This window comes from Nocardia niwae NBRC 108934 = DSM 45340 (genome assembly GCF_001613465.1).
GTDB classification, from domain to species: Bacteria; Actinomycetota; Actinomycetes; order Mycobacteriales; family Mycobacteriaceae; genus Nocardia; species Nocardia niwae.
In genome coordinates, this window is sequence record NZ_BDCK01000015.1 from 344,174 (window position 1) to 399,238 (window position 55,065).

The 55,065-nt window shown below is 69.1% G+C and carries 61 protein-coding genes (2 of these 61 only partly in view); 38 read left to right on the forward strand and 23 right to left on the reverse strand.

What is annotated here, in order from left to right:
* Window positions 1–815: the 3' portion of a YeiH family protein gene (locus NNI01S_RS05400; protein WP_084488506.1), read on the forward strand. It extends 379 nt beyond the left edge of the window; the window shows 815 of its 1,194 coding nt (coding positions 380–1,194); the start codon falls outside the window, past its left edge; the stop codon is at window positions 813–815.
* Window positions 816–933: 118 nt separating this feature from the next.
* On the forward strand, window positions 934–1,161 hold the full coding sequence (locus NNI01S_RS05405; RefSeq protein WP_063018051.1) for a hypothetical protein: 228 nt from the start codon (window positions 934–936) through the stop codon (window positions 1,159–1,161).
* 4 nt (window positions 1,162–1,165) lie between these two features.
* On the opposite strand, the gene NNI01S_RS05410 is transcribed toward NNI01S_RS05405, so the two are convergent.
* Window positions 1,166–2,077 (reverse strand): RecB family exonuclease, encoded by a 912-nt coding sequence (locus NNI01S_RS05410; RefSeq protein ID WP_063018053.1) that lies wholly within the window; start codon window positions 2,075–2,077, stop codon window positions 1,166–1,168.
* Window positions 2,078–2,152: 75 nt separating this feature from the next.
* Here NNI01S_RS05410 and NNI01S_RS05415 point away from each other — a divergent pair, with 75 nt between their 5' ends.
* Complete coding sequence (locus NNI01S_RS05415) at window positions 2,153–2,986, forward strand: tRNA (adenine-N1)-methyltransferase (RefSeq protein ID WP_040867339.1); 834 nt, start codon at window positions 2,153–2,155, stop codon at window positions 2,984–2,986.
* A gap of 33 nt (window positions 2,987–3,019) precedes the next feature.
* On the opposite strand, the gene NNI01S_RS05420 is transcribed toward NNI01S_RS05415, so the two are convergent.
* Window positions 3,020–3,541, reverse strand: a complete 522-nt coding sequence (locus tag NNI01S_RS05420) for a WKL family lipoprotein (protein WP_063018055.1) — start codon at window positions 3,539–3,541, stop codon at window positions 3,020–3,022.
* A gap of 179 nt (window positions 3,542–3,720) precedes the next feature.
* Between NNI01S_RS05420 and arc the strand changes: the two genes are divergently transcribed.
* Window positions 3,721–5,481 carry a proteasome ATPase gene (gene arc, locus NNI01S_RS05425; RefSeq protein WP_063018057.1) on the forward strand — a complete coding sequence of 587 codons (1,761 nt, stop codon included), beginning with the start codon at window positions 3,721–3,723 and terminating at the stop codon, window positions 5,479–5,481.
* Between the two features lie 82 nt (window positions 5,482–5,563).
* Here the strand turns inward: arc and NNI01S_RS05430 are convergent, their stop codons facing one another.
* Window positions 5,564–6,574, reverse strand: a complete 1,011-nt coding sequence (locus NNI01S_RS05430) for an RNA polymerase subunit sigma-70 (RefSeq protein ID WP_063018059.1) — start codon at window positions 6,572–6,574, stop codon at window positions 5,564–5,566.
* A gap of 104 nt (window positions 6,575–6,678) precedes the next feature.
* Between NNI01S_RS05430 and NNI01S_RS05435 the strand changes: the two genes are divergently transcribed.
* The 3 genes from NNI01S_RS05435 to NNI01S_RS05445 are packed head-to-tail and all read left to right on the forward strand — an operon-like array spanning window position 6,679 to window position 9,231.
* Window positions 6,679–7,056 (forward strand): nuclear transport factor 2 family protein, encoded by a 378-nt coding sequence (locus NNI01S_RS05435; RefSeq protein WP_063018061.1) that lies wholly within the window; start codon window positions 6,679–6,681, stop codon window positions 7,054–7,056.
* Between the two features lie 23 nt (window positions 7,057–7,079).
* Window positions 7,080–7,715 (forward strand): TetR/AcrR family transcriptional regulator, encoded by a 636-nt coding sequence (locus tag NNI01S_RS05440; RefSeq protein WP_063018063.1) that lies wholly within the window; start codon window positions 7,080–7,082, stop codon window positions 7,713–7,715.
* Entirely contained in the window at window positions 7,708–9,231 is a 1,524-nt protein-coding gene (locus tag NNI01S_RS05445; protein WP_063018065.1) for a glycosyltransferase family 39 protein, read from the forward strand. Before NNI01S_RS05440 ends, NNI01S_RS05445 begins: the two co-directional genes overlap by 8 nt.
* Window positions 9,232–9,241: 10 nt before the next feature.
* On the opposite strand, the gene NNI01S_RS05450 is transcribed toward NNI01S_RS05445, so the two are convergent.
* A complete protein-coding gene (locus tag NNI01S_RS05450) occupies window positions 9,242–11,329 on the reverse strand; it encodes an acyltransferase family protein (RefSeq protein WP_063018067.1) in 2,088 nt (695 codons plus the stop codon).
* Window positions 11,330–11,554: 225 nt separating this feature from the next.
* On the opposite strand from NNI01S_RS05450, the gene NNI01S_RS05455 reads away from it, so the two are divergent.
* Both NNI01S_RS05455 and NNI01S_RS05460 read left to right on the forward strand, forming a co-directional pair.
* A complete protein-coding gene (locus tag NNI01S_RS05455; protein ID WP_063018069.1) occupies window positions 11,555–12,037 on the forward strand; it encodes a cation:proton antiporter regulatory subunit in 483 nt (160 codons plus the stop codon).
* Window positions 12,038–12,042: 5 nt separating this feature from the next.
* Window positions 12,043–13,224: a cation:proton antiporter gene (locus NNI01S_RS05460; protein WP_063018071.1), complete on the forward strand. Its 1,182-nt coding sequence runs from the start codon at window positions 12,043–12,045 to the stop codon at window positions 13,222–13,224.
* A gap of 41 nt (window positions 13,225–13,265) precedes the next feature.
* Here the strand turns inward: NNI01S_RS05460 and NNI01S_RS05465 are convergent, their stop codons facing one another.
* A complete protein-coding gene (locus NNI01S_RS05465) occupies window positions 13,266–13,979 on the reverse strand; it encodes a peptidylprolyl isomerase (protein ID WP_245675981.1) in 714 nt (237 codons plus the stop codon).
* Window positions 13,980–14,071: 92 nt separating this feature from the next.
* Between NNI01S_RS05465 and NNI01S_RS05470 the strand changes: the two genes are divergently transcribed.
* The 4 genes from NNI01S_RS05470 to NNI01S_RS05485 all read left to right on the forward strand — a co-directional run bounded on the left by NNI01S_RS05470 (window position 14,072) and on the right by NNI01S_RS05485 (window position 17,717).
* Window positions 14,072–14,275 (forward strand): hypothetical protein, encoded by a 204-nt coding sequence (locus NNI01S_RS05470; RefSeq protein ID WP_063018073.1) that lies wholly within the window; start codon window positions 14,072–14,074, stop codon window positions 14,273–14,275.
* A 111-nt stretch (window positions 14,276–14,386) separates the two neighbouring features.
* A complete protein-coding gene (locus NNI01S_RS05475) occupies window positions 14,387–15,223 on the forward strand; it encodes a nitrilase-related carbon-nitrogen hydrolase (protein WP_174554367.1) in 837 nt (278 codons plus the stop codon).
* 17 nt (window positions 15,224–15,240) lie between these two features.
* Window positions 15,241–16,662 (forward strand): dihydropyrimidinase, encoded by a 1,422-nt coding sequence (hydA, locus tag NNI01S_RS05480; RefSeq protein WP_063018075.1) that lies wholly within the window; start codon window positions 15,241–15,243, stop codon window positions 16,660–16,662.
* A gap of 35 nt (window positions 16,663–16,697) precedes the next feature.
* Window positions 16,698–17,717, forward strand: a complete 1,020-nt coding sequence (locus tag NNI01S_RS05485) for a TIGR03842 family LLM class F420-dependent oxidoreductase (protein ID WP_063018078.1) — start codon at window positions 16,698–16,700, stop codon at window positions 17,715–17,717.
* Window positions 17,718–17,785: 68 nt separating this feature from the next.
* Here the strand turns inward: NNI01S_RS05485 and NNI01S_RS05490 are convergent, their stop codons facing one another.
* Genes NNI01S_RS05490 through NNI01S_RS05505 form a run of 4 tightly spaced genes read right to left on the reverse strand, consistent with a single transcriptional unit; the run spans window position 17,786 to window position 21,214 of the window.
* Window positions 17,786–18,181 carry a hypothetical protein gene (locus tag NNI01S_RS05490; RefSeq protein WP_063018080.1) on the reverse strand — a complete coding sequence of 132 codons (396 nt, stop codon included), beginning with the start codon at window positions 18,179–18,181 and terminating at the stop codon, window positions 17,786–17,788.
* Window positions 18,162–19,298 (reverse strand): 2Fe-2S iron-sulfur cluster-binding protein, encoded by a 1,137-nt coding sequence (locus tag NNI01S_RS05495; protein WP_218019160.1) that lies wholly within the window; start codon window positions 19,296–19,298, stop codon window positions 18,162–18,164. The genes NNI01S_RS05490 and NNI01S_RS05495 overlap by 20 nt, the downstream gene beginning before the upstream one ends.
* 15 nt (window positions 19,299–19,313) lie before the next feature.
* Window positions 19,314–20,801 (reverse strand): phytoene desaturase family protein, encoded by a 1,488-nt coding sequence (locus NNI01S_RS05500; RefSeq protein ID WP_063018082.1) that lies wholly within the window; start codon window positions 20,799–20,801, stop codon window positions 19,314–19,316.
* Entirely contained in the window at window positions 20,798–21,214 is a 417-nt protein-coding gene (locus tag NNI01S_RS05505) for a nuclear transport factor 2 family protein (RefSeq protein ID WP_063018084.1), read from the reverse strand. Before NNI01S_RS05505 ends, NNI01S_RS05500 begins: the two co-directional genes overlap by 4 nt.
* Before the next feature lie 119 nt (window positions 21,215–21,333).
* Between NNI01S_RS05505 and NNI01S_RS05510 the strand changes: the two genes are divergently transcribed.
* Window positions 21,334–21,897: a PadR family transcriptional regulator gene (locus NNI01S_RS05510; protein ID WP_063018086.1), complete on the forward strand. Its 564-nt coding sequence runs from the start codon at window positions 21,334–21,336 to the stop codon at window positions 21,895–21,897.
* Between the two features lie 242 nt (window positions 21,898–22,139).
* Here NNI01S_RS05510 and NNI01S_RS05515 read toward each other — a convergent pair whose 3' ends face one another.
* Window positions 22,140–22,502, reverse strand: coding sequence for a MerR family transcriptional regulator (locus NNI01S_RS05515; protein WP_063018088.1), 363 nt, complete (start codon window positions 22,500–22,502; stop codon window positions 22,140–22,142).
* A 498-nt stretch (window positions 22,503–23,000) separates the two neighbouring features.
* On the opposite strand from NNI01S_RS05515, the gene NNI01S_RS36470 reads away from it, so the two are divergent.
* From NNI01S_RS36470 to NNI01S_RS05530, 3 genes are all read left to right on the forward strand, one after another.
* Window positions 23,001–23,288, forward strand: coding sequence for a hypothetical protein (locus NNI01S_RS36470; protein ID WP_063018090.1), 288 nt, complete (start codon window positions 23,001–23,003; stop codon window positions 23,286–23,288).
* Complete coding sequence (locus NNI01S_RS05525; RefSeq protein ID WP_157114599.1) at window positions 23,236–23,820, forward strand: hypothetical protein; 585 nt, start codon at window positions 23,236–23,238, stop codon at window positions 23,818–23,820. The genes NNI01S_RS36470 and NNI01S_RS05525 overlap by 53 nt, the downstream gene beginning before the upstream one ends.
* 376 nt (window positions 23,821–24,196) lie before the next feature.
* Complete coding sequence (locus NNI01S_RS05530; RefSeq protein WP_063018094.1) at window positions 24,197–25,516, forward strand: aspartate aminotransferase family protein; 1,320 nt, start codon at window positions 24,197–24,199, stop codon at window positions 25,514–25,516.
* Between the two features lie 6 nt (window positions 25,517–25,522).
* Here NNI01S_RS05530 and NNI01S_RS05535 read toward each other — a convergent pair whose 3' ends face one another.
* The gene (locus tag NNI01S_RS05535; protein ID WP_063018096.1) at window positions 25,523–26,026 is read right to left on the reverse strand and encodes a nitroreductase/quinone reductase family protein; all 504 of its coding nucleotides are present in this window, start codon (window positions 26,024–26,026) and stop codon (window positions 25,523–25,525) included.
* Between the two features lie 103 nt (window positions 26,027–26,129).
* Here NNI01S_RS05535 and NNI01S_RS05540 point away from each other — a divergent pair, with 103 nt between their 5' ends.
* Together NNI01S_RS05540 and NNI01S_RS05545 are read left to right on the forward strand one after the other, a co-directional pair.
* Window positions 26,130–26,498, forward strand: coding sequence for an arsenate reductase family protein (locus NNI01S_RS05540; RefSeq protein WP_063018097.1), 369 nt, complete (start codon window positions 26,130–26,132; stop codon window positions 26,496–26,498).
* A 55-nt stretch (window positions 26,499–26,553) separates the two neighbouring features.
* Window positions 26,554–27,234 (forward strand): TIGR00266 family protein, encoded by a 681-nt coding sequence (locus NNI01S_RS05545; protein WP_063018099.1) that lies wholly within the window; start codon window positions 26,554–26,556, stop codon window positions 27,232–27,234.
* On the opposite strand, the gene NNI01S_RS05550 is transcribed toward NNI01S_RS05545, so the two are convergent.
* Window positions 27,235–27,828, reverse strand: a complete 594-nt coding sequence (locus NNI01S_RS05550; protein ID WP_063018101.1) for an NUDIX hydrolase — start codon at window positions 27,826–27,828, stop codon at window positions 27,235–27,237.
* A 54-nt stretch (window positions 27,829–27,882) separates the two neighbouring features.
* On the opposite strand from NNI01S_RS05550, the gene NNI01S_RS05555 reads away from it, so the two are divergent.
* Window positions 27,883–28,263, forward strand: a complete 381-nt coding sequence (locus tag NNI01S_RS05555; RefSeq protein ID WP_063018108.1) for a nitroreductase family deazaflavin-dependent oxidoreductase — start codon at window positions 27,883–27,885, stop codon at window positions 28,261–28,263.
* A gap of 17 nt (window positions 28,264–28,280) precedes the next feature.
* On the opposite strand, the gene NNI01S_RS05560 is transcribed toward NNI01S_RS05555, so the two are convergent.
* The 4 genes from NNI01S_RS05560 to NNI01S_RS05575 form a co-directional block, all read right to left on the reverse strand.
* Window positions 28,281–29,069, reverse strand: coding sequence for an AraC family transcriptional regulator (locus NNI01S_RS05560; protein ID WP_357801482.1), 789 nt, complete (start codon window positions 29,067–29,069; stop codon window positions 28,281–28,283).
* A gap of 220 nt (window positions 29,070–29,289) precedes the next feature.
* Window positions 29,290–29,577, reverse strand: coding sequence for a DUF427 domain-containing protein (locus tag NNI01S_RS05565; protein WP_063018110.1), 288 nt, complete (start codon window positions 29,575–29,577; stop codon window positions 29,290–29,292).
* Window positions 29,578–29,641: 64 nt separating this feature from the next.
* Complete coding sequence (locus tag NNI01S_RS05570) at window positions 29,642–30,193, reverse strand: NUDIX hydrolase (RefSeq protein WP_063018747.1); 552 nt, start codon at window positions 30,191–30,193, stop codon at window positions 29,642–29,644.
* A gap of 152 nt (window positions 30,194–30,345) precedes the next feature.
* Window positions 30,346–31,557, reverse strand: coding sequence for a DUF418 domain-containing protein (locus NNI01S_RS05575; RefSeq protein ID WP_084488508.1), 1,212 nt, complete (start codon window positions 31,555–31,557; stop codon window positions 30,346–30,348).
* Between the two features lie 121 nt (window positions 31,558–31,678).
* Here NNI01S_RS05575 and dop point away from each other — a divergent pair, with 121 nt between their 5' ends.
* The 13 genes from dop to NNI01S_RS05640 all read left to right on the forward strand — a co-directional run bounded on the left by dop (window position 31,679) and on the right by NNI01S_RS05640 (window position 45,204).
* Window positions 31,679–33,178 carry a depupylase/deamidase Dop gene (gene dop, locus NNI01S_RS05580; RefSeq protein WP_063018112.1) on the forward strand — a complete coding sequence of 500 codons (1,500 nt, stop codon included), beginning with the start codon at window positions 31,679–31,681 and terminating at the stop codon, window positions 33,176–33,178.
* Between the two features lie 198 nt (window positions 33,179–33,376).
* On the forward strand, window positions 33,377–33,571 hold the full coding sequence (locus tag NNI01S_RS05585) for a ubiquitin-like protein Pup (protein ID WP_014986166.1): 195 nt from the start codon (window positions 33,377–33,379) through the stop codon (window positions 33,569–33,571).
* On the forward strand, window positions 33,568–34,422 hold the full coding sequence (gene prcB, locus NNI01S_RS05590) for a proteasome subunit beta (protein WP_063018114.1): 855 nt from the start codon (window positions 33,568–33,570) through the stop codon (window positions 34,420–34,422). Before NNI01S_RS05585 ends, prcB begins: the two co-directional genes overlap by 4 nt.
* 2 nt (window positions 34,423–34,424) lie before the next feature.
* Entirely contained in the window at window positions 34,425–35,225 is an 801-nt protein-coding gene (prcA, locus tag NNI01S_RS05595) for a proteasome subunit alpha (RefSeq protein WP_063018116.1), read from the forward strand.
* Window positions 35,226–35,443: 218 nt separating this feature from the next.
* A complete protein-coding gene (gene pafA, locus NNI01S_RS05600; RefSeq protein ID WP_174186519.1) occupies window positions 35,444–36,802 on the forward strand; it encodes a Pup--protein ligase in 1,359 nt (452 codons plus the stop codon).
* Between the two features lie 22 nt (window positions 36,803–36,824).
* Window positions 36,825–37,121 carry a thiamine-binding protein gene (locus NNI01S_RS05605; RefSeq protein WP_063018118.1) on the forward strand — a complete coding sequence of 99 codons (297 nt, stop codon included), beginning with the start codon at window positions 36,825–36,827 and terminating at the stop codon, window positions 37,119–37,121.
* 90 nt (window positions 37,122–37,211) lie between these two features.
* Window positions 37,212–38,207, forward strand: coding sequence for a helix-turn-helix transcriptional regulator (locus NNI01S_RS05610; RefSeq protein ID WP_157114602.1), 996 nt, complete (start codon window positions 37,212–37,214; stop codon window positions 38,205–38,207).
* Window positions 38,204–39,181 carry a helix-turn-helix transcriptional regulator gene (locus tag NNI01S_RS05615; protein ID WP_063018120.1) on the forward strand — a complete coding sequence of 326 codons (978 nt, stop codon included), beginning with the start codon at window positions 38,204–38,206 and terminating at the stop codon, window positions 39,179–39,181. Before NNI01S_RS05610 ends, NNI01S_RS05615 begins: the two co-directional genes overlap by 4 nt.
* A gap of 22 nt (window positions 39,182–39,203) precedes the next feature.
* Entirely contained in the window at window positions 39,204–40,253 is a 1,050-nt protein-coding gene (locus NNI01S_RS05620; protein WP_063018122.1) for a 2-dehydropantoate 2-reductase, read from the forward strand.
* A 64-nt stretch (window positions 40,254–40,317) separates the two neighbouring features.
* Window positions 40,318–40,581, forward strand: a complete 264-nt coding sequence (gene tatA / locus NNI01S_RS05625) for a Sec-independent protein translocase subunit TatA (protein WP_063018124.1) — start codon at window positions 40,318–40,320, stop codon at window positions 40,579–40,581.
* Between the two features lie 98 nt (window positions 40,582–40,679).
* A complete protein-coding gene (tatC, locus tag NNI01S_RS05630; protein WP_063018126.1) occupies window positions 40,680–41,633 on the forward strand; it encodes a twin-arginine translocase subunit TatC in 954 nt (317 codons plus the stop codon).
* 3 nt (window positions 41,634–41,636) lie between these two features.
* Window positions 41,637–44,339: a DEAD/DEAH box helicase gene (locus tag NNI01S_RS05635; RefSeq protein ID WP_063018128.1), complete on the forward strand. Its 2,703-nt coding sequence runs from the start codon at window positions 41,637–41,639 to the stop codon at window positions 44,337–44,339.
* A gap of 163 nt (window positions 44,340–44,502) precedes the next feature.
* The gene (locus tag NNI01S_RS05640; RefSeq protein ID WP_063018130.1) at window positions 44,503–45,204 is read left to right on the forward strand and encodes a DUF4333 domain-containing protein; all 702 of its coding nucleotides are present in this window, start codon (window positions 44,503–44,505) and stop codon (window positions 45,202–45,204) included.
* A gap of 80 nt (window positions 45,205–45,284) precedes the next feature.
* Here NNI01S_RS05640 and NNI01S_RS05645 read toward each other — a convergent pair whose 3' ends face one another.
* On the reverse strand, window positions 45,285–46,250 hold the full coding sequence (locus NNI01S_RS05645; protein ID WP_063018132.1) for a 5'-3' exonuclease: 966 nt from the start codon (window positions 46,248–46,250) through the stop codon (window positions 45,285–45,287).
* Between the two features lie 84 nt (window positions 46,251–46,334).
* Here NNI01S_RS05645 and NNI01S_RS05650 point away from each other — a divergent pair, with 84 nt between their 5' ends.
* Entirely contained in the window at window positions 46,335–47,462 is a 1,128-nt protein-coding gene (locus tag NNI01S_RS05650) for a M24 family metallopeptidase (protein ID WP_063018134.1), read from the forward strand.
* A 27-nt stretch (window positions 47,463–47,489) separates the two neighbouring features.
* Here NNI01S_RS05650 and NNI01S_RS05655 read toward each other — a convergent pair whose 3' ends face one another.
* Entirely contained in the window at window positions 47,490–47,921 is a 432-nt protein-coding gene (locus NNI01S_RS05655) for a PPOX class F420-dependent oxidoreductase (protein ID WP_063018136.1), read from the reverse strand.
* A 114-nt stretch (window positions 47,922–48,035) separates the two neighbouring features.
* Between NNI01S_RS05655 and dprE2 the strand changes: the two genes are divergently transcribed.
* The 4 genes from dprE2 (at window position 48,036) to NNI01S_RS05675 (ending at window position 51,489) form a co-directional block, all read left to right on the forward strand.
* The gene (gene dprE2 / locus NNI01S_RS05660; RefSeq protein ID WP_063018138.1) at window positions 48,036–48,791 is read left to right on the forward strand and encodes a decaprenylphospho-beta-D-erythro-pentofuranosid-2-ulose 2-reductase; all 756 of its coding nucleotides are present in this window, start codon (window positions 48,036–48,038) and stop codon (window positions 48,789–48,791) included.
* Window positions 48,770–50,047 carry a bifunctional cobalt-precorrin-7 (C(5))-methyltransferase/cobalt-precorrin-6B (C(15))-methyltransferase gene (locus NNI01S_RS05665; RefSeq protein ID WP_063018140.1) on the forward strand — a complete coding sequence of 426 codons (1,278 nt, stop codon included), beginning with the start codon at window positions 48,770–48,772 and terminating at the stop codon, window positions 50,045–50,047. Before dprE2 ends, NNI01S_RS05665 begins: the two co-directional genes overlap by 22 nt.
* Window positions 50,048–50,125: 78 nt before the next feature.
* A complete protein-coding gene (locus tag NNI01S_RS05670) occupies window positions 50,126–50,743 on the forward strand; it encodes a DUF8020 domain-containing protein (protein WP_063018141.1) in 618 nt (205 codons plus the stop codon).
* The gene (locus NNI01S_RS05675) at window positions 50,740–51,489 is read left to right on the forward strand and encodes a cobalt-precorrin-6A reductase (RefSeq protein ID WP_063018753.1); all 750 of its coding nucleotides are present in this window, start codon (window positions 50,740–50,742) and stop codon (window positions 51,487–51,489) included. The genes NNI01S_RS05670 and NNI01S_RS05675 overlap by 4 nt, the downstream gene beginning before the upstream one ends.
* A gap of 12 nt (window positions 51,490–51,501) precedes the next feature.
* Here the strand turns inward: NNI01S_RS05675 and NNI01S_RS05680 are convergent, their stop codons facing one another.
* The 5 genes from NNI01S_RS05680 to NNI01S_RS05700 form a co-directional block, all read right to left on the reverse strand.
* Window positions 51,502–52,032 (reverse strand): PadR family transcriptional regulator, encoded by a 531-nt coding sequence (locus NNI01S_RS05680; protein WP_063018143.1) that lies wholly within the window; start codon window positions 52,030–52,032, stop codon window positions 51,502–51,504.
* A 58-nt stretch (window positions 52,033–52,090) separates the two neighbouring features.
* Window positions 52,091–52,486: a hypothetical protein gene (locus tag NNI01S_RS05685; protein ID WP_063018145.1), complete on the reverse strand. Its 396-nt coding sequence runs from the start codon at window positions 52,484–52,486 to the stop codon at window positions 52,091–52,093.
* A gap of 32 nt (window positions 52,487–52,518) precedes the next feature.
* Window positions 52,519–54,081 carry a precorrin-3B C(17)-methyltransferase gene (gene cobJ / locus NNI01S_RS05690; protein ID WP_063018147.1) on the reverse strand — a complete coding sequence of 521 codons (1,563 nt, stop codon included), beginning with the start codon at window positions 54,079–54,081 and terminating at the stop codon, window positions 52,519–52,521.
* Complete coding sequence (locus NNI01S_RS05695) at window positions 54,078–54,713, reverse strand: precorrin-8X methylmutase (protein ID WP_063018149.1); 636 nt, start codon at window positions 54,711–54,713, stop codon at window positions 54,078–54,080. The genes cobJ and NNI01S_RS05695 overlap by 4 nt, the downstream gene beginning before the upstream one ends.
* Before the next feature lie 77 nt (window positions 54,714–54,790).
* Window positions 54,791–55,065, reverse strand: partial view of an Lrp/AsnC family transcriptional regulator gene (locus NNI01S_RS05700; protein WP_063018151.1) — the 3' portion only. The gene runs 163 nt beyond the window's last position; the window shows 275 of its 438 coding nt (coding positions 164–438); its start codon lies beyond the right edge, outside the window; it ends in the stop codon at window positions 54,791–54,793.

A 55,065-nucleotide genomic window follows, 5' to 3' on the forward strand; every position in this document is an offset into this window, starting at 1 on the left:
GCGCATCGATCAATCTGAAGATCCTGGTCACCGCGGCGGGCCCGTCGATCCTGCAAGCGCTGCTGCTGATCACGGCCGTGTTCGGCTTCACCTGGTGGCTGGGCGGACGCCTGGGGCTGGACGACAAACTGCGCGCGCTGCTGTCCTCGGCGGTGTCGATCTGCGGCGTCAGCGCGGCGATCGCCGCGGCGGGCGCGGTGCAGGCCCGACGTGAGCAGATCGCCTACGCGGCCTCGCTGGTGATCGTCTTCGCGCTGCCCTCGATCTTCCTGCTGCCCTGGCTGGCGGGAGTGCTCGGGTTGCCCGACGCGGTCGCGGGCGCCTGGATCGGCGGCAATATCGACACCACGGCGGCGGTCGCGGCCTCCGGCGCGATCGCGGGGGAGAAGGCCCTGCAGATCGCCACCATCGTCAAGACCACCCAGAACGCCCTGATCGGCGTTGTCGCGATCGCGCTGACCGCGTACTTCACGCTGCGCGTCGAGCGCGCACCGGGCGCGGCGCGGCCGTCGGCGCGCCAGTTCTGGGAGCGGTTCCCGAAGTTCGTGCTCGGCTTCCTCGCCGCCTCGATCATCGGCACGCTGTACCTGCGATCGGCGGACAAGAAGTCGGGCGCGGCGCACATCGCGATCGTCAACGATCTGCGCACCTGGTTCCTGATCTTCGCGTTCGTCTCCATCGGCTTGGAGTTCTCGCTGCGCGGCCTGCGGGAAGCGGGCTGGCGGCCGGTCGTGGTGTTCGCGTCGGCGGCGTTAGTGAATCTTGCTGTGGGCCTGGGGCTTTCGGTGCTGCTGTTCCATGACTTCACCGTCTGAGATTCGCCGTCCGCCGACGGGCGTGCGGCCGAAGAGCGGCATTCGGGCGAGAAGTTCTCGCGCCCGGACGTGCGGTTCGGCTCGAAGACTCCGAGGCCGGTCGGGAAGACTGTACGGCGTGCCGGAGAGCATCGACGACGAGAAGACCGAGACGAGACCGGGCAGCCCGGCGGCCGCCCCGGCGGCGCGCGGAGGCCCCGAGCGGGGCCCCACGTGGGCGCGATTGCGAAACCTGCTGATCGTCACCGGCGACGCGGTGCTGGTGGCGGTCCTGATCGGAGCGGTCGTCATGCTGGGCGAACGCGGCACGTCCTTGGACTTCCTGGTGGCCGCGCGAGGCCACTAACCGGTCACTCCGATACGGCTTCGGCCAGGGTCTCGTCCGGGGATTCGGCCGCGTCGCCGTTCGGCCAGCCGGGGTAGGGCGGCGGTGTGCCGCCGAACGCCGGGCACAAGGGCTTGTAGTCGCAGTAGGAGCACATCCGGCTGGTGTTCGGCGGGAAGTCTCCGGTGCGGCCCGCCTCGAGGATGGCAGCCCACAAAGCCGAGAGCGTGCGCTCGAACCGCAGCAATTCCTGCTCGTCGGGGGCGTAGGTGAGGATCTGCTCGTCGGCCAGGTAGATCAACCGCAGCTGGGCGGGCACCAAGCCGCGGGTGCGCAGGACCACCAGCGCGTAGAACTTCAGCTGGAACAGCGCTCTGGTCTCTTGCGTCGGGCCCGGCGTACGGCCGGTCTTGTAATCCACGACGCGCAGGGCGCCGCTCGGCGCGATGTCGATCCGATCGACGAACCCGCGCAGCAGCGCGCCGTCGTCCAGTTCGACCTCGACCCGCGCCTCACGCGATTCCGGGTCGAACCCCGTGGGATTCTCCAGCCGGTAGTAGCGGCGCACCAGCGCGCGCACCTCGCCGAGAAACGCGTCGAGCCGCTCACCGGCGATCAGCTCCGCGACCTCCGGCTGTTCGGCGCGCACCCGCGCCCATGCCGACGGCACCAGGGCGTCGGCGCGCTCCGGCACCCGTTCGGCGGCGGGCAGCCCGTAGAGGTCCTCCAGCACCGCGTGCACCACCGTGCCGCGCACCGCGTGCACGGACGGCTGCTCCGGTATCCGATCGATCGCACGGAATCGGTATTTCAGCGGACATTGCTTGAAATCCATTGCCCGGGAAGGCGACAGCGCGGGCCGGGCGCGGCTCGCCCTCGCAGCGGGCTCGGGGATCCCCGCGTCGTCGGCAGGGGGCGTGGACACGGGCGAGCACATACCTGGCAGGCTATCCCGCGGCACCGACACGCCGGTGCGCGACAGCACGGATTCCAACCAGCGGAACGGAGATTCATGACGGCCAGACGGACCGGGCCATTCACCATCGGTGACCGGGTGCAGCTGACCGATGCCAAAGGGCGCCTGTACACGGTGGTCTTGGAGCCGGGCAAGGAGTTCCACACCCACCGCGGCGGGATCAAGCACGACAGCCTGATCGGCGCCGACGAGGGCAGCGTGGTGCACTCCACCAACGGCACGCCGTACCTGGCGCTGCGTCCGCTCCTGATCGACTACGTGCTGTCCATGCCGCGCGGCGCCGCGGTGATCTACCCCAAGGACGCCGCGCAGATCGTGCACGAGGGTGACGTGTTCCCCGGCGCGCGCGTGCTCGAAGCCGGCGCGGGCTCCGGCGCGTTGACGTGCTCGCTGTTGCGGGCGGTCGGGCCGCAGGGCCAGGTGGTGTCCTACGAGATCCGCGCCGACCACGCCGAGCACGCGGTCCGCAATGTGGAGACGTTCTTCGGCGAGCGACCGGCGAATTGGTCGCTGACCGTCGGCGATGTGGCCGACTACACCGGGGAGCCGGTGGATCGCGCCGTGCTGGACATGCTCGCGCCGTGGGACGCGCTACCGGCCGTGTCCAAGGCGCTGGTGCCCGGCGGCGTGCTGATCGTCTACGTCGCCACCGTCACGCAGCTGTCGAAGGTGGTCGAAGCGCTGCGCGAGCAGGAGTGCTGGACCGAGCCGCGATCCTGGGAGTCGCTGGTGCGGCCCTGGCACGTCGTCGGCCTCGCGGTGCGGCCCGAACATCGCATGCAGGGCCACACCGCCTTCCTGGTCAGCGCCCGCAGGCTCGCCGAGGGCACCGTCACGCCCAAGCCGCAGCGCAGGCCGTCGAAGGGCTGAGCGCGCCGGGCGGGCGCCTGCGGCGTTCGGCGCTCAGGCCGGGACGCAGGGCGCCTGCGCGAAGCCGAGCAGCAGGCAGCCGCTGGCGTCCGACAGCTTCCAGGTGCCGTCGACGTTCTCCCAGGTCAGCGGCACGGCGGGGGCAGCGCCGTGCGGGGAGGTGATGGTCACCTGCGCGTTCGTGGTGTTGCCCTGGGTGGCGATGTCGGCGACGGTGAAGGTCAGTGTGTAGCCCTGCAGGCCCTTGTTCATCTGGTCGATGTTGGCGGTGCGCTGCTCACCGTTGACGATCAGCGCGGCCTTCTGCGCGGTGGGTACATTCGGATCGGCGAGCTTGCCCAGCATCGCCTGCAAGCTGTCGGCGGTCGGCGCGCCGGTCGCATGGTCGCCGTGCGCGTGGGTACCCGACGCTGCGGCGCTGGTGGTGGCCGAGGTCGCCGCGCTCGTGGTGGCGGAGTCGTCGTCGGAACCGCACGCCGCGAGTGCGCCGGTGATGGCCACCGCCGCCGCGGCGGTGGCCAGGGAAACACGCAGGGTTCTCGCGGGAAGGAGCATGGTCGGCAACCTTTCGGCTCAGGCGGCGAGCGGGCTCGCCAGGGTTGGGTTAGGGCAGGCTAACATGGTGGTCCGGCCGCCGATCGCGGCCCAGATGTGATCACCACGAAACCATGTCGGAAAGCGAGAACGGGTCGCGCCCGGTAGCGTTGATAGACCGGGACTGGGAGGAGCAGCACATGAGCCCCATCGAGAATTCGGATTCGGCGGCCTGGAGAGAGCTCGAGGCGGTACGCGCCGAGGCGGCTGCACTCCGAAGGCAACTCGCCGACTCGCCAGATCGCACACGGGAATTGGAAGCCCGCATCGATTCGCTGACCATTCGCAACACGAAGCTGATGGACACCCTCAAGGAAGCGCGCCAGCAGCTGGTCGCGTTGCGTGAGGAGGTCGATCGGCTGGGTCAGCCGCCGAGCGGATACGGCATCCTGATCGGTGTGTACGACGATCAGACGGTCGACGTGTTCACTTCGGGTCGCAAGATGCGGTTGACGTGTTCACCGAACATCGAGACCTCGACGCTCGAGTACGGCCAGACCGTCCGCCTCAACGAGGCGCTCACGGTCGTCGAGGCCGGGCACTACGACGCGGTCGGCGAGATCGGCACACTCCGGGAGATCCTCGACGACGGCCGTCGCGCCCTGGTCGTCGGCCATGCCGACGAGGAGCGCGTGGTGTGGCTGGCCGGCCCGCTGGCGAAGGTCGCCGAGATGGACGACCTGGACGATCCTGATTCCCCCATCCGCAAGCTGCGGCCGGGTGACTCTCTCCTGGTCGACTCGAAGGCCGGTTTCGCCTTCGAGCGCATCCCCAAGGCCGAGGTCGAGGACCTCGTCCTGGAAGAGGTGCCCGACGTCGACTACAGCGATATCGGCGGTCTCGGCAGGCAGATCGAGCAGATCCGCGACGCGGTGGAGCTGCCCTTCCTGCACAAGGACCTGTTCCGCGAGTACGCGCTGCGCCCGCCGAAGGGCGTGCTGCTCTACGGTCCGCCCGGCTGTGGCAAGACGCTCATCGCGAAGGCGGTGGCCAACTCGCTGGCCAAGAAGATCGCCGAGGCGCGTGGTGAGGATGCCAAGGAAGCCAAGTCGTTCTTCCTGAACATCAAGGGTCCCGAGCTGCTCAACAAGTTCGTGGGCGAGACCGAGCGCCATATCCGGATCATCTTCCAGCGGGCGCGTGAGAAGGCATCCGAGGGCACGCCGGTGATCGTGTTCTTCGACGAGATGGACTCCATCTTCCGCACCCGCGGCTCGGGCGTCTCCTCGGACGTGGAGACCACGGTGGTGCCCCAGCTGCTGTCGGAGATCGATGGCGTCGAGGGCTTGGAGAACGTCATCGTGATCGGCGCCTCCAACCGTGAGGACATGATCGATCCGGCGATCCTGCGGCCGGGCCGCTTGGACGTGAAGATCAAGATCGAGCGTCCCGACGCGGAGTCGGCGCAGGACATCTTCTCGAAGTACCTCACCGAGGACCTGCCGCTGCACGACGACGATCTGGCCGAATTCGGTGGCGACAAGGTGTTGTGCATCAACGCCATGATCGAACGCGTCGTCGACCGGATGTACGCCGAGAGCGAGGACAACCGCTTCCTGGAGGTCACCTATGCCAACGGTGACAAGGAGGTCCTGTACTTCAAGGACTTCAACTCCGGCGCCATGATCCAGAACATCGTGGACCGCTCCAAGAAGTACGCCATCAAGGCGGTGCTCGACACCGGCAACCCCGGTCTGCGCATCCAGCATCTCTACGATTCGATCGTGGACGAGTTCTCCGAGAACGAGGACCTGCCCAACACCACGAATCCGGATGACTGGGCACGCATCTCGGGCAAGAAGGGCGAGCGGATCGTGTACATCCGTACGCTGGTCACCGGCAAGAACGCCAGTGCCAGCCGCGCCATCGACACCGAGTCGAACACCGGTCAGTACCTGTAAGGGGTTGCGCCGGACCACGAAGGGCCGCGTCTCTCCGGAGGCGCGGCCCTTCGCTGTTCGTGCCAGAGCGCAGTCGTGCCGGTCACGTCGGCGGCGGTCCGGCCGGCAGGCGATCGGGCAGGCCGAACCGCGGATAGAGAGCGTCGAGGTGGAAGCGGGTGATCCGGCCGATGCGGTTGCCCGTGGGGGTGAGCACGATCAGGCCGGCCGGAGTCGCGACCGGTCGCGGTGCGTCGTCGAGGTATGCGCCGAACGCGGGCAGGCCGTTGGCACCCGTCGCCACCAGGTGCACACGGCGCTCGCCGCGGCAGGCGAACGAAGCGGACAGGAATTCCGCGATCGCGCCCGGCCCGTGATACTCGTGCGGCGCGGGTGGCATCGAAAGCCACGCGTCGTCGGTGAGCAGCGCGATCACGCCGTCGACGTCGCCGGAGAGGTATGCCGCGGCGAAGCGGCGTGCGAGATCGCGTTCGTCGGGGGCAGCCCGGCGCGGAATTGTTCGACCTCGATGCCGGTCGAGCGACGCCCGCGCGCGTTGCAGCTGTCCCTTGACCACGGTAGGCGTGACGTCGAGGAGGTCGGCCACCTCGGCGACGGGGAAACCGAGAACGTCGCGCAGCACCAAGATCGCGGCTTGGCGCGGCGACAGTCGCTGTAACCCCATGACGAAGGCCAGTTCGACCGCTTCGGTGGCCGTGTAGCGAGCCTCCGGACCGGGCGCGGGATCGGCGATGTCCAGCTTGCTGTCGGGGTATGGCTGCAACCAGCGCACCTCATCGCGGCGGGTGGGTTCGGGCGGCGAGAACGGTGGCACCGGCTCGGGCGGCATTCGGCGACGGGCGTCGCGCAGCGTGTTGAGGCACCGATTGGTGGCGATGCGGTACAGCCACGAGCGCAGCGATGACCGCTGCTGGAACCCCGGCAGGCCGCGCCAAGCCGCCAGCAAGGTCTCTTGCACCATGTCCTCGGCGTCGGTCATCGAGCCGAGCAGACGGTAGCAGTGCAGTTCGAGTTCGCGCCGGTACGGGTCGGTGAGGATCCGAAATGCCGACTCGTCGCCCGCGCGTGCCCGCTCCAGAGTCGTCTGCTGCACGTCGTCGATGGTGCCAGTTCCTCGTCGGACGTTCCATCGGGCCGGTATCCGGTGTCACTACCTACGGCACGGCGAAGCGCCGATGCGCACCGGAAGGAGACACAATGTCGGACCCCATCGCTCTGCGGACCTCGCTGGCGTTCTATCGCGCCTGGACCGAACACGATTTCGACAACGCCATGACCTACGTCGCCGACGACATCGTCTGCGACGCACCGGCCGGGCGGATCGCGGGAGCCGCGGCGTTCCGCGATTTCCTCGAACCGTTCAGCCGGATCCTCACCGACTCGACCTTGCTCGCGTCGTTCGGTGACGAGCACACCGCGTTGCTGATGTACGACACCGTGACCATTCCGGTCGCGAACGCGCCCGGCGCGGAGTGGCACACGGTGGTCGACGGACGGATCACCTACGTCCGGATCATCTTCGACCGGGCGCCGTTCGACGCGGTCCGGGCCGCTGCGCGCGAGGCGGACCAGTAGGCCGATCGTGCTAAAATTTGGCCATGCGGCCAGAAATTGGTACGAGCGGCCAACGCAAATCGTTCATCGAGGAGGTGCGGCGCAGGCAGATCATCGCCGCGGCGGTAGAGGTGATCTCCGACGTCGGGTACGCCAATGCCTCGCTGGCGCGGATCGCCGAGCATGCGGGCATCTCCAAGGGCGTCATCTCCTACCACTTCGCGGGCAAGGACGAGCTGATGACGCAGCTGGTGATCCAGCTGTACGTCTCGGCCGCGGAGTACATCGCGCCACGGGTGGGCGCGGCGGCAGGCGCGCGCGAGAGCCTGCTGGCCTATCTCACGGCGAATCTCGGCTTCATCGAAGCGAACACGACCTACGTGGCCGCGCTGGTAGAAGTGGTGACGAATTTGCGCGACGCGGAGGGCAGGCCGAAATTCGCTTCCGCCGACGGGGAGCGTGACATCATCGCGCCGCTGGTCGACATCATGACCGACGGGCAGCGCACCGGAGAGTTCGGCGAGTTCGATCCGCTGTTGATGGCCAAGTCGATCCGTGACGCCATCGACGGTGCGGCCGGACGCGCCGTACGCGAGCCGGATTTCGCGATGGACGCCTACTCGGCGCATCTGTGCAGGGTGTTCGACACGGCGACGCGGAAGGCGGGGGAGCATGACTGAAGTGCTGAATCTCCCACGGCGACAGGCGGATCCCGGTGAACCGCTGCCGCCGTTCGCCTTCGGCGGAGTCGGCGCTGTGGCGGCGCTCGGCACGCTGGCGCTGTTGGCTTCGGTCGGGCGGTATGGATTCTTCGGCGATGAGCTGTATTTCGTCGCCGCGGGCCGCAGGCTCGCGGTCAGCTATGCCGACCAGGGGCCCTTGCTGCCCGCGATCGCCCGGACGATGGATCTGCTCGCCCCGGATTCTCTTACGGCGCTGCGCCTTCCGGCCGTGTTCGCCACCGTGGCAGCGGTGGTGGTCACCGCCCAGATCGCCAGGGAGTTCGGGGGCGGCCGCGCGGCGCAGGTGCTGGCCGCGGCCGCCTACGCCACCTCGCCGTTCCTGCTGGTACAGGGCGATCAACTGGCCACCAACACGATCGACACGGCGCTGTGGGTGGTGGTGAGCTGGCTGGTGGTCCGTTGGGTCCGCACCCGCCACGACGGCCTACTGGTCGCCGCGGCATCGGTCACCGCGGTCGACCTGCAGGTCAAGTGGCTGATTCCATTCTTCTGGATCGCACTCGCGATCGGGGTGGCGCTCTACGGACCGCGTGAGCTGCTGCGCCGTCCCGCGCTGTGGTGTGGCGCCGTCGTCGTCGTGCTGACCACGGCGCCGAGCCTGATGTGGCAGGCGGCGCACGGGTGGCCGCAGCTGCGTCTGGGTGGGACGGTCGCCGCGGAGCAGGCCACGATCGGCGGTCGCTACGCCTGGCTGCCGCTGGCCCTCGCCGCCGCAGGTCTGATCGGCGGCCTACTGCTGGTCTACGGGATGTGGACGCTGCTGCGGGCGGAGTCCTGGCGGCCCTATCGTTTCCTCGGCCTGCTGCCCATAGTGCTGAGCGTGGTATTCATCGCGACGAACGGCCGTCCGTACTACGCGGCGGGCTGCTACGGAGTGCTGATCGCGGCGGGGGCGGTGCGGTGGATCGAGAACCGGCGCCGCGCGCGCACGATCGTCACCGTGCCGTTGCTCGCACTGTCCGTCGCCCTGGTGGTGTTCTCCCTTCCACTGCGAGCGGAGAGCGATGTCGAACCGGTCGACACGCAAGCCCAGGCGGGTCTGGAAATCGCGCTCTACGGACGATTCGGCTGGTCGGAACTCGCAGCCGGGACTGCGGCGGCCTACCGCGCGCTGCCCGAGCCGGAACGGTCGTCGGCCGTGGTGATCGCTGATTCGTATTGGCAGGCAAGCGCTTTGGACATCGATCGCGCTGCGTTCGGCTTGCCCGCCGTCTACAGCCCGAATCGGGGCTTCGGTTACTTCGGTACCCCGCCGGACACGGCCACGACGGTGCTGTGGGTGGGCGGCACCGAGGCCGACGTGCGCGCGCACTGTGCCGAGGTCACCGCTGCGGGGCAGGCCGACGCCCGGCTCGGGTATCCCGGTGTCACCAGGGACGTCACCATCTGGCGCTGTGCGCGACCGCGTGCGCCGTGGTCGCGCGCCTGGCCGGACATGTTGCGGCTGAACTGATCGCCGCGGTTCACCACCAGCCGAGGATCGGCGACAACTGCCTGCCGAGTTCCGGTGCGAGCGATCGCGAATAGCTGGCGGTGAGGTGGTGCTCGTCGTGGTAGATGAGGACGTTGCCCTCCACGGCCGCGCACACGTCGCGTTCGCACAGCGCATCCGACAGGTCCAGCGGGAACACATTGGGGAACCCGGCGGCGAACTCCAGCGCCGGGTTGACCTGGTTCAGCGCGTCCGCGCGCGGCATTCCGCAGCTGATCCGGTCGCCCTGCTGGGCAAGGCAATCGATGGCCCGGTACCGCACGCCGTCGCGGCGCAGCCATGGCGTGTCGCGGATGGCGAGCACGTTGAGGCCGCGGTCGGCCAGCCGGGTCCAGACGTCCAGATAGTCGGCCGGGGTCTCGTCACCCGCGCCGTCGCGCGGGCGGGTCGCGGTGGTGAAGACCCACTCGGGGCGTTCGACGCCTAGGCGGTCGATCACCTCCACGGACCAGTCGCGGCAATCCGGGTTGGCCTCGCCCTTGTAGATCGGTTCCGCCGCCACGGTCAGCGGGCAGCCCATCTTCAAATAGACCTCGACCCGGAAGGCGTGCTCGCGGGCGAGCAGATCGAGGGCGGGCACCCAGTGTTCGGCATGCGAACTGCCCACCACCGCGACAGTGCGGTCCGCTCCGGCGTCCCCGTAGGTGCAGGTGACGATGTCGCGGGTGTCCCAGTCCGCGATGCAGCCGTCGCGCGAGGGGTAGGCGGCGTCCGCGGGCGCTTCGTACACCGACGGGCGCATCGCGGCCTCGGGCGTGCCCACACCACTGACCAGCGCCTCAGCGCCCGGATAGCGCACCGAGTCCAGCGACGCCACCGCCCGGGGCGGATTCGCTCTGGTGACCACCTGCTCGCCCACCGACACCGCGAGCACCGCGACGCCGAGCACCGCGACCAGCCGGCCGGTGTAGAGGGCGCGGGCGGGTGCCTCCGGAGCCGGACGGCCGGATCGCATCCGCAGCGGATCCTCGATGAAACGGTTCGTCACATGGGCTAGCACCAGCGACGCCGCGATGACGCCCAGGCCGACGCCGAGCCCGGCGGTCGCGGCGCCGGTGCGCGCCAGCACGAAGATCAGGATCGGCCAATGCCACAGGTACAGCGCGTAGGACAGTTCACCGAGACGCACCGCGGCCGGTGCGCCGAGCAGCCGATTGGGCAGGGGTTGCCGGTCGGCGGGCAGGCCGGAGCCGGAGACGATCAGCGCCAGCGCGGCGCCGACCGGCACCAGCGCCGCCGGTCCGGGAAACCGGTCGGCGCCGTCGATCCACCACCCGCAGGTGAGCACCGCGACCGCGCCGAGGACGGCCGCCGCGACCCGCAGCGCGCGCGGCGGGGACAGCCAGGGCGCGGCGACCGCCAGCAGCGCTCCGGCCAGCAGCTCCCAGGCGCGGGCGAAACTGTCGTAGTAATTCCAGCCCTGGTGCACCGCGGCGCCGTGCGCGGCGTAGAGGAAAGAGGCCGTCACTCCCACGGCGAGCGCGATCGCCAAGACGGGACGCAGCGCCGCCGGGCGGGCGAAACGCCGGCACAGCGCCGCCGCCGCCGCCACGGCGAGCAACGCGAAGACGTAGAACTGGGTCTGCACCGCCATCGACCACAGGTGCTGGAGCGGGCTCACCGACGGATCGGCGGCCAGGTAGTCCGACCAGGACAGCGCCAGGTACCAATTCTGGTAGTACAGCAGCGAAGCCAGCGTCTGCGCCGCCATTTCGTCCCACTGGGTGAACGGGCGCAGCAGCACGGTGGCCGCTACCACGGCGGCCAGGAGCGTCACCAGAGCGGGGAGCAGTCTGCGCGCCAGCCTGCGCGCGGTGTGCGCGAGGCGGATCGCGCCGGTGGATTCCGCGCCGCGCAGCAGCGAGCCGGTGAAGAAGAAGCCGGACAGCACCAGGAACACGTCCACGCCGCCGGACACCCGGCCGAACCAGATGTGGAACGCCACGACCAGTGCTATCGCCACGCCACGCAGGCCGTCCAGGTCATGCCGATACGCTCCGGCCGCCCGCGGCGGGGCCGCCGCGGGCGCGACCGCACTCGGCGCGAGGAATCGATGCACCGCTCGGGCGACTGTCACCGGACGCGCAGGGCGCGGTCGCTGCGGCAACGGATGGCAACGGCTGGGCGGCAGGGCGATGTACGGGACACGTCATCTCTCTTACCACGCGCGGTGAATCCCGGTCCAACTCACAGAGCGGCGATGTAGTGCGGAAACGGCTGACTGATCCGGACAATTCGGTCACCTGCCCGCCGGGCGTCGTCCGTGGGTCGTTAGGGTGGAGTCGTGAACGTTGAGGTGACACCCCTGCCGGGTATCGGTGTGCGTAAGGACTTTCCGCTGACCAACAGCCGCCGCCGGATCGGCGTAATCGACCACCGCGACGGCACGATGGACCTCATCGTGAGCAAACCGGACAACCCCGACGAGACCGAACAGATACCGCTGACCGGCAAGGAGGCGGCCGTCCTGGCCAGCTTGCTCGGTGCGCCCCAACTGGTCGAACAACTCCGCGAGGAGCATCGGGCGTTCACCGGATTGACCACCCGGCAGCTGTCCATTCCGGACCGGTCCCGCTTCGACGGGCGCACGCTGGGCGAGACCCAGATGCGCACCAGGACGAAAGCGTCCATCGTCGCAGTGGTGCGCAGCGGACAGCCGATTCCCTCGCCGGGGCCGGACTTCACCTTCACCGCCGGTGACGTGCTCGTCATCGTCGGCACCGCGGAGGGCCTCGAGGCCGCCGCCAAGATCCTGTCAGACGGCTGAGCGGCATGGTGGCACACGAGACCGCGCTCGCGCTGATCCAGCTGGGCGCGGTATTTTTCGGCCTCGGCCTGCTCGGACGGATCGCCGCACGCATCGGCATGTCGCCCATCCCGCTGTACCTGATCGGCGGGCTGGTCTTCGGCACCGGCGGCCTGGTCGAGTTGCGGCAGGTGGACGATTTCATCCACCTCGCCAGCGAAATCGGCGTCGTCCTGCTGCTGTTGCTGCTCGGCCTGGAGTACAGCGCGCCGGAACTGGTCACGGGCATGCGCCGATCGTGGGCCGCGGGTGTGGTGGACCTCGTACTCAACGCGACGCCGGGCGTGCTCGTTGCGCTCGGGCTCGGCTGGGGTTTCACCGGCGCCATCGCCATGGCCGGGGTCACCTACATCTCGTCCTCGGGCATCGTCGCGAAGGTACTCAACGATCTGGGCAGGCTCGGCAACCGCGAAACGCCGGTGGTCCTGTCCATCCTGGTGTTCGAGGACCTGGTGATGGCCGGATATCTGCCGGTGCTCACCGCGGTGCTGGCCGGTGTCGGCTTCCTCGCCGGGTTGAAGACGCTGGCCATCGCTTTGGTCGCGGTCACCGTCGTGCTGATCGTCGCGCTGCGCTACGGCCGCTATGTCTCGGCGATCGTCGACAGCGCCGACCGCGAGATCTTCCTGTTGAAGCTGCTCGGCTCCGCCCTGCTGGTGGCGGGCGCGGCCTCCGCGGTACAAGTGTCAGCGGCGGTCGGCGCGTTCCTGCTCGGCATCGCGATCTCGGATTCGACCGCGCACAACGCGACCAAGCTCCTGGAGCCGCTGCGCGATCTGTTCGCGGCGCTGTTCTTCGTGCTCTTCGGATTGAGCACCGATCCGGCGAGCATCCCGCCGGTGCTGGGGTGGGCGTGCCTGCTGGCGCTCGTCACCACGGCCAGCAAGATCGCCACCGGATGGTGGGCGGCCAAGCGGGCCGGTGCGGGCCGCTTGGGCCGGGCGCGCGCGGGCACGGCCCTGGTCGCCCACGGCGAGTTCTCGATCGTCATCGCGGGACTCGCCGTCGCCGCGGGCGCGGTCCCCGCGGAATTCGCCGCGCTGGCCACCACCTACGTGCTGCTGATGGCGGTGCTCGGCCCGATCGCCAGCCGGTTCGTCGAACCGGTGATGACGCTGCTGCTGCGCCGCCGCGCCGGGGTGTCCTGAGTCCGCGGGGCGATGCGGCATCGCACCGCCCCCGCGACGATTCAGTTGCGGCCGGTCGAGACGGAATCGAGCACGACCTCGGCGGCAGGCTCGCCGTCGGACGAGCCGTCCTTGACGCCCGCGGCGGCAATCGACGTCAGCACGTCCATGCCCGCGGTGACCCGTCCGAACGGGGTGTAGCTCGGCGGCAGCGGCGCATCGCGGTAGACCACGAAGAACTGGCTGCCGTTGGTGCCGGGGCCTGCGTTCGCCATCGCGATCGTGCCCGCCGGGTAGGTCGCATCCGCCAGGTTCTCGTCGGGGAAGCGGTAGCCGGGCCCACCCATGCCGGTCGCGGTCGGGTCGCCGCACTGCAGCACGTAGATGCCCTCGGTGGTGATCCGGTGGCACTTGGTGTGGTCGAAGTACTGTTCCCCGGCCAGGAATACGAACGAGTTGACCGTGCGCGGCGCGCGGGCCGCGTCCAAGGCGATGGTGACGGTGCCGCAATTGGTGGCCAGCGTCGCCGTGTACCCGGCGTTGGCGTCGATGGTCATGCCGGGTTCGGCGGTCCATTGCTTGCCGTTCGGCTGACCGGCGGCCGGCGCGCCACAACCGGTGGGTGCCGGCGCCGCCGAGACGACCCCCGCCGCGGACGCCACCAGCGTCACGCCGACGGCGAGGACCCCGAGGATCCGCAGCGATCGCCACGGTACGCCCCGGCGCCCCGCGCGCCGGCCGTTGACGAGTTCTCGCGCTTGCACTTCGCTGCTCACCGCTGAAAATCTCCTTCACTCGGGGTTGCGCACCGGACGATGCAGCGCGAATCATTCCATCTCGCCCGATTCGGTGGGGGAGTACGGCCCGATTGCCCGCCGCGGCTCGCTCCGGCCTGGCCCGGCTCTTCGACGGTGCGGACGAATCCCACACCGATGCCGCACGGACCGTCGGCGCCCTCTATCAGGTCCTGCTCGCCGGCGTCGCGGCGCAGTACCTGATCGACCCGGACAAGGCTCCGAATGGTCACCACCTGGCCGACGGCCTCCGCCGGATCGCCGTGAAAGCGACCTGATCGTCGTCGTCACCGTGATGTCGAGTGTGCCCCGTGCGTCGATCGGCTACGAAAACGTTTCCGAAATCTCGTCGCACGACAGAATTTGTTCCCGGTGACGTATAACGAAGCATGGGAATCGTTCGAGCGGCGCTGGTCCAAACGAACTGGACCGGCGATAAAGAGTCGATGCTGCAGGCGCACGAAGCCTACGCGCGCCGGGCCGCCGCGGAGGGGGCCGCGGTGATCTGTTTCCAAGAGCTGTTCTACGGGCCCTATTTCTGCCAGCGGCAGGACACGGAGTTCTACGGCTACGCCGAACCCGTCCCGGGGCCGACGACGGAGCGGTTCGCCGCGCTGGCGAAGGAATTGCGCCTGGTGATGGTTCTGCCCGTGTACGAGCAGGAACGGCCGGGTCTGCTGTACAACACCGCCGCGGTGCTCGACGCCGACGGCAGTTATCTCGGCAAGTACCGCAAACACCATCTGCCGCACGTGCACGGTTTCTGGGAGAAGTTCTATTTCCGGCCGGGCAACCTCGGCTGGCCGGTGTTCGACACGGCGGTCGGCAAGGTCGGCGTATACATCTGCTACGACCGGCACTTCCCGGAGGGCTGGCGCGCGCTGGCGCTCGCCGGGGCGGAGATCGTGTTCAATCCGTCGGCCACGTCGCGGGGTCTGTCCGGCTACCTATGGAAACTGGAGCAGCCCGCGGCCGCGGTGGCCAACGAGTATTTCATCGGCGCCATCAACCGGGTCGGTGTCGAAGAATACGGCGACGACGACTTCTACGGCACCAGCTACTTCGTCGACCCCGAAGGCCAGTTCGTCGGCGAAGTCGCCTCCGACACCGGTCCCGAGCTGGTCGTCCGCGATCTGAACATGGACTTGATCAAGGTGGTGCGCGACCGCTGGGCCTTCTATCGCGATCGCCGTCCCGACGCCTACGGGCCGTTGGTGGCCCCCTGAGGACGGGGAGAACGACAGTGGCGCGGACTTTCATCCATGGCGGCACGGTCGTGTCCGCCACCGGATCGCAGCAGCTCGACGTGCTCGTCGAGGGCGAAACCATCGTCGCCGTCCTCCAGCCGGGCTCCGCCGCGCTGGGTGCGGACCTGGCCGCCTCCGCCGACCGGGTGTTCGACGCGACCGGCAGATACGTGATCCCCGGCGGCGTGGACGGTCACACGCACATGCAGATGCCCTTCGGCGGGACCGAAGCCTCCGACACCTTCGAGACCGGCACCCGCGCGGCCGCGTGGGGCGGCACCACCACCATCGTCGACTTCGTCGTCCAGCGCCCGGGGGAGCGGGTGCAGGACACCTTGGCCACCTGGCATGCGAAGGCCGCCGGGCAGTGCGCGATCGACTATGGGTTCCATCAGATCATCGGCGCGGTCGACGACGAATCCCTGAAGGCCATGAGCGAATTGGTGGCCGAGGGTGTCACCAGCTTCAAACTCTTCATGGCCTATCCCGGTGTCTTCTACTCCACCGACGGGCAGATCCTGCGGGCCATGCAGTCCGCGGCGGATCTGGGAGCGCTGCTGATGATGCACGCGGAGAACGGGATCGCCATCGATGTGCTGGTCGAGCAGGCGCTCGCGCGGGGGGAGACCGCGCCGTATTTCCACGGCACGACCAGACCGTGGCAGCTGGAGGAGGAGGCCACCCATCGCGCGATCATGCTGGCCGAGCTGACCGGTGTGCCGCTGTACATCGTGCACGTGTCGGCCAAGCAGGCGCTGGCCCGGATCGCCGCCGCCCGTGACGCCGGACGTAACGTCTTCGGCGAGACCTGTCCCCAGTACCTCTACCTCTCGCTCGAAGACCAGCTGGGCGCACCGGGTTTCGAGGGCGCGAAATGGGTGTGCTCGACGCCGTTGCGGGCGAGGGCCGAAGGACATCAGGACGAGCTGTGGCGCTATCTGCGCACCGGCGACGTCACGACGGTCGGGACCGACCACTGCCCGTTCTGCATGAAGGACCAGAAGGAACTGGGGCTCGGCGACTTCAGCAAGATCCCCAACGGCATCGGCGGGGTCGAACACCGGATGGATCTGATCTACCAGGGCGTCCGGTCCGGCCGCATCCCGCTGGAGCGCTGGGTCGACGCGTGCTGCACCACCCCGGCCCGGATGTTCGGCATGTACCCGCGCAAAGGGGTGATCAGCCCGGGAGCGGACGCCGACATCGTCATCTACGACCCCGCCGGCCATACCAGCATCGGCCTCCGCAAGACCCATCACATGAACATGGACTACTCGGCCTACGAAGGATTCGAGATCGACGGGCACGTCGACACGGTGCTGTCCCGGGGCCGGGTGATCGTCGACGACGGCGGCTATCTCGGTCACGCCGGCCACGGCCGGTTCGTCAAGCGTGAACTCTCGCAGAACCTGCTCTGACGACGCATCTCGATCCTCGGAACGGAGAGTGCCGCATGGACATCGGTCTGGTGCTGCAGTGCACGCCCCCGGCCGCGCGGGTTATCGAACTCGCCAGGCTCGCGGAGACCTACGGGTTCTCGCACGTCTGGACTTTCGACTCGCACCTGCTCTGGCAGGAGCCCTACGTCATCTACAGCCAGATTTTGGCCGCCACCCGCAAGGTGATGGTCGGTCCGATGGTGACCAACCCGGCCACCCGGGACTGGACGGTGACCGCCTCGGCCTTCGCCACGCTCAACGAGATGTTCGGCAACCGGACGCTGTGCGGGATCGGCCGCGGCGACTCGGCGGTTCGCACGCAGGGCGGGAAGCCCGCCACCCTGGCTACGCTGCGGCAAGCGGTGGAGGTGATCCGAGAGCTGGGCAACGGGCGCAGCGCGCGGGTAGACGACGCCGTGGTCAGACTGCCGTGGGCGGCCGGCTCGCGGCTGGAGGTATGGGTGGCGGGCTACGGTCCCCGCGCGCTCGACTTGACCGGCGCGGTGGCGGACGGGTTCATCCTGCAACTGGCCGACCCGGATATCACCGCGTGGACAATCGCGCGGGTGCGTGCCGCGGCCGAACGCGCGGGCCGTGACCCGGCAGGCGTCCGGATCTGTGTCGCCGCACCCGCCTACGTCACAGACGGGACGGACGCGGCGCTGGCGCACGCACGGCAGCAGTGCCGCTGGTTCGGCGCGATGGTCGGCAACCACGTGGCGGAGATCGTCGCGAAATACGGTGCGACCAGCGATATTCCGACTGCTCTCACCGACTACATCGAAGGCAGGCAGGGCTACGACTACAACCAGCACGGACGTGCGGGCAACGTCCACGCCGAATTCGTGCCCGACGCCATCATCGACCGGTTCTGCCTGCTGGGCACGCCCGACGACCAGTTGATCCGCCTACGCGAGCTGGCGGGGCTCGGCGTCGACCAATTCGCCGTCTACCTCCAGCACGACGCGAAGATCTCGACCCTGGAGGCGTACGGTGAATCAGTGCTGCCTCGTCTCGCTCCCCTGACCGCGTGACGCCTTCCGGATGCCAGGAGCCGCCGGGCCGAGGGCGTAGATAGACGCGGCCGGTTGCGTGCCGAGGATCATCTCGCCCAGTGCCCAGTGCCCAGTGCCCAGTGCCCAGTGCCCAGTGCCCAGTGCCCAGTGCGCGGGACCGGTGTGCCGCCCAATTCGGTGGGTACGCTGATCTTCTCCCAGACCAGTCCACGTAGCGCCTGGTAGGAATGCTCGAACTCCGGCGGAGTCACGGTGTGGGGGCCGGGGCCGAAGATCGGAAGGTGACGGTCGGCGTCGGCGAACGACGCGCCGAGCGGCCCTTCGGCCACCTGTCGCATGTTGTCGAGCATGGTCCGCACCGACTCGGTGTCGAGGTCGCCGAACGCGCCGCTGTCGAGCAGCGCATCGAAACCGAGCATTTCGAATTCGAGGTCGCGGACGGTGGCCGGTGGTGGCCCGAGCTCACAGGTCGAGCTCCACATCGCTGATCGGGTAGGCCACACACGAGTGCGTGTAGCCGAAGCGTGCGTCCGACAGCCGCGGTTTGGCTTCCTCGGCGGTGTGCACCTCGCCCGCGAGAACGCGGACCCGGCACAGGCTGCATTCGCCGGAGCGGCAAGCGGTCTCGGGCCGGATGCCGTTGTCCTCCAACGCGTCCAGCAGTGGCCGGTTGCGTGGGGTGCGGAAGGAGCTGCTGCCGACGGTGACGGTGACTTCGGTTGCCGGGTCGACTCCGGTCGGCCAGTGCGGTTGCGTGGTCGGGTCGCTGGGGGCGCCGTTGGCTTCGAAGCGGATGCGTTTGCGCGGGTGGCCCAGAGTGGTGAGCTGATCGAGGGCGTAGGGGTAGAGCGCTTGCGGGCCGCACACGTAGACCATGCGGCCGTCGAGCTTGCCGAGCAGTGTCGTCAGGGTATCGGCGGTGAGGTAGCCGGTTGCCCCGGTCCAGTCGGGGGCGGGTTCGGTGATGACGTGGTCGACGCGGATGCCCGGGTGTGTGCGGGCGATGTCGTCGAGTTCGTCGCGGAAGATGATGTCACCGGCGTCGCGGGAGCCGTAGACGAGGTGGAAGGTGCGGTCCAAGCCCAGGTCGGCGATCTCGCGGATCATGCTCATCGCGGGCGCGACGCCGGAGCCGCCGGCCAGAAACCCCAGGTCGTCGCCGTGGAAGAGGGGGTTGTGGTGGAAGGTGCCCATCGGGCCGGTGGTGGTGATCACCTGCCCGATCTCGACGGTGTCGATGAGCAGGTTGCTCACTCGGCCGCTGGGAACGCGACGCACGGTGAGGTCGTAGTGGTCGCGGCGGGTGGGCGGTGAGGAGATCGCGTAGGGGCGGCTGGTGCCGTCGAGGAAGACGGTGACGTACTGACCGGCCAGGAACGGCGGTAGCTCGGCCCGGTCGAGCCCCTTCATCCGGAAGGTCTTGGTGGTGGCGGTCTCCTCGATGATCTCGGTGACGACCAGTTGCAGCCGTTTGGGGTGGTAGGTGTCGACGGTGGCGCGGGTCTCGGTGAGGTGGTCGCGAGTGTCGGGGATGCGGGTGTCGATCTCGGCGAGGATCTCGGCCGCGCCATCGAATTGTGCTGCGAGAGGGTGTTTCATCATCATGCTCCGAGTTCAGGCGGCTTTGGCGCGCAGTAGGCGGCGGGCGACGCGCGCGCCCGCTTCGAGGGTGGGCTGAAAGCCGCCGATCCCGGCCCAGGAACCGGCCAGATGCAATCCGGGAACGTGGGTTCGGCGTTCGCTGTTGCGGAACAGCCAGCCCTCGGTGGCGTCCTGGTCGTAGCCGTAGATCGCGCCGCCGGGATGCCCGAGATACCGCATCATCGTCAAAGGCGTTGCGACATCGACTTCTTCGATGGCGTCACGGATGCCGGGGGTGACGGTCTCGCACAGGTCGAGCAGTGTCTCGGCGTAGGCGAACTTGGTGCGCGTGTACTCCGACGGGGAGACGTCGCGCCAGATGTCGGCGTACTGCAGCGTCATCAGGCTCACGTGGGTGGCCCCGGCGGGGGCGAAGCCGATGGGCGCGACATCGTAGGAGCTGACACAGATTCCGCGCGCGGGCTCGAACGATTTCCACGCCCGATAGGTGTGATCGTCGTCGGTGTCGCGGTTGACGAAGGTGGTGCTGGTGGTGAACCCGAGCTCGGCTGGGGTGGCGTCCAGGCCCATGTGCAGCACGAACCCGGACACGCCGATGCGCCTGGTGGACAGATCGTCTCGCACCGCTGCGGGCACGTCGATACCTTCGAGCATGCCGTAGGTGGTCGGCAGCGACGCATTGGACACCACGTCGAGCGCGGTGACCTCGGTGCCGTCGTCCAGGCGCACCCCGAACGCGCGTCCGCCCGCGGTGAGGATGGCCTCGACGCCGGTGTTGAACCGCACCTCGCCGCCGGCTTCGAGGAAGGTGTCGAGGATGGCGGTGGACATGGCCTGCGAGCCGCCGCGCACATGCCAGGGCTTGAACTCGAAGTAGGCGAACAGCGTCAACGCCAGGTCCTGGAATCGCAGTTTCGACGGTGGCTGTCCGAGATAGGTCCAGTAGGTGCCGAGCGCGAGTTTGACGCGGTCGTCATCGAAGTACTCATCGAGTACGTCCTTCAACGGCCGCAGCCCGTAGCGGAACAGCACCGGGTCGATCTGCTCGACCGGCATGCCGCGCATCGCGGCGATCTGCCAGAACGTCACCTGCTTGATCAGCTCGAAGAACCGCAGGACCCGGTCCTTGTTGCCCGGCGCCTGCTCATCGAGTGCGGCGGCGGCGGCCTCCCAGTCCGCGGGCAGCGTGACGTCGAGCCGGCCGGGAACGACCGCCCGGTAGATGTCGTGCTCCTGCACGAACTCCAGCTTGTCGACGATCCCGAGCTGGGCGAAAAGCCCTTCCCGCAAGGAGATCGGCTGACCCTCGACCCCGACCCCGGACAGCTGGTGCAAGGCGACCTCGAACTCGAAACGCCCACGGCGGAACGAAGTTCCACAACCGCCGGGAATGTTGTGCCGCTCCAGCAGCAGCGTACGCACACCCGCGCGTTGCAGGGTGGCCGCGGCAGTGAGCCCGGCGTTGCCCGCGCCGATAACGATCGCGTCGTAGTCGCTCACGCCTGCGCCGCCTCACCCGCGAGCGCGGCGGTGGCTTCGGCCTTGATCTGCTCGAACTGCTCACCCATGCGCGCGGCCATTGCCTGGGCGGCCGAGAGCGGGCGCAGCATGACCATGAAGTCGTCGATCTTGCCATCGGCGTCGAAGTGCAGGAAGTCGCAGCCGGTCAGGGCTTTGCCGTCCACGGTCGCCTCGAACACGAAGGCGTGATCGCGCCCGCCTGCGTCGGCGATCTCGCGCACGTAGCGGAAGTCCTCGAAGACCCGGATCACCGCGCGCAGGATGGCCGCGGTGATCGCTTTGCCGGGGTACGGCTTGAACGCCACCGGACTGGTGAATACGACATCGTCGGCCAGCAGCGCCTCTAGCGCGGCCTCATCACGGGCCTCCACGGCTGCACGGAAGGGATGCATTCCCACCTCATAGTCAATTAGTTGATTAGGTGAATTGAACGGTATCGCGACGAGTTCTCGATGTCCATACCTCGTAGGTCAAAAAATTGACTATTCTCCGCGCGTGCTAAATTGTGCGTATGGCGCTTCGGAACGCGGTGTTGGCCGCTCTGCTCGGCGGCGAGGCATCCGGCTACGAGCTGGCCAAGAGCTTCGATGCCTCGGTGGCCAACTTCTGGATGGCGACCCCACAACAGCTGTACAAGGAGCTCGAACGCATGGCCGCCGACGGGCTCATCGAGACCCGGGTGGTCCAGCAGGAGCGCCGCCCCAACAAACGCCTGCACACCATCACGCCCGCCGGACGCGCCGCGCTGCACGAATTCATCGGCACATCGGCCAAACCCACCGCCATCCGCGACGAGATGATGGTGAAGGTCCAGGGCATGGACACCGAGGACGTGCCGGCGGTTCGCGCGTCGGTGGCCGAACGACTGGAGTGGTCGCGGGCGAAACTGGCCCGCTACGAGCGCCTGCGCACACGGTTGCTCGACGGTCGCAGTGAACAGGCGTACCTCGCCGAGGCCGACCGCATCGGCCCCTATCTGACCTTGCTGCGCGGAATCTCCTTCGAACAGGAGAACATTCGCTGGGCCGAATTCACCCTGGCGGCGATCGGCAAGCGCAGCGCCGCCCACATGTAGCGCTCGGCGTATCGCGGACTACGCGCTGCCGCCGAGACGTGCCAGGGTCCGGCGGCAGCGCCCACCGTCAGTGCATGATCTCCAGCGAAAGCGAGTCCTTGCGCAGGATCTGAACTCGATTCCGACTCCAGCAACCGGGCTCTGCTGGCCGAAAAACTCGCTTCTCGCTGGGTGTGGACTACGACGGCGGCGCTGAGACGGTGTGGGCCGAGCTCGGCGCCGGCCGCGGCGGCCGGTGCGGTTCAGCTGCCGGGTTTTGGTGGGTTTCGTCGGGAGAGTTCGGTGTTGAGTGCGCGGGCTTCGGCGAGCTGGTCTTCCAGCACGATGATCCGGCACGCCGCCTCCAACGGTGTGCCCGCATCGACCAGCGCGCGGGCGCGAGCGGCGATACGCAGCTGGTAGCGGGAGTAGCGGCGGTGCCCGCCCGCGGAGCGTTGCGGGGTCAGCAACTCGTTGGCGTCGAGGCCGCGCAGGAAGGCGGGGGTGACGCCGAGGATCTCCGCGGCCCTGCCCATGCTGTAGGCGGGGTAGTCCTCGTCATCCAGCCGCTCAGCAGCGCCGGATGCGTCGATAGGGTCGGTGGGGTCTGTATTCGGTTGCGGCACAACACCTCTGGATCAACTCGGGATCAACGTCGACAGGCCCCGGCGCGTCGGGCGCCGGGGCCTGGGATATCGAGGGGTTTTCACGTTTCCAGTCGACCACTGGGGCCGACGTCGGGGACCGCGCCCGGCAACAGTCCGGGACACGGAATCTGGGAAGAGCTGTTCAGTGACCACCTCCTGGATTGCCGGACGTGTCTGCGGTAGGTCCTCATCCCCTCCGGCGGCCCGGCCGACTGCACCGGGTTCTCTTCTCCGCCGGAGGGGATGGTCAATCTTGCTTCCGGTGCAGGTCACCTGCCCGGCCAACCAGACTTCTCATCTCCAACGACAAAGAATATACACCTATTACACCTGGATGTCTACACTCCGCACTACAGATTTTCTCCGTCCGGGGTATGTGTCTTTCCTCCCGGCGTCAGGTAGAAACCGGAGCGTGAACATTGCACACCCCGCCCGCCCGGCGCCGCCGATCGGTTCACGCTCGGGGCCGACCGCGCGGTGATCGAGCAGGCCAGGGGCCTGCTGATGCTGGTGGACGGCATCGGTGAGCAGCAAGCGTTTCGCATTGCTGCGGTCCTTCAGGCGTCGGGCATCGAGCACATGTGGCGGTGTTCTCGCGCGCTGCAGCCCCAGAGGATAGGGTCCCCACCCCCTGGCGGCGGCGGAAATCAGGCGACACACGGTGGGCGTGTCTGCCGGGGTGCGGGCAGGCGGGCTGCGAGCATGAGCGCCCATGTCCGGTGCGAAGAAGAAACCAGCCCGCCGCGCCAGGCGATCCGGCGGTGACGCGGCCTGGGGCTCCCCGCGCGGTGAGGCTTCGTGGGTCGCGGCGATGCGCGCGCACATCTGGCATCGCCGATATCCACCGTCCTCGGTGATGCAGGCGCTGGGCACACCCTGCGGTCACCCGGTGCCCGCGGCGGATATGCGGGCGTTCGCCGGGCTGGACATCATGATGCGGGTACGCGGCTGGTCTTTTCTCGGGGAATGCTCCGGCCCGGAAGTCCTCACCTGGATCTACGGACCCTCTGACGCCGGCGAAAGCTATCTCGACCGCGGCCTGGAACCGGTCACGACGATCGCGGCCACCCTCGACCGCTCGCTGCCGACCGACACCGTGCACGACTGCGAAGTCGAGGTCCTACTCGTCGGCACCCCCTACAGCCGAGCCCGCCTCACCGGCCTGACCGGCCTCACCCCCCACCTCGCACACATCGAGGCCCACCGCCCCGGCGACCCCATCGCCCTCCCGTTCCCCCTCGGCCGCGCCCGCGTCACCGACCGAGCCGACCAGCCTCTCATCGGTGCCGATCGATGATGCGGCAAGGGCGTGACCAGCGATAAAATCATCAACAGGTCGGGGAACCGCAGAAGATTCGATCTCGGAAGGAGATGAGATCGATGGGTACCTTCGGCCTTGATCTCGGTGGCCTCCACGCGTTCCTCAGATGGCTGGCCCTCACGTTCGGAATCGGATTCGGCCTCAGCTGAGCGATGCGCCGCCGCCTCTCCGCGGCAGCAGCGGCGGCCGCGGTCCTCACGGGGCTTGTGTACGAGATCTCGAGTCGTCGATCTCGTGGTCTGGCAGGGTGGCAAAGCGAAATGCCCTGCGCGCCTCCCGCCGCGCGGACGCCCCGATAGGGCTATGGTGCCAATGTGCTGTTCCATCCGGGTTCGAAGGGGGAGTTCGCCCCATGAGCGGGTCAGATCACGTCTTCTATCCCTGGAGCGCGCAGGCCGAGCTGAACCCGGCTCCGATCACCGGCGCGTTCGGCTCCTACTTCTGGGACGACACGGGCAAGCGCTACCTCGACTTCTCCTCCCAGCTGGTCAACGTGAACATCGGCCACCAGCACCCGGACATCGTCGCCGCGATCGTCGCGCAGGCGCAGCGGTTGGCGACCATCTCGCCGACGGTCGGCAACGACGTACGCAGCGAACTTGCGCGACTGATCGTCGAGCGGGCACCCGGCGAGCTGAACCGCATCCTGTTCACCACGGGCGGCGCGGAGGCCGTGGAGCACGCGGTGCGGCTGGCGCGCAGCTACACCGGGCGCACGAAAATGCTTGCGGCCTATCGCTCCTACCATGGCGGCACGGGCGTCGCGATCGGCCTGACCGGTGAACCGCGGCGGTGGGGCGCAGAGCCGACCAACGTGGACGTGGTGCGGTTCTTCGGGCCCTACCCGTACCGATCGCCGTGGGGAACGGCCGGTCCCGAGGAGGAGACGGCGGCCGCGCTGGCGCATCTGCGGCAGGTGATCGAACTGGAGGGGCCACAGCACATCGCCGGGCTCATCCTGGAGACCGTGGTCGGCACCAATGGTGTGCTCGTCCCGCCGCCCGGTTACCTCGCCGGCGTACGGGCGCTGTGCGACGAGTTCGGCATCGTCTACATCGCCGATGAGGTGATGGTCGGCTTCGGCCGGGTGGGCGAGTGGTTCGCGGTGCAGGCGTTCGGCGTCGAGCCGGACATCATCACCTTCGCCAAGGGCGTGAACTCCGGCTACGTCCCGCTCGGCGGCGTACTCATGGCCGAGCGCATCGCGCAGCGCTACGACCACGTGGTGTACCCAGGCGGTCTCACCTACGCGGGGCACCCGCTGGCCTGCGCCGCGGGCGTCGCCTCGATCGCGGTGTTCGAGCGTGAGGGAATCCTCGATCATGTGCGGTCGGTGGGCGCCGATGTGCTTGGAAAAGGGTTGCGCGAGCTGGCCGGTCGTCATCCGAGTGTCGGGGAGGTCCGGGGCATGGGCTTCTTCTGGGCGCTGGAACTGGTCCGGGATCCGCGCAGCAGGCAACCGCTGATCCCGTTCGCGGCGGCGGGCGCGGACGCCGAACCGATGGTCGCGGTGACCGCGGCCGCCAAGGCGCGCGGGCTGTGGCCGTTCAATGCGGGCAACCGCTTCCAGATCGCGCCACCGCTGACCACCACCGCCGACGAACTGCGGACCGGCCTGGAGATCGTCGACGAAGTGCTCGACGTCGCCGACGGCTACGTCCGGGAGAGCTGACAACGCTCAGTGCGGCGTCAGCTCCACCACGACGCCGCCCTGCTGCCAGGTCTGGTAGATGTCGGCCTTGGAGGGTGAACCGTCGGCGGTGAAGCCGATGCCGTTGTACTTCGCGTTCTGCTTGTTGTCCCGCGCCACGATCTCGTAGAGCCGCAGCACGTCGGCCTCGGCGGTGTGGACGACCGGGGCGAAGGTGCGCGGCGCGCCACCGAAGGACGCCCGCACCGGAGCGCCCGCCCGCAGGTTCTTCACCCACGGCCGCAGGGCGGTGCCGATGAGCAGATTGTCGCCGTGGCGGGTGTAGGCGAGCGGCACGTCGTAGACCTTCCCCGACTTGCGCCCGACGACGTGCAGCATCATCAGCCGCTTGCCGACGATGCCGGACAGGCCGGGCACCCGCAGCAGCGTCCGCACGATCCTGTTCATCACGGCCTGATACGACGGGATGGGTTCGGGACCGGACGTGGTCGGTGTGCCATAAGGGTTTTCGGACGACGCGTGCTCACTCATGCCTCCCAGTATCGGAGCACCCGCCGCGCCGCGCGCTACGACGTCCGAGATCCGCCAATGGGCGCCGGGCGGGCGCGGCGCACGGCCTCGGTACCCTGCGAGCATGACTTCCGGGCAGACAGAGATCTGGCACAACCCGCGGTGCAGCAAGAGCCGCAACGCCACGGCGTTCTTGAACGAGGCCGGTGTCGACCACACCGTGCGGAAGTATCTGGACCAGCCGCCCACGGCCGCCGAGTTGCGGGAGGTGCTGCGGCGGCTGGAGGCCGAACCGTGGGACATCACCCGCACCGGCGAACAGATCGCCAAGGACCTCGGGATGGCGAGCTGGCCACGGACCGACGCGGCCCGGGACCGCTGGATCGACGCGCTGGTCGAACATCCGGCACTGATCCAGCGGCCGATCGTGCTGACCGCCGACGGCGGCGCGGTGGTGGCCCGCGACGACGCCGCGCTGCGCGACCTGCTCTGAGGGCGCCGTCACGGCCGGTCTCACGGGACGGGACTCGGCGGTAGGGTCGGCGGGCATGAAGGTACAACTGCGCCACAGCCCGGCCGCCGCCATCGCGCGGTGCTTTCTCGCGGGCGGCGAGCCGATGCGGGTCGAGAGCGGCGCCATGGTGGCCCACTCGGCGGGAGTCACGTTGCAGGCCAAGGCCGAAGGCGGCATCCTGGCCGGGTTGAAGCGGTCGGTGCTGGCGGGGGAATCGTTCTTCGTCTCCACCTTCACCGCCCCGCCGCAGGGCGGGTGGGTCGACGTGGCGCCCGCCCTCCCCGGCGACGTACTCAACCTGCAGATCACCCCGGACCGGCCGTTCTTCATCAGCCGCGGGGGCTGGATCGCCAATTCGCACGGCGTGCAGGTGGAGAGCAAATGGGGCGGCTTCGCCAATCTGTTCGGCGGCGAGGGCGGGTTCGGTCTGCGCGCGCACGGCGAGGGCGAGATCGTGGTGGGCGTGTTCGGCGCGATCGATGTGATCGACCTGCAGCCGGGCGAACCGATCACCATCGACACCGGACACGTCGTCGCCTACGACCTGGCGATGAGTTTCGCCATCCGGCGGGCGGTCTCGGGCCGATCGATCCAGTCGCTGAAGTCCGGCGAGGGCTTCGTCTTCGACTTCACCGGCCCCGGCCGGGTGCTGCTGCAGACGCGCAATCCCGGTGCGTTCGCCGCCTGGGCGGGATCGGCTGCTTCGTCCAGTTGATCACGGTCGCTCGTCCGCCGGGACGCCTGCCCCGGCCAGCAGGTCCGTGACGAGCAGACGGGTGTCCGGGACGAAAGGCCAATCCGGGTCGGCCAGGTGTGCCAGCAACTCGGCGTCGGTCCACCACCAGCCCTCGGCGATCTCGTCGGGTTGGTGGCGCACCGGGCCGTCGTAGCGCAACTCGTACGCGAACAGGTGACAGCGCATCGGCCTGCCGCCCCAATCACCGTCCCAGGAGACCCTGGCCAGCGGTTCCGGGGAGAGCTCGGCGGCGGCCGGCGCGACGCCCAGTTCCTCGGCCACCTCGCGCAGGGCGGTCTCGCGCGGCGTTTCGCCCGGCGCGACCACGCCACCGGCCAGGCAGTCGTGCATACTCGCGAAAACGAGTTTGGTGTCCGTGCGGCGGTGCACGTAAACGCGCCGACCGTCGCCGGACCGCAGGAGCACACCCGCACTGGCGTGCCACAATCCGTCGCGATAGACCGTGGCCCGCTCGGCCGCGCCCACGGGGTTGCCCGCCGGATCGTAGACCGCGATCAGCTCCGCGCCCGGATCTCCGGCGTGGGGCGACTCGTGATGCGGTGGAGCGGGCACGGGTCGAGAGTAACCTGAACACCGCACGCCACACGGAGAGAGGATCGCCGCCCCATGGTGCTTCCGCACGCACTGGCGAAGTTCAACCGGCATGTCACCAATCCGGCCGCGGGCCTGATCGCGGGGCGCGCGCCCGGTTTCGGCATCGTTCGGCACAAGGGCAGGAAGTCCGGACGGTCCTACCGCACGCCGGTGATGGTCTTCGAGCGGCACGGCGCCTACCGGATCGCGCTGACGTACGGCCGTGATGTCGACTGGGTCAAGAACATTCACGCGGCGGGCGGCTTCGCGCTGGAGACCCACGGTCGCGTCGTCGACCTGACCGATCCGGTCGTGCGGCACGATCCGTCCGCGGCGTGGGCGCCGATGGGCGTACAGCAGGTGCTGAAGACGATCTCGGCGGAGTATTACGTGGAGTCCCGTCCGGCGGGGTGAACTCTCCGCCGGGCGGGCTAGGCGCCCTGAACCGACTGGATGGTGTGGCTCAGTACCGAGGGCGGCAGCCCGAACGTCCGGCGGCAGGTGCGGGTGAGGTCGGCGCCATCGGAGAAGCCCGCCGCGTGGGCGGCCGCCGTGAGGTCGTCCCCGGCCAGCGCGCGGGTGCGTGCGATGTGCAGCCGCAGCCAGAGGATATAGCGGCGCAACGGGATTCCCATCTGCTCGGTGAACAGGTGGGACAGCCGCGGCGCCGGAATCCCCAATTGCCGAGCGACATCCGAACCGCGCACCGAGCCCGCGCGCACCAGAGCGGGCAGCAGTTGCAGGGCCGCCGTGATCACCGCGTGCTGCTCGCTCGCGTCGGGCGATTCGTCCTGCGGCAGCAGGTCGTCGACGACCGCGCTGACCTGTGCGGTCAGGTCGCCGCTCCCGGCGGTGATGCCGAAGGTGTCGGCGCTGTCGGCCCAGCCGTTCAGGTGGGCCCTGCGGTCGGCTGCCGCGCCGGCGGCGGTCTCCGGGTCGAGGTAGACGGCCGTGCCGTGCGCAGACCCCACGTCGATCCGGTGCGGCGCGTCGGTCGGCACGATCACGTGGGTGCCCTGCTTGCGCACGCCACTGCCGTCCACCACCACGATCGGCGTGCTCGCGGCCACGATCTGCACCGCGTGGTGGGCGTGCAATTCCGTGGGACCGATCGATCCGTCGAAGGCCAGGACTCCTGGCCGCAGCAGCGCGACACCCGGTTCGTCCGCTGCGCCCCCAGGCGACATCGAGAAGCCGTTGGTGACCAGAGCCTTCATCATGGGATGCTCCCGGCTGAGACACTCGCGCTGAATCCTGGGATGAGCGTATCGGTTTCGCGCGGGCGGTATTCCCGATTCCTCCGATTACCGCGGGTCGCCGAGGCCGGGCGGGCAGCGCCGCCGACCCGGGCCGTCGAGCACCGCCGGTCCGCGCCTACGACCGGATTCCGGCATCGATCATGAGTTCGCTGTTCGATTGCTCGCAGCGGAAGGCCGCCGCTCAGCTCTCGCTTACCTCGACGCCGCGCCAGAACGCGACGTAGTCCTTGATCTGCGTCGCCTTGGCCTTCGGCTCGGGGTAGTACCAGGCGGCGTCGGAGTTGGATTCTCCGTCGACCACCACGGTGTAGTAGCTGGCGGTGCCCTTCCACGGGCAGTAGGTGTGCGTGCCCGAGGGCTGGAAGAACTCCGGGCGGATCGAATCCGGCGGAAAGTAGTGGTTGCCCTCGACGATGATGGTGTCGTTGCTGGTCGCGAGGACGCGGCCGTGCCAAGTTGCCGTTGCCATACTTCGATTCTGCCCCGATCTCACCCGGTGGCGGCGGCCGACGGCGTCGCACGGAACCGTGCGGTCATCCAGGACGGTCCGGCCGCGCCGTGTTCCGGTGGAGTTCGACGGCCAGCCCCACGAGTTCGCCCAGGTGCTCGCCATCGGATTCGGCTCGCCGCATGGCCTCGGCCACGGGGAAGGTGCGGACCTCGAGGATCTGCTCGGCGTCGCCGGGATTGGTCGGCGCGGAGTCGAGCACCACATCCGCGGTGCACCAGAGCCACGCCTTGTGCGGGTGGGGTTGCCACTCGCGATACGGCGCGGGGCGGTTGCTGGTCGCGTGATGCGCGCCGAACCATCGGAGCGGTCCGACCGGGCGCGCTCCGGCCTCCTCACGCAGTTCCCGGCGCACGCAGTCGTCGATCGACTCGCCGCGTTCCCTGGTGCCGCCGGGGATCAGCCAGACGCCGCGATCGTCGCGGCACAGCACGATCTGGTCGCCGACGAAACAGACGACGTGGATATTGGTGACCAGTTCGTCCGACGGGAGTGTGGTGGAGAAACGCACATCCAGATCGCCCCACGCCCAGTGCGCCGGTGTGTGTAGCAAGGGATAGCGGTCGGCGAGCGTCACAGCATGACGGTAGCGGTCGCCGAGCGTCGTGTCCGCCGTATTTCCCCCGGCAGCGGTGAACACGACATATGCGGCCACCCAACCGGATTCGGCGCTTTGCGGGCCGGTGGTCGGACCCGCGTCCTCGGATGCGGTGGACGCGAGCGCGCGACTCAGCGTTCCCGGGCCAGCGTCCGGTAGCTCACGTTCCAGAACCACTCGACCGGCCCCCGCTCGAAGCGACGTAACCACAGGTGCGCTCCGCCCGCGATGACCAGCACTACCAGCAGGTAGACGCCGATGGTGAACGGGACGCGGTCGTCGGGTGCGATACGTGCCGCGAGTCCGAAGCCCCAGCCATAGCACAGCATCGAAGCCACCAGGTTCTGCAGGATGTAGCAGCTGAGTGCGGTACGTCCGATTTCGGTGAAGCGGCGCCCGGCGAACCCGGCCGCGGGCCGCCGCAGGTACCACTCGGCGACTGCCGCCAGGATGCCGAGGGCGACGAACGGAGCGCTGCCGTAGCGGGTGAACAGGATGAGGTCGCCGCCGCCCGCGAGGCCGGCGGCCAGGTCGATCGGGGCGGCGACGCCGAAGCCGACGATCATGAGCCGCTTACGGATTCGCGCGCCTTCCGGACCGAACACGCCGGCGCGCAACAGCCTGGCGCCGGTCAGGAACAGCGCGACCGACATCGCGAACACGAAGATCGCCTCCACGCGGAACAGTCCGGCGTTGCCGAGCCGGAACATCGCGAGATCCCAGAAGGAACCGTTCGCGTACGGATTGGGATCCAGCGCACGACGTGCCGCCGAGTCCTGTGGCGGGGCGAACGCCAGGGCGAGCGCGATCAGTGTCAACAGCGTCACGTGCACGGCCGCCGCGCCGACCAGCCAGCGCCGCTGCGCTCGCTCGCCGGTGGCGAGCACGACAGCGACGACCAGTCCGGTCACCGCGTATCCCATCAGCACGTCGAACTCGGCGACGAACACGAAATTCAGCAGACCGTCCACGAACAGCAGTCCCGCGCGCCACGGGTAGCTGCCCGGCCAGCGCCGCCCGGCCTTGGTCGCCGAGCGCTGCTGGATGGCCAGGCCGATGCCGAACATAATGGTCAGCAGGCCGAGGAACTTGCCCTGCGCGAGCTGCTGGAGCACCCGCTCGGTCCAGGTCCAGCCGCCGGCCTGCCCGCCGAGGTCGTGGAGGTAGCCGACCAGCCCCTCCGGGTTGGTCATGATCCAGACATTGGTGGCCAGGGTGCCCAGGATCGCTATCCCGCGTAGCACGTCCAACGCGACGAGCCGGGCGGGTCCCGGCGGCGGGGGAGCGGCCGCGCGGTGCTGTTCGGTGGTCTGCGTGCGGCGGGCGGCGGGCGATTCGGGCATGTCCCGACTATCACGCCGACCTGCGCCGCGACGAGTCCTCCGGAAGTACCACCTGCGGTATGACATTGGACTCCGCCGGTCGCGACCGGTTCGGCCGGGTGCGTGACCTAGGCTCGATGCCATGCAGCGCATCATCGGAATAGAGGTCGAATACGGCATCTCGACCCCGACCGAGCCGTCGGCCAACCCGATCCTCACCTCGACCCAGGCGGTCCTGGCCTACGCCGCGGCCGAGGGCGTGCCGCGCGCGAAGCGCACCCGCTGGGACTACGAGGTGGAGTCGCCGCTGCGCGACGCGCGCGGATTCGACCTGAGCCGGATGAACGGGCCCGCGCCGGTGATCGACGCCGACGAGGTCGGGGCGGCCAACATGATCCTCACCAACGGCGCCCGGCTGTACGTCGACCATGCCCACCCGGAATACTCCGCGCCCGAGGTCACCGACCCGCTGGACGCGGTGATCTGGGACAAGGCCGGCGAGCGGGTGATGGAGGCCGCCGCCCGGCACGCCTCCAGCGTGCCGGGGGCCCCGCGGCTGCAGCTGTACAAGAACAACGTCGACGGCAAGGGCGCCTCCTACGGCACCCATGAGAACTACCTGATGAGCCGGGACACCCCGTTCAACCAGATCATCGTCGGGCTCACGCCGTTCTTCGTGTCCCGGCAGGTGGTCTGTGGCTCCGGCCGGGTCGGCATCGGCCAGTCGGGCGACCACGCGGGCTTCCAGCTGTCCCAGCGCTCGGACTACATCGAGGTCGAGGTCGGTCTGGAGACCACGCTCAAGCGGGGCATCATCAACACCCGCGACGAACCACACGCCGACGCCGACAAGTACCGCAGGCTGCACGTCATCATCGGGGACGCCAATCTGGCCGAGATGTCGACCTACCTCAAGGTCGGCACCACCGCGCTGGTCCTCGATCTGATCGAGGCGGGCGAGGATCTGTCGGACCTGCAACTGGCGCGCCCGGTCACCGCGGTGCACACGATCAGCCACGACCCCACGCTGCGGGCGACCGTCGCGCTCGCCGACGGCCGCGAGCTGACCGGTCTGGCGTTGCAGCGGGTCTACCTGGACCGGGTGATCAAATTCGTCGACCGCACCGGCAACGACGACAAGCGCGTCCAGGACATCATCGAGAACTGGGCCATGGTGCTCGACCTGCTCGAACGCGATCCGATGGAGTGCGCGAACCTGCTCGACTGGCCCGCCAAGCTGCGCTTGCTCGAGGGCATGCGCAGCCGGGAGGGACTCGGCTGGGCGGCTCCCAAGCTGCACCTGATGGACTTGCAGTACTCCGATGTGCGCCTGGACAAGGGCCTCTACAACCGCCTGGTCGCCCGCGGCTCGATGAAGCGCCTGATCAGCGAGCAGCAGGTGCTGGACGCCATGACCAATCCGCCCACCGACACCCGCGCCTACTTCCGCGGCGAATGCCTGCGCCGCTTCGGCGCCGACATCGCGGCGGCCAGCTGGGACTCGGTGATCTTCGATCTCGGCGGTGACTCCCTGGTCCGCATACCCACCCTGGAACCTCGCCGCGGCACCAAAGCTCACGTCGGCAAACTCCTCGACGGCGTGACCACCGCCGCGGACCTGGTGGAGCAGCTGACGACGTAATTTCCGGCACTACGTGCGGTTTGATCGGGCACGTGCCGGCTCGGGCACGCCGCGCCCGCGCGGCCGAGGACACAGCAAAATAGGCACACTGTCGGTGCTGGTAGGTAGTGTTGAGGGACGAGCACGGACAATGCTCATGATCGGGATCGTGCTCACGATGGGTCCCGGTCATGGTGAGGACAGAGGAGGTCGGCTGCCATGGCACAAGAGCAGACCAAGCGCGCCGGGGGTGGCGACGAGGACGAGGGCCCGGACGGTGTGGATGCCGCCGGTCAGGAGCGCCGCGAGAAGCTGGCGGAGGAAACCGACGACCTGCTCGACGAGATCGATGACGTGCTCGAGGAGAACGCCGAGGACTTCGTCCGCGCGTACGTGCAGAAAGGTGGCCAGTGACAGTCGGTGACCCCTCGCGTCTCCACCTGGGGTACGCCCTCTCTTCCTTCTCCGACTATCTCCGCATGCATGCTCCGGATCTGTTGCCCGCGAACAGGTTCGGACAGGGTGCCGCCGGAATCTCCGGCGGCACTTCCGCGAAGGAGATCGCTCCGCACGGCACCACCATCGTCGCGGTGAGTTACCGCGGTGGTGTGCTGATCGCGGGCGACCGGCGTGCCACGCAGGGAAATCTGCTGGCCAGCCGGGATATCGAGAAGGTCTACATCACGGACAGCTATTCCGCGGCCGGTATCGCGGGCACCGCGGGCATGGCGGTGGAGATGGTGCGGATCTTCGCGGTGGAGCTGGAGCATTACGAGAAGCTCGAGGGCGTGCCGCTGACCTTCGACGGCAAGGCCAACAAGCTGTCGAAGATGGTGCGTGAGAATCTGCCTGCGGCCTTGCAGGGTCTGGCGGTGGTGCCGATGCTGGTCGGTTACGACCTGAACGCCACCGATCCGGACAAGGCGGGTCGTATCGTGTCGTTCGATGTGGTGGGTGGACGCAGCGAGGAGCGTTTCGGCTACGCCGCGGTCGGTTCCGGCTCGGTGTTCGCCAAGTCCGCGCTGAAGAAGTTGTACGCCAAGGGAATCGATCAGGAGCGCGCGCTGCGCATCGCCGTCGAGTCGCTGTTCGACGCGGCCGATGACGACACCGCGACGGGCGGCCCGGATCTGGTGCGCGGCATCTTCCCGACGGCGATCGTGATCGATGAGGAGGGTGCGGTCGAGGTGACCGAGTCGCGGCTCGAGGAGATCACGCGCGGCATCGTCGCCGACCGTGCGGCCGCCGAAGAAGGGAGCGCCTGATCATGACGTTGCCGTACTACGCGTCGGCCGAGCAGATCATGCGCGACAAGACCGAACTCGCGCGCAAGGGCATCGGTCGGGGGCGCAGCGTCGTCGTGCTGACGTACGAGAAGGGCGTGCTGTTCGTCGCGGAGAACCCGTCCACGACGCTGCACAAGGTGAGTGAGCTGTACGACCGGATCGGGTTCGCCGCGGTCGGCAAGTACAACGAGTTCGAGAATCTGCGCAGGGGCGGCATCCTGCAGGCCGACATTCGCGGGTATCAGTACGACCGCCGCGACGTCACCGGCCGCGCACTCGCCAACGCTTACGCGCAAGCCCTCGGCACGATCTTCACCGATCAGCTGAAGCCGTACGAGGTGGAGATCTGTGTGGCGGAGGTGGGCTATCCGGAGCAGTCGCCGCAGTCGGTGCTGTACCGGATCACCTTCGACGGCTCGATCGTGGACGAGCGGGAGTTCGTGGTGATGGGCGGCACGACCGAGCCGATCGTCACCGCGTTGAAGTCGTCCTACCAGCCGGGCCTGGATCTGGCCTCCGCGGTGGGTGTGGCGGTGCGTGCGCTGCAGGCGGGCGTGCCGGAAGGGACGGAGAAAGAGAAGCGGGTGCTCGGCGTGAGCTCGCTCGAGGTCGCGACCTTGGAGCAGGCGCGTCCGCGCCGGGCGTTCCGGCGGGTGGCCGATGCCGCGCTGCAGCGTCTGCTCAGTCCGGCTCAGCCGGACGGCGCGTCCGCGGCGCAGGAGGGTGACGGCAAAGCCGAGGACGCGGAGCCCTCGGCGAAGGACACTCCGCCGGCGGAGTGATCCCCCGGGCCGATGAGCTCGGCGGCCCGCGAACGACGCTTCGTTCGCGGGCCGCATCCGCATGCCCGCGACCGGTGCCGACGTGTGCATCCTCCGGTGGAACCTGGGTTTCACCCGGGCAAATTCCGACAAAGCGGGCCAAATCGTTGTGAAGACGTATGCATACGGGTTGTTCGGTGCCCCACGCAAGTGCCTGACATGGCTGTAATGTCGATGGTGTGCAGCGACGAATTATGGGGATCGAGACCGAGTTCGGTGTGACATGCACCTTCCACGGTCACCGTCGACTGTCCCCCGACGAGGTGGCCCGGTATCTGTTCCGCCGGGTGGTGTCCTGGGGCCGTAGCTCGAACGTGTTCCTCCGCAACGGTGCTCGGCTCTACCTCGATGTCGGGTCCCACCCGGAGTACGCGACCGCGGAGTGCGACAACCTGGCGCAATTGGTGACCCACGACCGTGCGGGCGAGCGGGTCCTCGAGGAGTTGCTGATCGACGCCGAGCAGCGTCTGGCCGAAGAAGGCATCGGCGGCGACATCTATCTGTTCAAGAACAACACCGACTCCGCGGGCAACTCCTACGGCTGCCACGAGAACTTCCTGGTGGTCCGTGCGGGCGAGTTCTCCCGGATCTCGGACGTGCTGCTGCCGTTCCTGGTCACCCGCCAGCTGATCTGCGGTGCGGGCAAGGTGCTGCAGACGCCGAAGGCCGCCACGTTCTGCCTCTCGCAGCGTGCCGAGCACATCTGGGAGGGCGTCTCCTCGGCGACCACCCGCTCGCGGCCGATCATCAACACCCGCGACGAGCCGCACGCCGACGCGGAGAAGTACCGGCGCCTGCATGTGATCGTCGGCGACTCCAATATGTCCGAGACCACCACCATGCTGAAGGTCGGCACGGCCGCCCTGGTGCTGGAGATGATCGAGGCGGGCGTCTCCTTCCGCGACTTCGCGCTGGACAACCCGATCCGCGCGATCCGCGAGGTCAGCCACGACCTGACCGGTCGCCGTCCGGTGCGCCTGGCCGGCGGACGGCAGGCCAGTGCCCTGGACATCCAGCGCGAGTACTACGCCCGCGCCGTCGAGCATCTGCGCAACCGGGACCGTGATCCCCAGATCGACCAGGTGGTCGACCTGTGGGGCCGCACCCTGGACGCGGTCGAGGCACAGGACTTCGCGAAGGTCGACACCGAGATCGACTGGGTGATCAAGCGCAAGCTGTTCCAGCGCTACCAGGACCGGTACGGCATGGAGCTGTCCGATCCCAAGATCGCCCAGCTGGATCTGGCCTACCACGACATCAAGCGCGGTCGCGGCGTCTTCGACCTGCTGCAGCGCAAGGGCCTGGCCAAGCGGGTCACCGAGGACGAGGCCGTGGACGCCGCGGTGGACACCCCGCCGCAGACCACCAGGGCCAAGTTGCGCGGTGACTTCATCACCGCCGCCCAGGAGGCCGGTCGCGACTTCACCGTCGATTGGGTGCACCTGAAGCTGAACGATCAGGCGCAGCGCACCGTGCTGTGCAAGGACCCGTTCCGCTCGGTCGACGAGCGAGTCGATCGGCTGATCGCGTCCATGTGAGCGGGACGGGCATGATCGACACATGATCATCGCCTTCTCCGTCACACCGCTCGGAACCGGCGTCGACGTCGGTCGCGCCGTGGCAGAAGCGGTCCGCGTGGTACGAGCCAGCGGGCTGCCCAATCGCACCGACGCCATGTTCACCACCATCGAGGGGGACTGGGAGGAGGTGATGGCCGTGGTGAAACAGGCGACCGACGCCATCCTCGCCGTCGCACCGCGATGCAGCCTGGTGCTGAAAGCCGACATCCGGCCCGGTGTGCTGGATGCGATGACCGCCAAAGTGGAGAAGGTCGAGCGCTACCTGGCCGAAGGCTGAGCCCGCGTTCGCGGCCTGAGCGGATCGCGCCGCAAAATCAACACCGCGCCGCCGCGCGGTGGCGCGGGGGCGCAGATTACCCTCTATCGGGTGGCGATATCCAAGGTCGAGCGGCTGATGAATCTGGTCATCGCGCTGCTGTCGACCCGGCAGTTCCTGACCGCGGAGCGGATCCGGGAGAGTGTGGCCGGATACGAGGACTCCGCCAGCGACGAAGCGTTCAGCCGGATGTTCGAGCGGGACAAGAACGAACTGCGCGATCTGGGCATTCCGCTGGAAGTGGGTCCGGTGAGCCGGTACTCGACGATCGAGGGCTACCGGATCAACCGCGACGCCTACGAGCTACCCGAGATCGACCTGACCGATGAGGAGGCCGCCGCCGTCGCGGTGGCCGTGCAGATGTGGGAATCGCCCGAGCTGGCCGCCGCCGCCGAGGGTGCGCTGCTCAAACTGCGGGCGGCGGGCATCCACGTGGAGACCGACGCCGCGGTGGCCTCGGTGCCCGCCGTTCCGGCCCGCGCTCGGGGCTCGGAACCGGTGCTCGGCAAACTTCTCGCCGCCATCGATGCCGGCCAAGCGGTGCGGTTCGAGCACCGCGGCGCGATCAACGCCCCCTATCTGATGCGCGACGTCGAGCCGTGGGGTGTCGTCACCCATCACGGCCGCTGGTACCTGGTCGGGCACGACCGGGACCGGGACGCGGTGCGCAGCTTCCGGCTCTCCCGGATCGGCGACGATGTGACCGCGTACGGTCCGCGCAACGGCGTGCGCAAGCCGGAGGGCGTCGATCTGCGCGCCATCGTCGACCAGGTCACCAGCACCGCGCCGGTCAGCGGATCGGCGACGGTGTGGGTGGCCGAGGGGCGGGGACGGGAGATCCGCAGGCTCGGCCAGGTGACCGGCGAGCGCGTCGTGGGCGGCCGGGCGGGCGCCGTGGTCGAGCTTCCCGTGCGCTCGCGCGATTGGCTGGCCCGGCTGATCACCGGTCTGGGGCCGGACGCCGTGGTGCTGGCACCGGAATCACTTCGGGCCGATGTGATCGCGCGGCTGCGTTCGGTGCTCGACCGCACGGAGGTGCGGGCATGAGTTCGCGGCTCTCGGTCCGGCTGTCCCGGCTGCTGAATATGATCCCGTACTTCATCGCCCACCCCGGTATCAGCGCCGCCGAGGCCGCCGCAGACCTCGGTGTGACCACCAAGCAGCTGATGAGCGACCTCAATCAGCTGTGGATGTGCGGGCTGCCCGGGTACGGCCCGGGCGACCTGATCGATCTGTCGTTCTCCGAGGAAAGCATCGAGGTCACCTTCTCCGCGGGCATCGATCGTCCGCTGCGGTTGACCTCCACGGAGGCGACCGCGCTGCTGGTCGCGCTGCGCTCGATCGTCGACATGCCGGGCATGGTGGACCCGACCGCGGCCCACGCGGCCATCGCGAAGATCGAATCGGCGATCGCGGGCGGCGCGGAATCGGCAGCGGACGGTCGATCCCGCACGCCGCCGCCGGAGGCGCCCGCGGTGGCCGCCGTGCGCTCGGCGCTGGCGCTCGGCCGGGTGCTGCGGCTGGTGTATTACTCCGCCAGCCGCGACGTGGTGTCCGAACGCATCGTGGACCCCATCCGCATCGTCCTGGTGGATGACAACAGCTATCTGCAAGCCTGGTGCAGGCAGGCCGAGGGGGTGCGGCTGTTCCGCTTCGACCGGATCGAGGCGGCGAGCGAGCTGGACGAACTCGCCCGGCCGCCCAAGCACGCCACCGAGGCGACGGCGGGCTTGGACCTGTTCCAGGACGATCCGGCGGTCCCGTTGGCGCGCTTGCGGATTCACGGTGACTACGCTTGGGTGCTCGATCAGTACCCCATGCACCGGCTGGCGGTGCACCCCGACGGCAGCTTGGAGGCGACCATGCGGTTCGCCACGTTGGACTGGATGGCCCGCCTGCTGCTCGGTTTCGGCGCGGGCGTCACCGTCCTCGGGCCGCCGGAACTGGTGGCGGCAGTACGCGAGCGGTCGAACGCCGCGCTGGCCGCCTATGAGGAAGCCGGATACCTGGAGGCCAGATGAGGCGCGAAGAGGCCCTACCGGCATGAACGTTCGTGTGCTCGTGGTCGGCGCGGGCAGTATCGGCAATTTCGTCGGCGGCAAGCTCGGCGCGGCGGGCGCGGAGGTCACCCTGGTCGGCCGCAGGCGGGTGCTCGACGAGCTCGGCGCGTCCGGGCTGCGGCTCACCGACCTCGACGGCGGTGACGACGCGCTACCGCCGGACCGATTCCACCGCGCGACCGAACCGGATGACGTCGGCTCGGCGGACTTGGTGCTGGTCACGGTCAAATCGGCGGCGACCGCCGAGGCGGTGCGCGAGCTGGCGGGCAAGATCCGGCCGGGCACCGTGGTGCTCAGCCTGCAGAACGGCATCGGCAACGACTCGGTGATCCGGGAGATCCTGCCGCACTGCGTGGTGCTGGCCGGCATGGTGATGTTCAACGTCGTGCACCATCCCGGCGGCCGGTTCCATCGCGGCACCGAGGGCGGGCTCGCGGTGCAGGACGACCCGGCGCTGGCGCCGTTCCTGGACGTGTTCGAGCGTGCCGGGCTGGGTCTGCGCCGCCACCCCGACCTGCGTCCGGTGCAGTGGGCGAAGCTGCTGCTCAACCTCAACAATCCGATCAACGCGCTGTCGGGCCGCCCGCTGCGGGAGGAGCTCGCCGACCGGGACTACCGCCGCTGTCTCGCGCTGACCCAGCGCGAAGCGCTCGCTGTGATGAACAAGGCGCGAATTCGCCCCGCCCGGCTGACCCCGCTGCCGCCCCGGGTGATGGCCACGCTGCTGGCCGTCCCGGACGCCCTGTTCCGGCGGGTGGCCGGGCAGGTGCTGGCCATCGACCCGATGGCGCGCTCGTCCATGGCGGACGACCTCGAGCTGGGCCGCACCACCGAAATCTCCTGGTTGTGTGGGGAAATCGTGGGGCTGGGCGCGATGGTCGGCGCGCCGACGCCGGTGAATCAGCGGCTGATCGAGTTGGTCGTCGCCGCCGAGCAGGGCGGCCGCCGCGCGTGGTCCGGCCGCGAGCTGCTCGGCCAGTTGCGGGGCGCCGCGGCGGGCGCCGCGCCCGAACGCCGGGCGAACGAGCAGTGACGGCGGCGTTCGCGCACGTCACGGTCCGGTAGCATCGAGACATCACAGTCTTGGGAGGTAGATCATGGGCAGTCTGAGCATCTGGCACTGGCTGATCATTGCGGTGGTCTTCGTGATGTTCTTCGGCGCGAAGCGGATGCCCGACGCGGCCCGTAGCTTGGGCCGGTCGTTGCGCATCTTCAAGAGCGAGGTCAGCCAGATGCAGAACGAGAGCAACGCGCCCGACAGCGGTGCGCCGGCTCAGCAGCCCGCACCGCAGCTGCCCGCCGCGCAGCAGCCGACGCCGTCGCAGACCACGGAGTCCCGCACCGAGCAGAAGTCGGTCTGAGCGGATCCGCTCGCGCCGGAGTGAGGAAGGGCTCACTCCGGACTCAGTGCTGTTGCCGAGCTGAGCCAGGCACGTGAACCCAGGGGCGATCACCAACCATGCGAATCCCGTTCGATCCGCGCCGCAGTAAGCGCAGGACCAATCCCGACGGCACGATGTCGTTGGTCGAGCATCTGCAAGAGCTGCGTTACCGGTTGCTGGTCTCGATCGCGGCGGTGATCGCGACGACGATCCTGGGGTTTCTGTGGTACGCGCACGGATTCCTGGGGGTCGAGAGCCTCGGTGAGATCCTGCGCGGACCGTACTGTTCGCTGCCCGCGTCGGCGCGTGCGTCGCTGACCCCCGATGGGGAATGCCGGCTGCTGGCCACCGCGCCGTTCGAGCAGTTCACTTTGCGGTTGAAGGTCGGCATGACCGCGGGCGTGGTGCTGGCTGCGCCGATCTGGCTGTACCAGTTGTGGGCGTTCATCACCCCGGGCCTGTACGCGAAGGAACGCAAATACGCGATCGGGTTCGTGTCCTCGGGCACGGTCCTGTTCGCTTCGGGTGCGGTGCTGGCCTATGTGGTGATCGCGCACGCGTTGAGTTTCCTGCTGACCATCGGTGACAACGTGCAGATCACGGCGTTGAGCGGGTCACAGTATTTCAGTTTCATCATTCAGTTGCTGATCATCTTCGGGGTCAGTTTCGAGACGCCGTTGCTGATCATCGGGTTGAACCTGGTCGGCGTGCTGACCTATCAGCGTCTGAAGGCGTGGCGGCGCGGGATCACCTTCGGCTTGTTCGTGTTCGCGGCGATCGTGACGCCGCAGGATCCCTTCTCGATGTTGGCGTTGGCACTGGCCTTGACGGTGTTGTTCGAAGTGGCGATCCAGTTCTCCCGGATCAACGATCTGCGCCGGGCGCGCAAGGAGCGCGAGGGCTGGGGTGCGTTGTCCGACGAAGAGGCCTCCGAACTGAGCGAGCCGGAGCCGATCGACCCGGCGGATTCGATCACCACGCCCGCGGAGAAATCCACACGACCGGTGTCGGACTACTCCGATACGCTCTGACGAGTGACAGATGACCGGTCGCAGACGGGCGAATTGGACGCGTTTTCCACGGAGCTGAAGTTCCGGCTGGATCCGTTTCAGCGCGAAGCCTGTGCGGCGCTCGAAGAAGGCCACAGCGTCCTGGTCTGCGCGCCCACGGGCGCGGGCAAGACGGTCGTGGGGGAGTTCGCCGTCCACCTGGCGCTGGCGGCGGGTGGGAAGTGTTTCTACACCACGCCCATCAAGGCGCTGTCGAACCAGAAGTTCGCCGACCTCACCGAACGCCACGGCCGCGACAACGTCGGACTGCTGACCGGCGACCAATCGATCAATCCGGACGCGCCGGTGGTCGTGATGACCACCGAGGTGCTGCGCAACATGCTCTACGCCTCCTCGGACGCGCTGCGCGGGCTGTCCTACGTCGTGATGGACGAGGTGCACTACCTGGCCGACCGGTTCCGCGGCGCCGTCTGGGAAGAGGTCATCCTGCACCTGCCCCCGGACGTGCGGCTGGTCAGCCTGTCGGCCACGGTGAGCAACGCCGAGGAGTTCGGCGCCTGGATGGAGACGGTGCGCGGAGACACCGCCGTGGTGGTCGACGAGACCAGGCCCGTGCCGCTGTGGCAGCACGTCATGGTGGGGCGGCGGATGTTCGACCTGTTCGACACGAAATCCACCGAGCAGAAGGTGCTCGTCGACGAAGATCTGGTGCGGTTCATCCGCCACCGTGAGGCCGCCGATCGGATGAACAGCTGGGGCGCCCCGCGCAACGGCCGCGGCGGCCCGCGCCGGGATTTCCGTCCGCTGCCGCGCCCGGAGGTGCTGGCCAAACTGGACGAAGAGGGCCTGCTGCCCGCGATCACGTTCATCTTCAGCCGGGCGGGATGCGACGGCGCGCTCGCGCAGTGCCTGCGGTCGCGGCTCGACCTGAGCCGTCCGGAGGAGCGCGACGAGATCGACGCGATCATCCAGAAGCACACCGGTGATCTGCCCAAGGCCGATCTGGAGGTGCTCGGCTACTGGGAATGGTGTGAGGCGCTGCACCGCGGCCTCGCCGCGCACCACGCCGGGATGTTGCCCGCATTCCGGCACACCGTCGAGGAACTGTTCGTCAACGGGTTGGTGCGCGCCGTCTTCGCCACCGAGACGCTGGCCCTCGGGATCAACATGCCCGCCCGCACCGTCGTGCTGGAACGGCTGGTGAAGTTCAACGGCGAGTCGCACGCGGAACTCACGCCCGGCGAATACACCCAGCTGACCGGACGCGCGGGGCGGCGCGGCATCGACGTCGAAGGCCACGCGGTGGTGCTGTGGCAGCCCGAGGTGGACACCAGCGCGGTCGCCGGTCTGGCTTCCACGCGCACCTATCCGCTGCGCAGTTCGTTCCGGCCGGGCTACAACATGTCGATCAATCTCATCGACCGCATGGGCGCCGACGAATCGCGCGCCCTGCTGGAGCGGTCCTTCGCCCAGTTCCAGGCGGACCGGTCGGTGGTCGGGCTGGTGCGCGGCATCGAGCGCAACGATGGGGCGCTGCGCAAGCTGCGCGATCAGCTCGGCGGCACGGAAGGCGGATTCCTGGAATACCTCTCGCTGCGGGAGCGGATCAAGCAGCGCGAGCGGCACCTGGCCCAGCAGAGTCGCGCCGACCGGCGGGGCGCTGCGGTGGACGCGCTCGGCGCCCTGCGGCGCGGCGACGTGGTGGCGATTCCCTCCGGCCGCCGCGCCGGGCTCGCGGTGATCCTGGAGCCGGACGCGACGCCCGGTGATCCGCGGCCGCTGGTGCTCACCGAGGACAAGTGGGCTGGACGCGTATCGGTCGCCGATTTCCCCGTGCCCGCCGAGGCGCTCGGGCACATGCGGCTGCCGCGCCGGGTCGATCATCGGACCGCGCGCACCCGTCGCGATCTGGCTTCCGCGCTGCGCAGCACGGGGATCTCGGTGCCGGGCAGGCCGCGGCGTGGCAGGCAGTCCGCCGCGGCCGACGACCGGGAACTGGCGACGCTGCGGCGCAGCATGCGCGCGCATCCGGCGCACTCCCGGCCCGATCGCGAGCAACTGGCCCGGGTGGGCGAACGCTACAACCGGCTGCTGCGCGAGACGGAATCAATGCGCCAGAAGGTTGCCGCGACCACCAATTCGCTCGCGCGCACCTTCGACCGGATCCTCGGCCTGCTGGAGGAACGCGGTTTCGTGCACGAGAGCGAGGTGACCGCGGACGGACGCCGGCTCGCCCGCATCTACGCTGAGAGCGATTTGCTGGTCGCCGAATGTCTCAGGAAGGGGCTGTGGCGCGGCCTCGGCCCGGCCGAACTGGCGGGGGTGGTGTCGATCCTGGTCTACGAATCCCGCCAGGAGGGTGGATATCTCGGCGCGAGCGGGCCGACGGCGCCGATCCGCCGGGCAGTCGGCGCGACCATCGGCGTCTGGTCCGAGCTGCGCACCGACGAAGCGCGGCACAAGTTGCCGCCGACCAGGGAACCTGATCTGGGTTTCGTCGACGGTGTCTACAAATGGGCGCGCGGCGACGGGTTGGCCGAGTCGTTGCTCGCCAGCGGTGACACGGGCGCGCCCTTGTCGGCGGGCGACTTCGTGCGCTGGTGCAGGCAGGTGATCGATCTGCTCGACCAGATCCACGGCACAGCCGACGATCTCGAGGTCGCCGCCACCGCGGCCAAAGCGGTGCGGGCGATCCGGCGGGGCGTCGTGGCGGTGGACGCCGCCTGAGCCGTGTGAGCGAGGGGCACGCGGCGGCGGCAATATCAACACGGCGGATTCGATTGTGATTTGATTTCTTTCGCGTACCGACCGTGGCGGAGTAGTCGTGTCATGCGACGAGGCCCACGCGGGGGGCTACCGTGTGTACAACGATGCGAGTGGAGGCAAGCAGATGAGCGGCCCGTACGGACCGAACGACCCCGGGGAGGGACGCAACGATCCCACCCAGCAGTGGGGTGGACAGCAGGCGCCGGGCGGGGCCGGTCCCACGCAGCAGTGGGGCGGTCAGCCGCAGACCCCGGCCTCGGCGCAGCCGACCCAGCACTGGGGTGAGCAGCAACCGCAGCAGCAGTGGGGACAACCGCAGCAGCAACAATGGGGCCAGCAACCGCAGCAGCCTCAGCAGCCGCAGTGGGGTCAGCAGCCCGCCCAGGGCCAGCCGCAATGGGGCCAGCCGCAGCAGCAGGACTGGGGCCAGCAAGGCCAGCAGCCGCAGTGGGGTCAACCGCAGCAGCCGCAGCCGCAGTGGGGCGCTCCGGGCCAGCAGCCGCCGCAGCAGGGCGGCAAGGGCAAAGGCCTGATCATCGGTCTGTCGGTGCTCGGCGTCGCGGTGGTCGGCGCGATCGTCGCGCTCGTGCTCGTGCTGACCGCCAAGGACCAGCTGGATCAGGCCGCGGTGCAGGACGGCGTGAAGAAGGTGCTGTCGGACTCCTACGGCATCCAGGACATCAGCGACGTCTCCTGCCCCTCCGGCCAGGAAGTCAAGGTCGACGCCACCTTCGAGTGCAGCGTGAAGGTCAGCGGCGAGGCCAAGAAAGTGAACATCAAGATCACCAAGGACGACGGCACCTACGAGGTGGGTCGTCCCAGCTAGCGTGTCGCGCGGCGACGTCGTCGCCGCTGTTCGAACGACGGCCCCATCGAGGTACGCGATGGGGCCGTCGGCTTCCGTGGTCAGGCGGTGCGCGCCCCTAGTGCGGTGATCAGGCGCGTGACCGGGCTTTCGGCGTTGTAGGCGGTAGCGAGGGCGCTCAGACGCTCCGAGTCGGCGGGTTCGACGGGGAGGACGTCGCTGCGGGACAGGGCCACCTCCGCGTCGCGGACCACTCGCACAACCGGTGCGGCGGCCTTCAGGTAGTCCCCGGCGGCGCGCAGCCGGGCGCGCACGCTTTGGGCCAGCTCTGCATCGGGATCCTCGACGGCCGCGACCAGGGCCTCCAAGGAACCGAAACGGGAGATCAAGGTGGCGGCGGACTTCTCACCGATGCCCGCCACGCCGGGCAGGCCGTCGGAGGCGTCGCCGCGCAGGGTCGCCATATCGGCATAGGCCGGGCCCGCGTTCTCCAGCGGCACCCCGTACTTGGCCGACACCTCCGCGGGGCCGTACAGTTCCGCCTTGGCCAGGCCCCGTCCGGCGTAGAACACCCGCACCGGGGGCGCGGGCTTGTCGCGCACCAGTTGCAGAAGGTCGCGGTCACCGCTGACCACGACGACCTCATCAGCGCGTTCCCTGGTCGCCAGGGTGCCGAGCACGTCGTCGGCTTCCAAACCCTCCGCACCGCCGGTCGCGATGCCCGCCGCCTCGAGCACCTCCAGGATCATCTCCACCTGCGGGGTGAGCGTGTCGGGCACGCTCTCCGCGCCGGGTGCGGCCTCCGGCGAGCTGTCCAATCGGTGCGCCTTGTAGGACGGCACCAGATCGACCCGATACGCCGGGCGCCAGTCCAGATCCAGGCAGACAACCAGCCTGTTCGGTGCGAATCTGGTGATCAGCGACGCCACCATGTCGGTGAATCCCCGCAGCGCGTTCACCGACCGGCCGTCGGGCGCGGTGATCTTGTCGGGGATGGCGTGGAAGGCGCGGAACCACAGACTGGCTCCGTCCAACAGCAGCAGGGGCCCACCGGAAGCAGAGGTCACGGGCTGAGGCTACTCGTTCGCACCGACACGGCCTCGGCGAAGTTCGGCGTTCGTCGCGCACGCGTGGCGGGTAACGTCGGACGAATGAGCTCGCATACGGATTCGAGGTTCGCGGCGGACGTCTACGGTGCACGGCTGGAGCGGGCGGTGGAGCTGATGCGGGCCGCCCACCTCGACGCTCTGCTCATCACGCCCGGGCCGGACCTGCGCTATCTGATCGGCTCGGCGGCGGAGTCGTTCGAGCGGCTGACCTGCCTGGTGATCCCGGCGGACGGCGCGACGCCGTCGGTCGTGATCCCGAAACTGGAGCTGGCGTCGCTGGAAGCCTCCGCGGCGGGTGAACTCGGCCTGCAAGTGCTGGACTGGGTGGACGGCACCAGCCCGTACAGCTTGGTGAAGTCCGCGCTGCACGTCGGCTCCCGGGTGGCGGTGGCCGATGTGATGCCCGCGCTGCATCTGCTGCCGCTGGCCGAGTCGTTCACCGGTTTGCCGGTGTCGGCCACTCCTGTCCTGCGGGAACTGCGCATGATCAAGGACACGGCCGAAGTGGCCGCGCTGCGCCGGGCGGGCGCGGCGATCGACCGGGTGCACGCGCGAATGGGAGAGTTCTTGCAGGTGGGTCGGACCGAGGCGGAGGTCGGTCACGACATCGAGGCCGCCATCGTGGCCGAGGGGCACACGGAGGCGGCGTTCGTCATCGTCGGCAGCGGCCCGCACGGGGCGGACCCGCACCACGGCGTGTCCGAGCGCCGGATCGAGGCCGGGGACGTGGTGGTCGTCGACATCGGCGGTCCGGTCGAGCCGGGCTACTACTCCGACTCCACCCGGACCTATGTCCTGGGCGAGCCCGATCCGGAGGTGGCCGCCCGGTACGCCGAACTGGAGAGCGCCCAAGCGGCGGCGGTCGCGGCCGTGCGCCCGGGTGTCACCGCGGCCTCGGTGGACGCCGCGGCGCGAAACCCGCTGACCGAAGCCGGTTTCGGGCCCGCTTTCGTGCACCGCACCGGCCACGGCATCGGCCTGTCGGTGCACGAGGAGCCCTATATCGTCGCGGGCAACGACCTCGTCCTGCGGCCGGGGATGGCATTCAGTGTGGAGCCCGGGATCTACTTCCGCGGCGAGTGGGGCGCACGCATCGAGGACATCGTGGTCGTCACCGACGAGGGCGGCGAATCCCTGAACAAGCGGCCGCACGGTCTCACGGTCCTGTGATCGACGGCTGAACCCGCGGCGGAGGTCCTACGCGCCGGCGCCGTTCCCGTCTGCGGCAGGCGCGACGAGGGTGCTGCTGGACAGGACGCGCCGGACCTGGATGGCGATCACCACGCGCGTCGGGTTCTCCCGCGGCACGCGATAGCGGCCGGCGTACCGCTCGACCGCCTCGGCCACGTCGTCCGGTGCGTCGAGCACGGTCGCCGGGCCCTCCAGGGTGATCCAGCGGATCCCGTCGACCTGACTGACCGCCGCGTATCCGGAGCGACGCACGTTGCGCACCTTCACCGAACCGTCGTTGGTGATCACGCGCGCGATCCCGGCCTCTTGATCCCAAGTGAACCCCACCGCCACGACGTGCGGCGTTCCGTCCGCTCGCAAGGTCGTCAGCGTGGCGAGGTGCCGTTCGGCGACGAACTCCAAGGCGGCGGGCGACAACTCAGCGGTACTCGTCGGCATGTCCCGACCGTAGCGCCCGCCGTCGGTCGGCGTCGCACCAGCCCGACTCGCAACCAACCAGCGCCCGGGTGAGCGATGACCGGCCGCGCCCCCGGTAATGACAGACTTGGGCGCATGGGAACGCGTGGATTGGCCGACGGCACCGTCCTGCTGCTGGGCGGCCGCAGCGAGATCGGGCTCGAAGTGGCGCGGCGGCTGGCGCCGGGGCGGGCCGTGGTTCTGGCGGCCCGGCGCAGCGGCGACCTGGACGCGCAGCGTGCGGAGGTCGCGGCGGCGGGTGCGAGCGACGTGCACACCGTGGAATTCGACGCCGACGACACGGCGAGCCATCCGGCCCTGCTGGAGAAGGTCGACGCGGAGTACGGGCCGATCGGCATCGCGGTGCTGGCGTTCGGCGTGCTCGGCGACCAGCAGCGCGCCGAGCGGGATCCCGCCCATGCGGCGGCGATCCTGCACACCGATTTCGTCGCCCAAGCCGGTGTCCTCACGACGTTGTCGAATCTGCTGCGCGCGCGAGGAGCGGGGCAGATCGTCGTGTTCAGCTCGGTCGCGGGCGTCCGGGTCCGGCGCGCGAACTACGTCTACGGATCGGCCAAAGCGGGGCTCGACGGGTTCGCCTCCGGTCTCGCGGATGCCCTGCACGGCACAGGCGTCCGATTGCTGCTGGTCCGTCCCGGCTTCGTCATCGGACGGATGACCGAGGGGATGTCTCCGGCGCCGTTCTCCAGCACGCCGGAGCAGGTCGCCGACGCCGTGGTCCAGGGTCTGCGCCGCGGCGCGAGCCGGGTCTGGGTGCCCCGGATCCTGCGGCCGGTGTTCTTCGCGATGCGCCTGCTCCCACAACCGATCTGGCGCCGGATGCCCCGGTGAACGCTACGTCGTGGACCGGCGCGCCGATCGCGGTCGTCGGAATCGGCGCCGACGGCTGGGACGGCCTCGGCCGGGCCGCGCGGGAGGCGGTCGACGACGCGGAGATCCTGTTCGGGTCCCCGCGTCAGCTCGCGCTCGTGCCGTCCACCGTGGCGGCGCGGCGGGTGACGTGGCCGTCGCCTCTGCTGCCCGCGCTGCCCGGGCTGTTCGAACGGCACGGTGGAGCCCGGTTGTGTGTGCTGGCCAGCGGCGATCCGATGTTCTACGGTATCGGCGTCACTTTGGCCCGGCTGCTGGGCCCGCGGGCGTTGCGGGTGCTGCCCCAGCCGTCTTCCGCTTCCCTGGCCTGCGCCCGGCTCGGGTGGTCGCTGGCCGAGACGCCGGTGCTCAGCGTGGTCGGGCGGCCGCTGACGACGGTGCTGCCCGAGTTGGCCGAGCGCAGGCGGCTGCTGGTGCTCAGCGCCGACGAGCACACGCCGCGGGATCTCGCGGATCTACTGGCGCGCCACGGTTTCGGCGATTCCGAGCTGACGGTTCTCGAACAACTCGGTGGATCCGCCGAACGGCACCGTGCCGGAATCGCCGGGCAATGGGCGCATCAGGCGGGCGATCCGCTGAACATCGTGGCGATCACCTGCTCGGCCGCACCGGGTCTGCCGCGTGCCACGCGCTTGCCCGGACTGCCCGACGAACTGTTCGGCGGCGACGGCCAGCTGACCAAACACGAGGTCCGCGCACTGACGCTGGCGGCGCTGGCACCGGCCCCTGGAGAACTGCTGTGGGACGTGGGCGGCGGTTCGGGCAGCATCGCCATCGAATGGTGCCGGGCGCATCCAGGCAACCGCGCGGTGACGTTCGAGCGGCTCGAGCGCAGGCGCCGGCAGATCGCCGACAACGCGGCGGCGCTGGGCGTGCCGCACATCCTGGTGCGCGGCGAGGTGTGCGCCGAACTCGCCGCCGATCCCGGAATCGCTTCGCCCGACGCGATTTTCGTCGGCGGTGGCCTGACCCAGGATGGCCTGCTCGAGACATGTTGGGCACAGTTGCGTCAGGGCGGCAGGCTCGTAGCGAACGCGGTGACCGCCGAGTCGGAATCGTTGCTGCTCAGCTGGTCGAGCGCCCAGGGCGGGGTATTGCGGAAGTTCCAGATCTATCGGGGGGAGGCGCTGGGATCCTTCACCGCGTGGCGTCCACAGCTTCCGGTGACCCAGTGGTCGGTGGTGAAATCGGCCCCGGCGTTCCCCGCGGAGGGGTGAACATGTTATCGGTCACGCGGTAGGGTCGGGGCCGAGTTCCGGTCATGATCGGAAATCCGATTCCTGTTGGGGAGATAGATGAGATACAAGAAGTTCGCCGCTACCGCATTGCTGGCCGTCGCCGCCACCGGAGTCACCGCCGGTACCTCCTACGCCGCTCCGACGCCGCCCGCGGCACAGGACCAGTCCGCGGCGGCGCCCTCCGTCACGGGCGCCGACCAGGGCGTCGGCTACGCGCTGCAGCTCGCCGACGCGGGTAAGTCGGTCGTCACCAGTGTGACCGGGGGCGCGTTCAGCGTCGATACCGACAACCAGGCGGTCACCCTGAAGAACTCCGCGGGCGAGACCGTCACCACCATCCCGCTCACCGCGACCGCCAAGGGCCAAGAGGTCCGGATCGCCGCGGCCGTCGCCGACGAGGGCAGGCAGTTGACCCTGACGCCGCAGGTCGCCCCGACCGCGAACGCGCCGGTCGCCGCCGAGTTCATCGGCGCGCAGGAGTGGTTCTTCGCCGAGTTGCAGCGCGCCTCCCTCGGCGCCCTGGTCGGCGGCTTGATCGGCGCTGCCATCGGCATCGTCTTCTTCGGTGTCGGCATCCTGCCGGGCGCGGTGCTCGGCGCGTTGATCGGTCTCGCCGTCGCGGGCGGGCCGTCGTTGCTGAACGCGGGCATCGCCTACTTCAGCGGCCAGCCCTGAGGGTTCTGATTCTGGGCGGCACCCGGGAAGCGCGGGAGCTGGCCCACATCGCTTCCGGCGAGCGGGGACTCGAGATCGTGTCCTCGCTCGCCGGTCGTGTGCGTGCGCCCTCGCTGCCCGAAGGCGCGGTCCGCGTCGGCGGCTTCGGCGGCGTCGCGGGTCTGCGAGCCTGGCTCGCGGCCAACGAGGTGGCCGCGATCGTCGATGCCACCCATCCATTCGCGGCGGTTATCACCGCCAACGCGGCCGCTGCCGCGCGCATTTCGGATGTGCCGCTGGTGCACCTGCGGCGACCCAGATGGGTGGAGCGGACGGGGGACCGCTGGGTCCGGGTGCCGGATCTCCTCACTGCCGCGGCGGAGACCGCCGCCCGCGGCGAGCGAGTCTTCCTGACCATCGGCAGACAAGGCGTCGATGCGTTCGCCGGTCTCGACCGCCAATGGTTTTTGATCCGGTCCATCGATCCACCCGAAGGACCGCTTCCGCCGCGACACGAATTGCTGCTCGCCCGGGGGCCTTTCACGCTCGAAGACGAAGCGCGACTGCTCGCCGGGCATCGGATCGATGTGCTCGTCACGAAGGACAGCGGCGGCGATCAGACCGAAGCCAAACTCGCCGCCGCACGCGCGGCGGGAATCCCGGTCGTCGTCGTGGACCGTCCGGCGCTGCCCGAGGGCGCGCCGGTTGTGGAGTCGCCCGAGCGGGCGCTGAAGTGGTTGCGCGACATCCGGACCCGGCGCGGCTGAGCCAGGGCGCGGTCAGTTGCCGAGAAGTTCCGGCAGATGGTCGAACCACTCCAGCACCGCCCGCTCGTAGCGGATTCCGAAATCCAGGGTGGCGCGGGCGAATGCGGGCATCTGCTCCGGATCTTCGGCGAGATACCGGGTGAGCCGCGCCTGATGGATCTCCCGATTGGCCGCGACGATGCCGTCGAGCCGATCGCGATCGAGATGCTTGCCGAAGGAGAGCGTGAGCAGCAACGGCACGCGGATGGTCTCCCCGCCGGGATCGCGGGCGACCCATTCCAGGAACGCTTCCCGCCCCGCGTCGGTGATGTGATAAGGCGTCCGCTCTCTGGCTCCGGGCTCGCCCTTCTCGACGAGTCCCGCCGCGTCCATGGTGGCGAGTTCCCGGTAGACCTGGCTCTGCGTGATCGTCCAGAAGTCGCCGATGCGGTCCTGGGCCTCGGTCACCAGGTCCCATCCCGACATGGGGCCTTCGTGCAGAAATCCGAGCAACGACGCCGCCGTCGAGTTCAGTGGCTTGCGCTTGGTCGCGGTGTTGGTCAAACGACTGCTCCCTTCGCTCTCAACATTCCATAATGGAATGTTACCGGAACGGGGCGGATCAGGCGTCGCCGGTCAACTTCTCGAGCCGGGCGAGCACCTGCGCCATTCCCTGCTCCAGTCGCGCCTGTCCCTGTTCGAGCTGCGCCTGGCCGCGGGTCAGCGCGGCCTGGCCCTGTTCCAGACGGACCTGTCCTTGTTCGAGCACGGAGACCCTGCGGTTGAGTTCGCCGACATTCTCCCGCAGGTCGCCGACGTCGCGGCGGAGCTCGCCGAGTTCGTCGCCGACGGTTTCGGCGCGCCGGTCGATCCGGCCTATGCCGTCGAGCGCCTTCCTGGTCAACGCCGCCAGTTCGTTGAGGACCTCGCCCTGCTCGTCGAGCGCCTGTTCGCTCGCGGTGGCCCTGGCCTCCAAGGCTCGGGCGCGCAGCGTCAGCTCCGACAGTGTCGCGGCCAAGGTCCCTCCGATCTTCGGTGCGTCAGGCGATCTTACGCGCCGTCGACGGCCGCGTCGCCCGCGTGACCGTAACGGCGGGAGGTGTAGACCCGGGTGCCCGCGCCCGTCTCGAGCGCGGTGGTGGTGGACGCGCCGATGATCAGCAGGGTGCGCATATCGACCGAGCCGGGATCGAGGTCGCCGAGCGGCACCACGCGCACCGATTCGTTCGGCCCGCCGACGTCGCGCCCGACGACGACGGGTGTGTCCGGCTTGCGATGCTCCAGCAGCAGGTCGCGCATCGCGCCCACTTGCCAGGTGCGTTGCGAGGAGGCCGGGTTGTAGACCGCGATCGCCATATCGGCCGCGGCCACGGCGGAAAGGCGCTGCGCCACGACCTCCCACGGTTTGAGCCGGTCGGAGAGCGAGATCATCGCGTAGTCGTGCCCGAGCGGTGCGCCCGCCCGGCTGGCCACCGCGTTGGCGGCGGTGAGGCCGGGCAGCACCCGCACCGGCACCCCGCGCCACTGCGGGTCGGCGGATTCTTCGAGCACCGCTGCCGCCATCGCGAAGACGCCGGGATCTCCGGAGGAGACGACCGCGACGCGGGCGCCCCGCTTGGCCAGATCCAGGGCCATGGCCGCGCGCTCGGATTCGACGCGGTTGTCGCTGGCATGGCGACGCTGGCCCGGACGGTCGGGCACCCGGTCCAGGTAGGTGGTGTAGCCGACAAGATCGGTGGCGTCCGCCAGCGCCGCGCGCACCTCGTCGGTGGTCCATTCCGGCGCGCCGGGGCCCAAGCCCACCACGACGACCTCGCCGACGCGCTCGGCCGCGTCCGTGTCGCCCGTTCGCCGACCGGGCTCCGCATCGAGATGGGGCAGCGGCGTGGTCGGAGTGGGCCCCGGCACGAGGGTGATGGCGAAGTACGGCACCTCCGCGTCGTCCACCGCGCCTGCGTGCAGTACGCGCTGCGCGGTGGTGCTCGCGCGCTCGACGTAGTAGGCGCCCGCGAGCCGACCGGAATCCGAAAGTGCCTTCCGCACACCGGGATAGGTGCGTCCCAGCTTCATGATCGCGGCCGCGTCGGTGGTGCGCAGCCGCCGGGTCAGCTCGTCGACCGGCATGGTGCCCGGCAGCACGGTGAGCACCTGCTCCCCTTCGACCAGCGGTGTGCCGAGGGCCGCCGACGCCGCGCTCACGGAGGTGATGCCGGGGATGATCTCGGCTTCGAACCGGTCGGCCAGCCGCCGGTGCATATGCATGTACGAGCTGTAGAACAGCGGGTCGCCCGCCGCGAGCAGCGCGACCGAGCGGCCCGCGGCGAGGTGCGCGGCCAGCCGCTCGGCGGCCTGCTCGTAGAACTCGTCGATCGCGCCTTGGTAGCCGCCGGGGTGATCGGTGGTCTCGGTGGTCACCGGGTAGACGAGATGCTCCTCCAGCTGGCCGGGGCGCATGTACGGCGCGGCGATGCGGCGGGAGATGCTGCGGCCGTGGCGCGCACTGTGGAACGCGACGACATCGGCCGCGCCGATCACCTTGGCCGCTTTGACCGTCACCAATTCGGGATCGCCCGGACCGAGCCCGACGCCCCACAGCTTGCCCGGAGTGCTCATTCCTGTTCGCTCGCAATCGCGTTCAACGCCGACGCGGTGATGGCGCTGCCGCCGCGCCTGCCGCGGACCGTGAGGTATTCGACGCCGCCGAAATCGATCAGCGCGTCCTTCGATTCGGCCGCCCCCACGAATCCGACCGGGATGCCGAGCACCGCGGCGGGCCGGGGCGCTCCCGCGTCGAGGAGGTCGAGCAGATGGAACAGCGCCGTCGGCGCGTTGCCGATCGCGACGACCGCGCCGTCGAGCCGGTCGCGCCACAGGTCGAGCGCGGCGGCGGAACGGGTCGTGCCCTTGGCGGCGGCCAACTCCGGCACCCGGGGATCGGCGAGGGTGCAGACGACCGCGTTGCCGGCGGGCAGTCGTTTCCGGGTGACACCGGAGGCGACCATGGTCGCGTCACAGAGAATCGGGGCGCCAGCACGTAACGCCGCCCGCGCCGAGCCGACGACCCCGGGGGAGAAGGCGATGTCCGCGGCGAGATCCACCTGACCGCAGCCGTGGATCATCCGCACCACGACCTGCGCCACGTCCGGCGGGAATCCGCTCAGATCGGCCTCGGCGCGGATCGTCGCGAACGAGCGACGGTAGATCTCGGCCCCGTCGGTCAGGTAGCTGGCACGTACGTCGGACATGCGGTCAACCATATGGGTGCGGGTCCGGACAGAGCGGTCCGGGTGGGGCGCCGAGCATCCCGGGCCGGGCCGCCGGATCACGTGCGCGGACGCTCGAGAATCCGGGACATGACGATGGCGCTGCGGGTGCGCCCGACCCGCGCGTTCTCCCGGATCCGTTCCACGGTCACCTCGATCTCGGCCATGTCGGTGGCCATCACATGCACCAGCGCGTCGGCCTCGCCCGCGATCGTCCAGACGCCGACCACCTGCGGGATGGGTTCGAGGCTGCGCTTGAGCTCGGCCGGGGAGATGTTGTCGCGGTAGTACACCTCGACGTACGCCTCGGTCTTCCAGCCCAGCGCCGCGGGAT

Coding starts and splice junctions, on each gene's coding strand:
- NNI01S_RS05410 (WP_063018053.1), bottom strand. CDS start 2,077: ATGTGCTCGCCCGTGTCCACGCCCCCTGCCGACGACGCGGGGATCCCC.
- NNI01S_RS05415 (WP_040867339.1), top strand. CDS start 2,153: ATGACGGCCAGACGGACCGGGCCATTCACCATCGGTGACCGGGTGCAG.
- NNI01S_RS05420 (WP_063018055.1), bottom strand. CDS start 3,541: ATGCTCCTTCCCGCGAGAACCCTGCGTGTTTCCCTGGCCACCGCCGCG.
- arc (WP_063018057.1), top strand. CDS start 3,721: ATGAGCCCCATCGAGAATTCGGATTCGGCGGCCTGGAGAGAGCTCGAG.
- NNI01S_RS05435 (WP_063018061.1), top strand. CDS start 6,679: ATGTCGGACCCCATCGCTCTGCGGACCTCGCTGGCGTTCTATCGCGCC.
- NNI01S_RS05440 (WP_063018063.1), top strand. CDS start 7,080: ATGCGGCCAGAAATTGGTACGAGCGGCCAACGCAAATCGTTCATCGAG.
- NNI01S_RS05445 (WP_063018065.1), top strand. CDS start 7,708: ATGACTGAAGTGCTGAATCTCCCACGGCGACAGGCGGATCCCGGTGAA.
- NNI01S_RS05460 (WP_063018071.1), top strand. CDS start 12,043: ATGGTGGCACACGAGACCGCGCTCGCGCTGATCCAGCTGGGCGCGGTA.
- NNI01S_RS05475 (WP_174554367.1), top strand. CDS start 14,387: ATGGGAATCGTTCGAGCGGCGCTGGTCCAAACGAACTGGACCGGCGAT.
- NNI01S_RS05485 (WP_063018078.1), top strand. CDS start 16,698: ATGGACATCGGTCTGGTGCTGCAGTGCACGCCCCCGGCCGCGCGGGTT.
- NNI01S_RS05490 (WP_063018080.1), bottom strand. CDS start 18,181: ATGTGGAGCTCGACCTGTGAGCTCGGGCCACCACCGGCCACCGTCCGC.
- NNI01S_RS05495 (WP_218019160.1), bottom strand. CDS start 19,298: ATGAAACACCCTCTCGCAGCACAATTCGATGGCGCGGCCGAGATCCTC.
- NNI01S_RS05505 (WP_063018084.1), bottom strand. CDS start 21,214: ATGCATCCCTTCCGTGCAGCCGTGGAGGCCCGTGATGAGGCCGCGCTA.
- NNI01S_RS05510 (WP_063018086.1), top strand. CDS start 21,334: ATGGCGCTTCGGAACGCGGTGTTGGCCGCTCTGCTCGGCGGCGAGGCA.
- NNI01S_RS05525 (WP_157114599.1), top strand. CDS start 23,236: ATGTCCGGTGCGAAGAAGAAACCAGCCCGCCGCGCCAGGCGATCCGGC.
- NNI01S_RS05530 (WP_063018094.1), top strand. CDS start 24,197: ATGAGCGGGTCAGATCACGTCTTCTATCCCTGGAGCGCGCAGGCCGAG.
- NNI01S_RS05535 (WP_063018096.1), bottom strand. CDS start 26,026: ATGAGTGAGCACGCGTCGTCCGAAAACCCTTATGGCACACCGACCACG.
- NNI01S_RS05540 (WP_063018097.1), top strand. CDS start 26,130: ATGACTTCCGGGCAGACAGAGATCTGGCACAACCCGCGGTGCAGCAAG.
- NNI01S_RS05545 (WP_063018099.1), top strand. CDS start 26,554: ATGAAGGTACAACTGCGCCACAGCCCGGCCGCCGCCATCGCGCGGTGC.
- NNI01S_RS05555 (WP_063018108.1), top strand. CDS start 27,883: ATGGTGCTTCCGCACGCACTGGCGAAGTTCAACCGGCATGTCACCAAT.
- NNI01S_RS05560 (WP_357801482.1), bottom strand. CDS start 29,069: ATGATGAAGGCTCTGGTCACCAACGGCTTCTCGATGTCGCCTGGGGGC.
- NNI01S_RS05565 (WP_063018110.1), bottom strand. CDS start 29,577: ATGGCAACGGCAACTTGGCACGGCCGCGTCCTCGCGACCAGCAACGAC.
- NNI01S_RS05575 (WP_084488508.1), bottom strand. CDS start 31,557: ATGCCCGAATCGCCCGCCGCCCGCCGCACGCAGACCACCGAACAGCAC.
- dop (WP_063018112.1), top strand. CDS start 31,679: ATGCAGCGCATCATCGGAATAGAGGTCGAATACGGCATCTCGACCCCG.
- NNI01S_RS05585 (WP_014986166.1), top strand. CDS start 33,377: ATGGCACAAGAGCAGACCAAGCGCGCCGGGGGTGGCGACGAGGACGAG.
- prcA (WP_063018116.1), top strand. CDS start 34,425: ATGACGTTGCCGTACTACGCGTCGGCCGAGCAGATCATGCGCGACAAG.
- NNI01S_RS05605 (WP_063018118.1), top strand. CDS start 36,825: ATGATCATCGCCTTCTCCGTCACACCGCTCGGAACCGGCGTCGACGTC.
- NNI01S_RS05615 (WP_063018120.1), top strand. CDS start 38,204: ATGAGTTCGCGGCTCTCGGTCCGGCTGTCCCGGCTGCTGAATATGATC.
- NNI01S_RS05620 (WP_063018122.1), top strand. CDS start 39,204: ATGAACGTTCGTGTGCTCGTGGTCGGCGCGGGCAGTATCGGCAATTTC.
- tatA (WP_063018124.1), top strand. CDS start 40,318: ATGGGCAGTCTGAGCATCTGGCACTGGCTGATCATTGCGGTGGTCTTC.
- tatC (WP_063018126.1), top strand. CDS start 40,680: ATGCGAATCCCGTTCGATCCGCGCCGCAGTAAGCGCAGGACCAATCCC.
- NNI01S_RS05640 (WP_063018130.1), top strand. CDS start 44,503: ATGAGCGGCCCGTACGGACCGAACGACCCCGGGGAGGGACGCAACGAT.
- NNI01S_RS05650 (WP_063018134.1), top strand. CDS start 46,335: ATGAGCTCGCATACGGATTCGAGGTTCGCGGCGGACGTCTACGGTGCA.
- NNI01S_RS05655 (WP_063018136.1), bottom strand. CDS start 47,921: ATGCCGACGAGTACCGCTGAGTTGTCGCCCGCCGCCTTGGAGTTCGTC.
- dprE2 (WP_063018138.1), top strand. CDS start 48,036: ATGGGAACGCGTGGATTGGCCGACGGCACCGTCCTGCTGCTGGGCGGC.
- NNI01S_RS05670 (WP_063018141.1), top strand. CDS start 50,126: ATGAGATACAAGAAGTTCGCCGCTACCGCATTGCTGGCCGTCGCCGCC.
- cobJ (WP_063018147.1), bottom strand. CDS start 54,081: ATGAGCACTCCGGGCAAGCTGTGGGGCGTCGGGCTCGGTCCGGGCGAT.
- NNI01S_RS05695 (WP_063018149.1), bottom strand. CDS start 54,713: ATGTCCGACGTACGTGCCAGCTACCTGACCGACGGGGCCGAGATCTAC.